54 protein-coding genes and 2 tRNA genes (1 of these 56 cut by a window edge) are annotated in these 55,762 nt (G+C 70.4%); 27 read left to right on the forward strand and 29 right to left on the reverse strand.

Going from position 1 to position 55,762, the window contains the following annotated elements; genetic code table 11:
* Positions 1-113: 113 nt before the first annotated feature.
* Together CKY28_RS03180 and CKY28_RS03185 are read right to left on the reverse strand one after the other, a co-directional pair.
* Positions 114-554, reverse strand: coding sequence for a DNA polymerase III subunit chi (locus tag CKY28_RS03180; protein WP_095996920.1), 441 nt, complete (start codon positions 552-554; stop codon positions 114-116).
* Between the two features lies 1 nt (position 555).
* The gene (locus tag CKY28_RS03185; protein ID WP_095997601.1) at positions 556-2,028 is read right to left on the reverse strand and encodes a leucyl aminopeptidase; all 1,473 of its coding nucleotides are present in this window, start codon (positions 2,026-2,028) and stop codon (positions 556-558) included.
* 161 nt (positions 2,029-2,189) lie between these two features.
* On the opposite strand from CKY28_RS03185, the gene CKY28_RS03190 reads away from it, so the two are divergent.
* The 4 genes from CKY28_RS03190 to rsmA all read left to right on the forward strand — a co-directional run bounded on the left by CKY28_RS03190 (position 2,190) and on the right by rsmA (position 7,695).
* On the forward strand, positions 2,190-4,433 hold the full coding sequence (locus tag CKY28_RS03190; protein WP_095996921.1) for an LPS-assembly protein LptD: 2,244 nt from the start codon (positions 2,190-2,192) through the stop codon (positions 4,431-4,433).
* Between the two features lie 88 nt (positions 4,434-4,521).
* Positions 4,522-5,871: a peptidylprolyl isomerase gene (locus CKY28_RS03195; protein WP_095996922.1), complete on the forward strand. Its 1,350-nt coding sequence runs from the start codon at positions 4,522-4,524 to the stop codon at positions 5,869-5,871.
* Position 5,872: 1 nt separating this feature from the next.
* A complete protein-coding gene (pdxA, locus tag CKY28_RS03200) occupies positions 5,873-6,883 on the forward strand; it encodes a 4-hydroxythreonine-4-phosphate dehydrogenase PdxA (RefSeq protein ID WP_281253199.1) in 1,011 nt (336 codons plus the stop codon).
* A complete protein-coding gene (gene rsmA / locus CKY28_RS03205; RefSeq protein ID WP_095996923.1) occupies positions 6,880-7,695 on the forward strand; it encodes a 16S rRNA (adenine(1518)-N(6)/adenine(1519)-N(6))-dimethyltransferase RsmA in 816 nt (271 codons plus the stop codon). The genes pdxA and rsmA overlap by 4 nt, the downstream gene beginning before the upstream one ends.
* Here the strand turns inward: rsmA and CKY28_RS03210 are convergent.
* Both CKY28_RS03210 and CKY28_RS03215 read right to left on the reverse strand, forming a co-directional pair.
* Positions 7,692-8,447 carry a LytR/AlgR family response regulator transcription factor gene (locus CKY28_RS03210; RefSeq protein ID WP_095996924.1) on the reverse strand — a complete coding sequence of 252 codons (756 nt, stop codon included), beginning with the start codon at positions 8,445-8,447 and terminating at the stop codon, positions 7,692-7,694. The genes rsmA and CKY28_RS03210 overlap by 4 nt on opposite strands.
* On the reverse strand, positions 8,444-9,544 hold the full coding sequence (locus CKY28_RS03215) for a sensor histidine kinase (protein WP_095996925.1): 1,101 nt from the start codon (positions 9,542-9,544) through the stop codon (positions 8,444-8,446). The genes CKY28_RS03210 and CKY28_RS03215 overlap by 4 nt, the downstream gene beginning before the upstream one ends.
* 200 nt (positions 9,545-9,744) lie before the next feature.
* On the opposite strand from CKY28_RS03215, the gene CKY28_RS03220 reads away from it, so the two are divergent.
* Complete coding sequence (locus CKY28_RS03220) at positions 9,745-10,608, forward strand: retroviral-like aspartic protease family protein (protein WP_176472940.1); 864 nt, start codon at positions 9,745-9,747, stop codon at positions 10,606-10,608.
* An 8-nt stretch (positions 10,609-10,616) separates the two neighbouring features.
* Here the strand turns inward: CKY28_RS03220 and CKY28_RS03225 are convergent, their stop codons facing one another.
* The 3 genes from CKY28_RS03225 to guaB all read right to left on the reverse strand — a co-directional run bounded on the left by CKY28_RS03225 (position 10,617) and on the right by guaB (position 13,911).
* Positions 10,617-11,123: a tetratricopeptide repeat protein gene (locus tag CKY28_RS03225; protein ID WP_095996927.1), complete on the reverse strand. Its 507-nt coding sequence runs from the start codon at positions 11,121-11,123 to the stop codon at positions 10,617-10,619.
* 31 nt (positions 11,124-11,154) lie between these two features.
* Positions 11,155-12,324, reverse strand: a complete 1,170-nt coding sequence (locus CKY28_RS03230) for an RsmB/NOP family class I SAM-dependent RNA methyltransferase (RefSeq protein WP_095996928.1) — start codon at positions 12,322-12,324, stop codon at positions 11,155-11,157.
* 129 nt (positions 12,325-12,453) lie between these two features.
* A complete protein-coding gene (gene guaB, locus CKY28_RS03235) occupies positions 12,454-13,911 on the reverse strand; it encodes an IMP dehydrogenase (RefSeq protein WP_095996929.1) in 1,458 nt (485 codons plus the stop codon).
* Between the two features lie 156 nt (positions 13,912-14,067).
* Between guaB and CKY28_RS03240 the strand changes: the two genes are divergently transcribed.
* The 3 genes from CKY28_RS03240 to CKY28_RS03250 are packed head-to-tail and all read left to right on the forward strand — an operon-like array spanning position 14,068 to position 17,312.
* Positions 14,068-15,057 (forward strand): SPFH domain-containing protein, encoded by a 990-nt coding sequence (locus CKY28_RS03240; RefSeq protein ID WP_095996930.1) that lies wholly within the window; start codon positions 14,068-14,070, stop codon positions 15,055-15,057.
* Positions 15,054-15,497: an NfeD family protein gene (locus CKY28_RS03245; RefSeq protein ID WP_095996931.1), complete on the forward strand. Its 444-nt coding sequence runs from the start codon at positions 15,054-15,056 to the stop codon at positions 15,495-15,497. Before CKY28_RS03240 ends, CKY28_RS03245 begins: the two co-directional genes overlap by 4 nt.
* A gap of 42 nt (positions 15,498-15,539) precedes the next feature.
* Complete coding sequence (locus tag CKY28_RS03250) at positions 15,540-17,312, forward strand: DUF885 domain-containing protein (protein ID WP_095996932.1); 1,773 nt, start codon at positions 15,540-15,542, stop codon at positions 17,310-17,312.
* Between the two features lie 156 nt (positions 17,313-17,468).
* On the opposite strand, the gene CKY28_RS03255 is transcribed toward CKY28_RS03250, so the two are convergent.
* Positions 17,469-19,076: a phosphoenolpyruvate carboxykinase gene (locus CKY28_RS03255; RefSeq protein ID WP_095996933.1), complete on the reverse strand. Its 1,608-nt coding sequence runs from the start codon at positions 19,074-19,076 to the stop codon at positions 17,469-17,471.
* Between the two features lie 144 nt (positions 19,077-19,220).
* Here CKY28_RS03255 and CKY28_RS03260 point away from each other — a divergent pair, with 144 nt between their 5' ends.
* From CKY28_RS03260 to CKY28_RS03290, 7 genes are read left to right on the forward strand one after another with little or no spacing between them, the layout of a single operon-like run.
* Positions 19,221-19,925, forward strand: a complete 705-nt coding sequence (locus CKY28_RS03260; protein ID WP_095996934.1) for a response regulator transcription factor — start codon at positions 19,221-19,223, stop codon at positions 19,923-19,925.
* Positions 19,894-21,456, forward strand: coding sequence for a sensor histidine kinase (locus tag CKY28_RS03265; RefSeq protein WP_095996935.1), 1,563 nt, complete (start codon positions 19,894-19,896; stop codon positions 21,454-21,456). Before CKY28_RS03260 ends, CKY28_RS03265 begins: the two co-directional genes overlap by 32 nt.
* Before the next feature lie 16 nt (positions 21,457-21,472).
* Positions 21,473-21,901: an HPr kinase/phosphorylase gene (locus tag CKY28_RS03270; protein ID WP_245841567.1), complete on the forward strand. Its 429-nt coding sequence runs from the start codon at positions 21,473-21,475 to the stop codon at positions 21,899-21,901.
* Positions 21,898-22,815, forward strand: coding sequence for an RNase adapter RapZ (gene rapZ, locus CKY28_RS03275; RefSeq protein ID WP_095996937.1), 918 nt, complete (start codon positions 21,898-21,900; stop codon positions 22,813-22,815). The genes CKY28_RS03270 and rapZ overlap by 4 nt, the downstream gene beginning before the upstream one ends.
* 19 nt (positions 22,816-22,834) lie before the next feature.
* On the forward strand, positions 22,835-23,242 hold the full coding sequence (locus tag CKY28_RS03280; RefSeq protein WP_095996938.1) for a PTS sugar transporter subunit IIA: 408 nt from the start codon (positions 22,835-22,837) through the stop codon (positions 23,240-23,242).
* Positions 23,239-23,511 (forward strand): HPr family phosphocarrier protein, encoded by a 273-nt coding sequence (locus tag CKY28_RS03285; RefSeq protein ID WP_095996939.1) that lies wholly within the window; start codon positions 23,239-23,241, stop codon positions 23,509-23,511. The genes CKY28_RS03280 and CKY28_RS03285 overlap by 4 nt, the downstream gene beginning before the upstream one ends.
* A gap of 17 nt (positions 23,512-23,528) precedes the next feature.
* Entirely contained in the window at positions 23,529-24,329 is an 801-nt protein-coding gene (locus CKY28_RS03290) for a TrmH family RNA methyltransferase (RefSeq protein ID WP_095996940.1), read from the forward strand.
* A 3-nt stretch (positions 24,330-24,332) separates the two neighbouring features.
* Here the strand turns inward: CKY28_RS03290 and CKY28_RS03295 are convergent, their stop codons facing one another.
* The 3 genes from CKY28_RS03295 to recR all read right to left on the reverse strand — a co-directional run bounded on the left by CKY28_RS03295 (position 24,333) and on the right by recR (position 27,041).
* Entirely contained in the window at positions 24,333-25,790 is a 1,458-nt protein-coding gene (locus CKY28_RS03295) for a DNA recombination protein RmuC (protein WP_095996941.1), read from the reverse strand.
* 98 nt (positions 25,791-25,888) lie between these two features.
* A complete protein-coding gene (gene def / locus CKY28_RS03300) occupies positions 25,889-26,413 on the reverse strand; it encodes a peptide deformylase (protein WP_095996942.1) in 525 nt (174 codons plus the stop codon).
* Between the two features lie 31 nt (positions 26,414-26,444).
* Positions 26,445-27,041 carry a recombination mediator RecR gene (gene recR, locus CKY28_RS03305; protein WP_095997603.1) on the reverse strand — a complete coding sequence of 199 codons (597 nt, stop codon included), beginning with the start codon at positions 27,039-27,041 and terminating at the stop codon, positions 26,445-26,447.
* Between the two features lie 55 nt (positions 27,042-27,096).
* On the opposite strand from recR, the gene fmt reads away from it, so the two are divergent.
* Together fmt and truA are read left to right on the forward strand one after the other, a co-directional pair.
* Positions 27,097-28,095, forward strand: a complete 999-nt coding sequence (fmt, locus tag CKY28_RS03310; protein ID WP_095996943.1) for a methionyl-tRNA formyltransferase — start codon at positions 27,097-27,099, stop codon at positions 28,093-28,095.
* Entirely contained in the window at positions 28,092-28,829 is a 738-nt protein-coding gene (truA, locus tag CKY28_RS03315; RefSeq protein WP_095996944.1) for a tRNA pseudouridine(38-40) synthase TruA, read from the forward strand. The genes fmt and truA overlap by 4 nt, the downstream gene beginning before the upstream one ends.
* Here truA and CKY28_RS03320 read toward each other — a convergent pair.
* From CKY28_RS03320 to smpB, 9 genes are all read right to left on the reverse strand, one after another.
* Positions 28,819-29,985, reverse strand: coding sequence for a class I SAM-dependent RNA methyltransferase (locus tag CKY28_RS03320; RefSeq protein WP_095996945.1), 1,167 nt, complete (start codon positions 29,983-29,985; stop codon positions 28,819-28,821). The genes truA and CKY28_RS03320 overlap by 11 nt on opposite strands.
* Positions 29,976-31,343 (reverse strand): NAD(P)H-hydrate dehydratase, encoded by a 1,368-nt coding sequence (locus CKY28_RS03325; protein WP_095996946.1) that lies wholly within the window; start codon positions 31,341-31,343, stop codon positions 29,976-29,978. Before CKY28_RS03325 ends, CKY28_RS03320 begins: the two co-directional genes overlap by 10 nt.
* Entirely contained in the window at positions 31,340-31,714 is a 375-nt protein-coding gene (locus CKY28_RS03330) for a hypothetical protein (RefSeq protein ID WP_095996947.1), read from the reverse strand. Before CKY28_RS03330 ends, CKY28_RS03325 begins: the two co-directional genes overlap by 4 nt.
* 1 nt (position 31,715) lies before the next feature.
* Complete coding sequence (locus tag CKY28_RS03335) at positions 31,716-32,060, reverse strand: response regulator (protein WP_095996948.1); 345 nt, start codon at positions 32,058-32,060, stop codon at positions 31,716-31,718.
* Between the two features lie 69 nt (positions 32,061-32,129).
* The gene (locus CKY28_RS03340; protein ID WP_095996949.1) at positions 32,130-34,514 is read right to left on the reverse strand and encodes a hybrid sensor histidine kinase/response regulator; all 2,385 of its coding nucleotides are present in this window, start codon (positions 34,512-34,514) and stop codon (positions 32,130-32,132) included.
* A gap of 253 nt (positions 34,515-34,767) precedes the next feature.
* Positions 34,768-36,771 (reverse strand): M13 family metallopeptidase, encoded by a 2,004-nt coding sequence (locus CKY28_RS03345; RefSeq protein WP_095996950.1) that lies wholly within the window; start codon positions 36,769-36,771, stop codon positions 34,768-34,770.
* 173 nt (positions 36,772-36,944) lie between these two features.
* On the reverse strand, positions 36,945-39,011 hold the full coding sequence (locus CKY28_RS03350; protein ID WP_095996951.1) for a M13 family metallopeptidase: 2,067 nt from the start codon (positions 39,009-39,011) through the stop codon (positions 36,945-36,947).
* Positions 39,012-39,076: 65 nt separating this feature from the next.
* A complete protein-coding gene (locus tag CKY28_RS03355; RefSeq protein WP_095996952.1) occupies positions 39,077-39,640 on the reverse strand; it encodes a DUF2062 domain-containing protein in 564 nt (187 codons plus the stop codon).
* Positions 39,640-40,122, reverse strand: a complete 483-nt coding sequence (gene smpB / locus CKY28_RS03360; RefSeq protein ID WP_095996953.1) for an SsrA-binding protein SmpB — start codon at positions 40,120-40,122, stop codon at positions 39,640-39,642. The genes CKY28_RS03355 and smpB overlap by 1 nt, the downstream gene beginning before the upstream one ends.
* 147 nt (positions 40,123-40,269) lie before the next feature.
* Between smpB and CKY28_RS03365 the strand changes: the two genes are divergently transcribed.
* Positions 40,270-41,685, forward strand: coding sequence for a serine hydrolase domain-containing protein (locus tag CKY28_RS03365; RefSeq protein WP_095996954.1), 1,416 nt, complete (start codon positions 40,270-40,272; stop codon positions 41,683-41,685).
* Here CKY28_RS03365 and CKY28_RS03370 read toward each other — a convergent pair.
* Positions 41,682-41,987, reverse strand: coding sequence for a hypothetical protein (locus tag CKY28_RS03370; RefSeq protein WP_095996955.1), 306 nt, complete (start codon positions 41,985-41,987; stop codon positions 41,682-41,684). The genes CKY28_RS03365 and CKY28_RS03370 overlap by 4 nt on opposite strands.
* A 199-nt stretch (positions 41,988-42,186) precedes the next feature.
* Complete coding sequence (dapA, locus tag CKY28_RS03375; protein WP_095996956.1) at positions 42,187-43,071, reverse strand: 4-hydroxy-tetrahydrodipicolinate synthase; 885 nt, start codon at positions 43,069-43,071, stop codon at positions 42,187-42,189.
* Positions 43,072-43,149: 78 nt separating this feature from the next.
* On the opposite strand from dapA, the gene CKY28_RS03380 reads away from it, so the two are divergent.
* The 4 genes from CKY28_RS03380 to CKY28_RS03395 are packed head-to-tail and all read left to right on the forward strand — an operon-like array spanning position 43,150 to position 46,755.
* Entirely contained in the window at positions 43,150-45,135 is a 1,986-nt protein-coding gene (locus tag CKY28_RS03380; protein ID WP_095996957.1) for a lytic transglycosylase domain-containing protein, read from the forward strand.
* A gap of 11 nt (positions 45,136-45,146) precedes the next feature.
* On the forward strand, positions 45,147-45,629 hold the full coding sequence (gene greB, locus CKY28_RS03385; RefSeq protein WP_095996958.1) for a transcription elongation factor GreB: 483 nt from the start codon (positions 45,147-45,149) through the stop codon (positions 45,627-45,629).
* Positions 45,630-45,677: 48 nt separating this feature from the next.
* Positions 45,678-45,926 (forward strand): hypothetical protein, encoded by a 249-nt coding sequence (locus tag CKY28_RS03390; RefSeq protein WP_095996959.1) that lies wholly within the window; start codon positions 45,678-45,680, stop codon positions 45,924-45,926.
* 34 nt (positions 45,927-45,960) lie between these two features.
* Complete coding sequence (locus CKY28_RS03395; RefSeq protein WP_095996960.1) at positions 45,961-46,755, forward strand: NYN domain-containing protein; 795 nt, start codon at positions 45,961-45,963, stop codon at positions 46,753-46,755.
* A gap of 31 nt (positions 46,756-46,786) precedes the next feature.
* Here CKY28_RS03395 and CKY28_RS03400 read toward each other — a convergent pair whose 3' ends face one another.
* Together CKY28_RS03400 and ettA are read right to left on the reverse strand one after the other, a co-directional pair.
* Entirely contained in the window at positions 46,787-47,629 is an 843-nt protein-coding gene (locus CKY28_RS03400; protein WP_095996961.1) for a DUF1444 domain-containing protein, read from the reverse strand.
* A complete protein-coding gene (ettA, locus tag CKY28_RS03405) occupies positions 47,626-49,305 on the reverse strand; it encodes an energy-dependent translational throttle protein EttA (RefSeq protein ID WP_095996962.1) in 1,680 nt (559 codons plus the stop codon). The genes CKY28_RS03400 and ettA overlap by 4 nt, the downstream gene beginning before the upstream one ends.
* 105 nt (positions 49,306-49,410) lie before the next feature.
* Between ettA and CKY28_RS03410 the strand changes: the two genes are divergently transcribed.
* The 3 genes from CKY28_RS03410 to CKY28_RS03420 all read left to right on the forward strand — a co-directional run bounded on the left by CKY28_RS03410 (position 49,411) and on the right by CKY28_RS03420 (position 51,490).
* Entirely contained in the window at positions 49,411-50,835 is a 1,425-nt protein-coding gene (locus CKY28_RS03410) for a M20/M25/M40 family metallo-hydrolase (RefSeq protein WP_095996963.1), read from the forward strand.
* A 105-nt stretch (positions 50,836-50,940) separates the two neighbouring features.
* Complete coding sequence (locus CKY28_RS03415; protein ID WP_095996964.1) at positions 50,941-51,201, forward strand: hypothetical protein; 261 nt, start codon at positions 50,941-50,943, stop codon at positions 51,199-51,201.
* 25 nt (positions 51,202-51,226) lie between these two features.
* Positions 51,227-51,490 carry a hypothetical protein gene (locus CKY28_RS03420; protein WP_095996965.1) on the forward strand — a complete coding sequence of 88 codons (264 nt, stop codon included), beginning with the start codon at positions 51,227-51,229 and terminating at the stop codon, positions 51,488-51,490.
* A 169-nt stretch (positions 51,491-51,659) separates the two neighbouring features.
* Here the strand turns inward: CKY28_RS03420 and CKY28_RS03425 are convergent.
* From CKY28_RS03425 to CKY28_RS03435, 3 genes are all read right to left on the reverse strand, one after another.
* A tRNA-Pro gene (locus tag CKY28_RS03425) sits at positions 51,660-51,736 on the reverse strand.
* A 71-nt stretch (positions 51,737-51,807) separates the two neighbouring features.
* Positions 51,808-51,883 (reverse strand) — tRNA-Ile (locus CKY28_RS03430).
* Positions 51,884-52,028: 145 nt separating this feature from the next.
* On the reverse strand, positions 52,029-52,769 hold the full coding sequence (locus CKY28_RS03435) for a protein-L-isoaspartate(D-aspartate) O-methyltransferase (RefSeq protein WP_176472941.1): 741 nt from the start codon (positions 52,767-52,769) through the stop codon (positions 52,029-52,031).
* Between the two features lie 80 nt (positions 52,770-52,849).
* Between CKY28_RS03435 and CKY28_RS03440 the strand changes: the two genes are divergently transcribed.
* Entirely contained in the window at positions 52,850-53,071 is a 222-nt protein-coding gene (locus tag CKY28_RS03440) for a hypothetical protein (protein WP_095996966.1), read from the forward strand.
* A gap of 5 nt (positions 53,072-53,076) precedes the next feature.
* A complete protein-coding gene (locus CKY28_RS03445) occupies positions 53,077-53,754 on the forward strand; it encodes a protein-L-isoaspartate(D-aspartate) O-methyltransferase (protein ID WP_095996967.1) in 678 nt (225 codons plus the stop codon).
* Here the strand turns inward: CKY28_RS03445 and CKY28_RS03450 are convergent.
* On the reverse strand, positions 53,751-54,755 hold the full coding sequence (locus CKY28_RS03450) for a polysaccharide deacetylase family protein (RefSeq protein ID WP_095996968.1): 1,005 nt from the start codon (positions 54,753-54,755) through the stop codon (positions 53,751-53,753). The two genes, CKY28_RS03445 and CKY28_RS03450, sit on opposite strands and share 4 nt — an antisense overlap.
* A protein-coding gene (locus CKY28_RS03455) for a sensor histidine kinase (protein WP_095996969.1) crosses the window boundary here: on the reverse strand, positions 54,756-55,762 show its 3' portion. It continues 736 nt past the right edge of the window; only the last 1,007 of its 1,743 coding nucleotides appear in the window; its start codon lies off the right edge, out of view; the stop codon is at positions 54,756-54,758.

Genomic DNA, 55,762 nt, shown 5'->3' on the forward strand with positions numbered 1-55,762 from the left:
TGGGTGGTGGCGGGGGGCGGCGCGGGCGCGAGGGGGGGGGAGGGGAGCGCGCGCGCTGGTCCCCCCCCCCCCGTGTGGGGGGGGGGGGGGGGGGGGGGGGGGGCGAGAAAGGGTCAGGCCGCCTTCTCCCAGCTGCCGCCGGGTTTCTGCTTCCAGTAGTTGCGCGTGACGCCCTCGCGCTCGGCCAAGCTCTTCCATGCCGTCCGCGCGTCCGCGACGCGTTCCTCGTCGAAGAACAGGAACGCCCGTTCGAAGCCGAGCGCCTCGTCGCGCCATCGGCCATCGGCGAGCGCGACGTTGCGGGCGTCGTTGCCCGCCTCCGGCTCCGGCGCGATCAGCGCGGGCTGCCCCGCATCTTCTCCCGCTCCCGCGAGCGCGTGGGGGAGGAAGCTGTCGCGGGCATACTCCCACAACACCCGGTCGAGCCGCTCCCGACGCCCCTCGTCCGCGTCGACGATCAGCAGCCGCCCACCGCCCGCCAGCACGCGCTCGGCGATGACGGGCAGCACGCGTTCGAGCGGCGTGGCGGTCAGGTGGTAGAAGTCGACCTGCAGATCAGCCCTCGAAATTGTCGGCGATGAAGCGGTCGAGCAGCTTCACGCCGTAGCCCGTCGCGCCCTTGTCATGGGTCGCGCCGGGCTTGTCGGACCAGACCATGCCGGCCACGTCGAGGTGCGCCCATTTCACGCCATCCTCCACGAAGCGCTGGATGAACTGCGCCGCCGTGATCGAGCCCGCGCCCTTGCCGCCGATGTTCTTCATGTCGGCGATGGGGCTGTCGATCATCTTGTCGTACGTCGCCGACAGCGGGAAGCGCCACAGCTTGTCGCCCGTCGCCAGCCCCGCCGCGGTCAGCTGCTCGGCTAAGCCGTCGTCGTTCGAGAACAGGCCGGCATATTCGTTGCCGAGGCTCACGATCATCGCGCCCGTCAACGTGGCGAGGTCGACCACCGTCTTCACCTTGTGCGTGCGCTGCACCCAGGTGATCGCGTCGGCGAGCACCAGCCGCCCTTCCGCGTCGGTGTTGAGGATCTCGATTGTCTGGCCGGACATGGAGGTGACCACGTCGCTCGGCCGCGTCGCGCCGCCGTCGGGCATGTTCTCGACCAGCCCGCATACGCCGACGACGTTGGCCTTCGCCTTACGCCCGGCTAGCGCCTTCATCGCGCCCGCGACGGCGCCCGCGCCGCCCATGTCCCACTTCATGTCCTCCATGCCCGCGCCGGGCTTGAGGGAGATGCCGCCCGTGTCGAACGTCACGCCTTTGCCGACGAGCGCGACGGCGGGGTCGCCCTCACCCGCACCCTGCCAGCGCATCACGAGCAGCTGGCCCTGGCGCACCGAGCCCTGGCTGACCGCGAGCAGCGCGCCCATGCCGAGCTCGCGCATCTCGGCCTCGCCCAGCACGCTGATCTCCAGGCCCAGCCCCTCCGTCTCGCGGCGGACGCGCTCGACGAAGCTTTCGGGGTAGATGATGTTGGGCGGCTCGGTCACGAGCATCTTGGTGAGCGCCAGGCCCTCTGTCACGGCAGCCTGCTTGCCCGCCTCGGCCTCCGTGCCGTCGGGCGCGGCGGCGATCACCACGCGCTCCAGCGTCGGCTTGGACGTCTCGGGCAGCTTGGTGCGGTACACGTTGTACTGCCAGCCCCGCTGCGCCGCCGCACCCGCGAAGCGCGCGACCGACTTGGCCGCCGGCGCCGTCGCAAGCGCGGACAGATCCACAGCGACCTCCGCCGCGCCCGAGCTGAGGAAGCGCGCGGTGAGCGCTCCGCCGGCCTTCTCCCAATCCGGCTCGTCACCCGACCCGACACCGAGCAGCACGAGGTGACGCACCTCGCCTTCGCCTACGAACAGCTCGACGAGCTTGCCGGCCTCGCCGTCGAAGCGGTTCGCCGCCGCCGCGCCCTCGGCGATGGCGCGCACGGCCTCGCGCCCGCTCAAGACGGTGCGTGACAGGCCGTCCTTCTCGATCGGCAGCACGACGATGCGGGCATCTTCAGGAAGTTGCGGCTGGAACTGGATCTGGATCGTCACGTGTCGATGAGCCTCGTAACCGGTAAGGGCCTGCCCTCTAGGCCCAAGCGACCGCCAGTCAAACCACCGGATTGCGGCGAAGTGCCCGCGATGCGATAGGCGGGCCACCAGCGCGGCCGATCAGGGCGGCCGCGCCGATCTAAAGGGCGAACCTCCTGACCGTTCCGCGTTCATCCGTCCTGGCGACCACGCTTGCGCTGCTCTGCGCCGCCGAGGCGCACGCGCAGGATCTGCAGGACCGCCCCGCCGATCCGCCCACCGCCGTCGAGATCGCCTCGCCCGCGTCCGACGAGCAGATCACCTTCAGCACCGACCGGCTGGAGTACGACACGGAGGCGGACGTCGTCACCGCGGTCGGCGAGGTGCGGCTGGCGCGCGAGGGCAACCGCCTTCGCGCCGACCGCGTCGTCTACAATCGCCGCACCGGCCAGGTCGTCGCGACCGGCAACGTCGCCGTCACCAACCCGCAGGGCGACGTAGCTTACGGCGACTCGATCGAGCTGACCGACTCACTTCGCGATGGCGTGGTGGAGAATATCCTGGTCGTGCTCGACGAGGGCGGCCGGCTCGCCGCTGTACGCGGAACGCGCGACGAGAACGGCGTCGTCTCCGTCGAGCAGGCGGCTTACACGCCCTGCCCCGTCGTGGACCAGGAAGACTGTCGGCCCAAGGAGCCGAGCTGGAAGGTCACCGCGGTCCGCATCGTGTATCGTCCCGACCGTAGCCGCGTCTATTTCAGTCGCCCGCGCTTCCACTTGTTCGGGCTGCCCGTCATCCCGCTTCCCAGCTTTTCGACCACGGTCGGCGGGGGAAGCGACAACGGCTTCCTGAGCCCCGACATCGGTTACAGCCGGGCGAACGGCGTGGAGGTTACCACGCCCTATTATTTCCGTCTGGCCCCGAACCGCGGGCTGACGGTCGCGCCTACCGTCTTCTCGCACGTGCTGCCGATGCTACGCACCGAATACCGGCAGCTCGATGAGCTCGGCGCGTTCCGGCTGACGGGCTACATCACCGCGAGCCGCCGCAGCGACGACTTGGTCGTGCAGCAGCCGACCGACCGCGACATGGCGCTGCGCGGTTATCTCGACGGCGTCGCGCGCTATCAGCTGTCGCCCAACTGGTCGGCCAGCGGCTCGCTCCGGATAGCCAGCGACCGCACCTTCCTGCGCCGCTACGACATTTCGCGCGACGACCGCCTGCGCAACACCGCGCGGCTCGAGCGGATCGACGCCGACAGCTACCTGTCCTTCACCGGCTGGGCGGTGCAGACGCTCCGCGTCGCGGACCCGCAAGGTCTGCAGCCGATCGCCCTGCCCGAGATCGACTATCGCCGCCGCTTCGCCGACCCCTGGCTCGGCGGCCGGTTCGAGGCGCAGCTCAACACGCTGGCGCTGACCCGTACCGCCGGCCAGGACACGCAGCGCGCGTTTGCCTCGCTCCGCTGGGACCTCAGGCGCATCACGACCTTGGGCCAGGAGGTGACGTTCACCGGCTACGCCCGCGCCGACGCCTACCACACGAACGACACGCTCTCCACGACCGTCGTCAACTATCGCGGGAACGAGGGCTTCACTGGCCGCGCGATCGGGGCGGCGGCGGTGGACGTGCGCTGGCCCTTCATCGGCCGGTTCATGAACGGCACGCAGCGGCTGATCCCGCGCGTGCAGCTCGTCGCCTCCCCGCGCATCCGCAACCTCGACATCCCCAACGAGGACGCACGCGCGATCGACCTGGAGGACTCCAACCTCTTCGCGCTCAACCGCTTTCCCGGTTACGACCGCTTCGAGGACTCGTCGCGCGTCACCTACGGGCTGCAATGGATCGCCACGCTGCCGGGCGTCGCCGTCGACGCGGTCGTCGGCCAGAGCTACCGCCTCGTCGACCGGCCAAGCATCTTGCCGGAAGGAACGGGACTTTCCGACCAGTTCTCCGACTATGTGGGCCGCACCGAGGTCCGCTTTCGCGACTTCGTCTCACTCACCCACCGCTTTCGCCTCGATAAGGACAATCTGGCGATACGCCGGAACGAGTTGGACGCGGCGATCGGCACGCGCGACACCTACGCGCTCGTCGGCTATCTCCGCCTCAACCGCGACATCGACCTCGCCAACGAGGACCTGCGCGACCGCGAGGAGGTGCGCGTGGCGGGCCGGGTTCAGTTCGCGCGCTTCTGGTCGGCCTTCGGCTCCGCCGTCGTGGACCTCACCAACCGCGACGAGGACGTGCTGTCGCTGTCCGACGGCTTCGACCCGATCCGCCACCGTTTGGGCGTCCAGTACGAGGACGACTGCCTCCGCCTCGGCTTCACCTGGCGCCGCTTCTACCAGGCGACCGGCGACGCGCGCAGCGGGAACGGGTTCCTCCTCACCCTTTCCTTGACCAACCTGGGCCGCTAAGCGCAGGTTCAGCGTATCGCGACTAGCAGGGCGGCCGGCGGGGGCAGGCCCCTTTATCGCCTAAGTCATTCGTGGGGTTGGAAAAGACGTGAAGCATCTCGTGTTCAAGGCGCATGTCGCCGCCGTGTCGCTGGCGATCGGTCTGGCGGGCGCGGGCTGGGCGCAGACGGTCCAGGACAACAGCGTGCCCGATACGGGCGGGCTGAACATCCCGTCCAACCTGCAGATTTTCGGCAAGGTCGATCCCAACGTCCGCAAGGCGACGGCGATCGTCAACGATACCGTGATCACGGGCACCGACGTCGACCAGCGCGTGGCGCTGATCGAGGCGGCGAACAACACCAAGATCGCGGGCGAGGAGCGCGAGCGGCTGAAGCTGCAGGTGCTGCGCCAGCTGATCGACGAGACGCTGCAGATCCAGGAGGCGGCGTCCAAGGAGATCACGGTGACGCCCGCCGAGCTCAACCAGAGCTACAACCGCGTCGCTCAGAACTTCAAGCAAAGCCCCGCGCAGTTCACGCAGTACCTGCGCCAGAACGGCTCCTCCGAGCGCTCGCTACGTCGCCAGATCGAGGGCGAGCTGGCGTGGCAGCGCTATCTCCGCCGCCAGATCGAGCCGCTGACCAATGTCGGCGAGGAGGAGGTCAAGTCCATCCTCCAGCGCATCGAGCAGTCGAAAGGCGCGACCGAGTACAACCTCCAGGAGATCTACATCGCCGCCCCGCCCGAGCGCGCTGCGGAAGGAGCCGCGAACGCGCAACGGATTATGCAGGAGATCGGCAAGCAGCAGCAGCCGTTCGCCTATTACGCGCGTAACTTCTCGGAGGCGACGACGCGGTCCACGGGCGGCGATCTGGGCTGGGTCCGCGCCGAGACGCTACCTCCTGAGATCGCGCAGGCCGCCGCGCAGATGCAGGTCGGGCAGGTCGCCGGCCCCGTCGAGGTGCCGGGCGGCTTCTCGATCCTGTACCTGACCGACAAGCGCCAGGTGCTGACCGCCGACCCGCGCAACGCCCGGCTCAGCCTGAAGCAGCTGACCGTGCGCTTCCCGGAAGGCGTGACGCAGGCGCAGGCTACGCAGCGCGCCGCCGCCTTCGCGGAAGCGACGCGCGCGCTCCGCGGCTGCGGCACCGTCGACCAGCTCGCCGCGAAGCTCGGCGCGGAGGTCGTCGACAATGACACGGTCCGCATCCGCGACCTGCCGGCGCAGCTTCAGGAAATCATGCTGAACCTGCAAGTCGGTCAGAGCACGCCGCCCTTCGGCACGCCGCAGGAAGGCGTGCGCGCGCTGGTGCTGTGCGGCCGCGACGACGCGCAGAGCGCCCAGCTCCCCTCGGTCGAGCAGGTGCAGAACCAGCTCGAACAGGCGCGCGTCAACCTGCGCGCGCAGCAGAAGCTGCGCGACCTGCGCCGCGACGCGATCGTCGAGTATCGCTGACTTGACGCAGTCCGGCCGCCCTCCGCTCGTCGTCGCCATGGGCGACCCGGCGGGCGTCGGGCCGGAGATCGTCGCCAAAGCCTGGGCTCAGCGCGCCGAGCGCAAGCTGCCGCCCTTCGTTGCCGTGGGCGACGTCCGCGCGGTGCAGCGCGTCTGGCCGGGCCCGGTCGCGCCCGTGCTCGACCTGGCGCAGGCGAGCGAGATGTTCGACCTCGCGCTGCCCGTCCTGACCGTGGAGGACGCGGGCGAGATCACGCCCGGCCAGCCCGACTTGGAGGGTGCCCGTTGTGCGCTCATGTCGCTGGAGATGGCGGTGGGCCTCGCCCGCTCGGGCGCCGCGCGGGGTCTGGTGACGGGGCCGGTCAGCAAGTCGCAGCTTTACAAGATCGGCTTCACCCACCCCGGCCAGACCGAATTCGTCGCCGAGCGCTGCGGCGTGTCGAAGAGTAACGCGGTCATGCTGCTCGCCGGCCCCACCTTGCGCGTCGTGCCGATCACCACGCACATCCCGCTCGCCCAGGTACCGGGCACGCTCTCGGTCGACCTCGTCCTCGCGAAAGCGCGCGCGACGGTGCGCGGCCTGCGCAAGAATTTCGGCATCGCCGAGCCGCGCCTCGCCTTCGCCGGCCTCAACCCGCACGCGGGCGAGGACGGCGCGATCGGGCGCGAGGAGATCGACATATTGGAGCCCGCGATCGCCGCGCTGCGCGACGAGGGCGTGGACGTGGTCGGGCCGTTGTCCGCCGACACTATGTTCCACGAACGCGCCCGCGCGCGCTACGACGTGGCGATCTGCTGCTACCACGACCAGGCGCTGGTGCCGATCAAGACGCTCCACTTCGACGACGGCGTGAACTTCACGCTGGGGCTGCCAATCGTGCGCTCCAGCCCTGACCACGGCACCGCCTTCCCCATCGCCGGCCGCGACCAGGCCCACCCCGGCGCGATGATCGCCGCCATCGCCATGGCGCACGAAGCCGCCGAGCGCCGCGCCGCGTCCGCGTCGACGTGACCGCCCTCCCCCCGCTGCGCGAGGTCGTCGCGCGGCACGGCCTCTCCGCGTCTAAGGCGCTGGGCCAGAACTTCCTCTTCGACGGTCAGCTCCTCGCGCGCATCGCCGCCGTGCCGGGCGACCTGACGGACGCCGAGGTGCTGGAGGTCGGCCCCGGCCCCGGCGGCCTCACCCGCGCGCTGCTGGCGGCCGGCGCGCGCGTCACCGCGATCGAGCGCGACCGCCGCTGCATTCCCGCGCTCGCCGAACTCTCGGACGCCTATCCCGGCCGCTTGCGCGTGATCGAGGGCGACGCGCTGGAGATCGACGCGCCGTCCTTGTTCGACGGACGTCCGCACATCGCGTCCAACCTGCCCTATAATGTCGGCACCGCGCTCCTCGTCGGCTGGCTCACCGGCGGGTGGCCGCCCTGGTGGGAGTCGCTGACGCTCATGTTCCAACGCGAGGTCGCCGAGCGCATCGTCGCCCCCGTCGGCTCGGACGCCTTCGGCCGCCTGGCGGTGCTCGCCCAATGGCGCGCGCACGCCCGGATTGCGATGCCGGTGCACCGCTCCGCCTTCACGCCGCCGCCCAAGGTCATGTCCGCAGTGGTCCATATCACGCCCGCCGATCAGCCGGGCGGCGTCGACCCGCTCGTGCTCGAACGCCTCACCGCCGCCGCCTTCGGCCAGCGCCGCAAGATGCTTCGGCAGTCGCTCAAAGGCATGGCGGGCGCGATCGAGGCGGCGAAACGGGCCGGCATCGACCCGACCCGCCGCGCCGAGACGGTGTCGGTCGCCGAGTGGGTGGAGATCGCGCGGGTGCTGAGCTAATCTAGCCTCAGCCGCTCCAGCACCGCGCGGACGTAGCTCGGCCCGACCTGGACCACCGCACCGTCCTTCATCTCCAGCGCGATCAGTCCCTTGCCGAGCCGCTGCACCCCCGCGACCTGCGCCGGGCGCACGAACGTCGAGCGGTGCACCCGCATCAGCTGCGCCGGGTCGAGCAGCTCCTCCAGCGCCGTCATCGAAATGCGGTGAATGTAGCTGCGCGTCGGCGTGTGCAGCATCACATAGTCCTTCGCCGCCTCGATCCAGTCGATCATGTCGATGGGCAGCCGCACGCGCCCGCCGCGGACCTGCACCCAAATCGCCTCGGCATGTCCAGACCCCTGAGGCGTTGGCGCGGCCGCCCAGGCGCGCTCGGCGGCCTCGCGCATCGCCCGCCTCCGCCGCGCCCGTTCCACCGCCTGACGCAGCCGGTCGAGGCGGACGGGCTTCAACAAATAGTCCGCCGCCTCCACGTCGAACGCGTCGGGGGCGTATTGCTCGAACGCGGTGACGAACACGATTTCCGGCCGCTTCTCCGCGGGCAGGTCGGCCGCGACCTTCAGCCCGCTCTTGCCGGGCATGGAGATGTCGAGCAGCACCAGGTCGGGCGCGAGCGCCGCGATCCGCTCGGACGCCTCCGTCCCGTTGCGCGCGACGCCGGCCACCTCGACCGCGTCCAGGTCGCCGATCAGCGCCTGGAGCCGGTCGAGCGCGAGCTGCTCGTCGTCGACTAGGAGGATGCGGAGCGCGCTCACGCGACCCTCGCCAGGCTTGCGACGCGGCGCTGGAGCGGCAGCCGGACGATCGCCAGGAACCCGCGCTCGCGCCGCACCGCCTCCAGCGAGCCGCGGGCGCCGTAGAGCACGGCCAGCCGCTGGCGTATGTTGGCGAGGCCCACGCCCGTGCCGGGCTTCACCTCCGCCGCCCCGTCGCCGTCGTCCTCCACCATTAGCAGCAGGTCGTCCGCATCGCGCGCCACCTCGACGCGCACCATCACCGGCCGGTTGGCGGGCGCGACGGCGTATTTAATCGCGTTCTCGACCAGCGGCTGCAGCAGGAAGCTGGGGAGCAGGGCGTCGTTCAAGTCGGGCGGACAGCTGAACTCGACGGCGAGGCGATCGTCAAAGCGGACGGCCTCGATCTCGAGATAATGCTGCAGCGTCGCCAGCTCGTCCTCGACGCTCGTCAGGCCTTCCGGATCAGCCGCGAGCGTCGCGCGGAGGAAGCCGGACAGCTTGGACAGCATCTCGTCCGCCTCGGCCGTGCGGCGCGTCACGACGAGCGAGCTCACCGCATTCAGCGTATTGAACAGGAAGTGCGGGTTGAGCTGATAGCGTAGCGCCGCGAGCCGGGCGGCGCTGGCGGCCGCCTCGGCCTGGGCGGCGGCTTCGCGCGCCTCGGCCAGCTCCCGCTCTCGGGCGCGTCCGAGGTTGTTCGCCTCCAGCACGGTGAACGCCGCGCCGAGCAGCGCGAACTGCCACACCAGCGCCACGAAGTTGGTGGTGGCGCGCATCCCGAACGATGCGGGCTTGGCCGAGTGATCGATCAGGTCGCGCAGCACCACGCTCGTGCCCGCGTCATAGAGCGCGAGAACGGCGGAGGCGGCCATCACCGCGCCCGCCAGCGTCGCCAGGCGCGCGGGCGCGCTCAGCCGCCGGACGCGGCGCACGGCGAAATACACCCCGGCCGACAGGATCGCGCCCATGGTGCAGATGTTTGTGACCGAGAGCGCGACATACGCGCCCGGCCCGCCCTGAAACAGCCGATACGGGATGAGGTAGAGCGTACCCGACAGCGCCCAGGTGGCGACGGTGAGCCAGGCGGCCTGCCGGGTTTCGGAATTGAGGCGCATCGCGGGTCACACCCTAAGCGAGTCGGAGGGAACGCCGCCAGTTCTAGCGCACGCGCCCGCCGGGCGCGTCCCGCCCCGTCGCGCGGGCGTCCGGCTTCGTCGCGGCGATCGGCGTTCGTCGCGGGGTCGGCGCGGCGCGGGCGTGGGCGTGGGCCCGTCGTGGCAGAGGCCGCTCATCGCTCCAGCCAATGAGGCCCGCCATGCGCAAGCTCGTTCCCGCCCTACTCCTCGCCGCCGCCGTGCCGGCCACCGCCGAACCGCTGGAGGTGCTGCCGACCGGCCATCCAGTCGCCCAGGTCCGTCTCGGCGACCGCGGCCCGTACCGCTTCGTCATCGACACGGCGGCGAGCAACACCAGCCTCCTGCCGCGCCTCGCCGACCAGCTGCCCGAGTTGCGACGGGACGCCGCCGATGCGCCACTCAACGCCGCCTCGGGCCGGACGACGACCCAGATCGCCAAGCTGCCCCGGTTCGTCGCGCACGGCCGCACCTTTCGCGACCTGCCCGCCTTTCTGCTGCCCGCCGGTCCTGTGGACGCGCTGGGCGTCGACGGCGTACTCGGCGCGGACGTGGTGAGCACCTACGCGCTGGAGATCGACGCACCAGGCCGCCGCTGGTCGCTGCTCGACGCGCCCACGCCCACCATGCTCCGCGGCACGCTGCCGCCCGTACCGTTCACGCTCGACGCCGCCCGCGCGCCGCGGGTGACCGTGATGCTGAACGGGAAGCCGGTGCCCGCCATCCTCGACACAGGCGCGCGCGCCACCTTCGTGAACTGGGCGGCGGCGAGGCTGGCGGGCGTGACGCCGGACACCCCCGGCCTGTCATCGGGCGGCGAGGCGAAAGGCGTGAGCCGACATGCCACCCCGACCGCCTCCACGACGTTCGAAGTCGCCGTCGGCGAGTATCAGCGGCCTGCGGCGAAGGTACGGATCGCCGACCTGCCCATCTTCGCCCTGGTCGGCATGGGCAACGGCCCGGCGATGATCTTAGGTATCGACGCCTTCGCCGACCGGCGGATCGTCATCGACCATCCGCGCGGGCAGCTCCACATCGCCCGCTGAGCGGTCGCTTAGTTGCTCGCCTCGGGCTTGGGCGGCACTGTCGTCGCCGCGGCCGTGGTCAACGGCGGACCTTTGGCGATCACCGCCGCCAGCGCTCCCGCGTCCGGGCACGTGCCCTTGCACAGCGTCTTGATCTTGGCGAGGTTCTGCTGGGCCTGATTCACCGCGCCCTTGCGGACCAGCGCCTCGCCCTGCCCGCGCAGCGCGGCGGTGTCGTTCGGCTCGAGCAGCAGCGCCTCGCGATAGAGGCGGATCGCCTTGCCCGGCAGGTCGCGTGCGTCGGCCACGCCGGCCAGCATCACGAACGCGGCGCGGTTGCGCGGGTCGACGACGACCGCGGTCTCCAGGAGGTCGGTGGCGCGCTCCAGGTCGCCCGCCGCCCGCGCGGCGCGCGCCTGCGCCAGGAGCTCGACCGATTTGGGATTGATCTGATCGTCGGGCCGCTGCCCGCTCAACGAGGTGGAGATCGACGCCAGCGCCAGGGTTGCGGCAATGGCGACGGACGAAACACGCATGATCGTCTCCGAATGGGGCACAGGACCAGGGCTAGCACGCACGCCGGAGCCGCGCGACGAAAAATCCGTCGGTACGGTCCCGCGCCGGGCTGAGCCGCAGTCCGGCCCCATGTGGGCGTCCGACCGGCAGGTTCAACGCCTCCGCGCGCCAGTCCGGATGCGCGGCAAGGAACGCGTCGACCTGTCCCCGCCCCTCCTCGTCGAGCAGCGAGCAGACGATGTGCACCAGCGCGCCGCCGGGCCTGACCAGCTCGGCCGCGACGTCGAGCAGGTGCGCCTGCGTCTTGACCAGTCGCGCGAGCCGCTCGGGCGTCAGCCGCCAGCGTGCTTCGGGGTTGCGCCGCCACGTGCCCGTTCCGGAACAGGGCGCATCCACCAGCACGCAATCCGCCGCGCCGCGCCAGTCCTCCAGCGCGTCCAGCTCGCGTCCGGGTTTGAGCAGCCGCGTCTCCACGATCGATATCCCCGCCCGCTCCGCCCGAGGTCGGAGATTACTCAGCCGCCCTCGATCGGCGTCGGTCGCGAGGATCAGCCCCTCGTTCCGCATCGTCGCGGCGAGCGCCAACGTCTTGCCGCCCCCACCAGCGCATAGATCGACAATCCGCTGGCCCGGCTCGGCCTGCGCTGCGAGCGTTACCGCCTGGCTACCAGCGTCCTGCACCTCGACGAGCCCTGCGAGCGGGGTCACGTCCGTCCCCGCCGGTAGCCTGAGCGCGGCCGGCAATCCGGGAACCGCCTCCGCCCCCGGCAGTCGTCCCGCGATCTCGTCCGGATCGGCCCGCAACCGGTTCACCCGCACGTCGAGCGGCGCTCGCTCGACCAGCGCCGCCCCCTCCGCCTCGTCCAGTCCCGACGCCGCTAGCTTGTCGAGGAGCCAGCCCGGCGCGATCCCCCGCGTGGCGACCGGCTCGCCCGGCGCGATCGGCCTCGGCCCATGCGCGCTCCCGTCGAACGTCGCCTCGACCGCCGGGTCGCCCAGCGCCAGCACCGCCGCCCGCCCGCTCGCCGGCGCCTCGCCGCACGCGCGAATCGCCGCGAACACCAGCTCGCGCACCGCCCGCCGGTCCTTCGACCCGGCGTAGCGCCGCTGCGCGAAGTAGCGCTGCACCACCGTATCCGCCGCCGCCCCGCCCTCGCGCGCGGCGGCGGTGATCTGGTCGATGAGCTCGATCGCAGCTTGGGTACATGCTGCCGGCGTCACTTCTTCTCCCTCTCCCCTCTGGGGAGAGGGCCGGGGAGAGGGGCAGTGCGTCACCGCATCGCCAGCTCCTGCCCCTCTCCCGCCTTCGCTACGCTCGGCACCCTCTCCCCAGAGGGGAGAGGGATAGGATCAACGCGTCGGATAGTTCGGCGCTTCCCGCGTGATCGTCACGTCGTGGACGTGGCTCTCCTTCAGCCCCGCGCCCGTGATGCGGACGAACTGCGACCGCCCGCGCAGGTCCTCCAGCGTGCGGCTGCCGGTATAGCCCATCGCCGCCTTCACGCCGCCGACGAGCTGGTGGATCACGTCCTTGGCCGGGCCCTTGTACGGCACCTGCCCCTCGATCCCCTCCGGCACCAGCTTGAGCTGGTCCTTGATGTCCTGCTGGAAGTAGCGGTCTGCCGATCCCTTCGCCATCGCGCCGACCGAGCCCATCCCGCGGTACGATTTATAAGCGCGGCCCTGGTACAGGAACGTCTCGCCCGGCGCCTCCTCGGTTCCCGCGAGCAGCGAGCCCACCATGCACGCCGACGCGCCCGCCGCGAGCGCCTTGGCGAGGTCGCCCGACGTGCGCAGACCGCCGTCGGCGATTACCGGCACGCCCGCCTTCAGCCCCGCCTCCGCGCAGTCCATCACCGCCGTCAGCTGCGGCACGCCCACGCCTGCCACGACGCGCGTGGTGCAGATCGAGCCCGGGCCGATGCCGACCTTCACGCCGTCAGCCCCCGCGTCGATCAGTGCCCGCGTCGCGTCGGCGGTCGCGACGTTGCCCGCGATCACCTGCACCGAGTTGGACAGCTTCTTCACGCGCTCCACCGCGCGGCTGACGTCTCGGTTGTGGCCGTGCGCCGTGTCGATGACGAGCAGGTCGAGCTCGGCGTCGACCAGCGCCTCCGTCCGCTCGAAACCCTTGTCGCCCACCGTCGACGCCGCGGCGACGCGCAGCCGCCCCGCCGCATCCTTGGTCGCGTTCGGGTTGAGCACCGCCTTTTCGATGTCCTTGACCGTGATCAGGCCCACGCAGCGGTACGCGTCGTCCACCACCAGCAGCTTCTCGATCCGCCGCTGGTGGAGCAGCCGCCGCGCTTCCTCCTGCCCCACGTCCGCCGATACGACCGCCAGGTCCTCGCGCGTCATCAGCTCGGACACGGGCTGGCGCGGGTTCTCGGCGAAGCGCACGTCGCGGTTGGTCAGGATGCCGCAGAGCTTGCCGTCCCGCTCGACGACGGGAATGCCGCTGATCCGGTTCTCCGCCATGATCCGCTGCGCGTCCGCCAGCGTCGCGTCCGGCGCGATCGTGATCGGGTTGACGACCATGCCCGACTCGAACCGCTTCACCTGGCGGACGGCGGCGACCTGTTGCTCGACCGACAGGTTGCGGTGGAGCACGCCGATCCCACCCAACTGCGCCATGACGATCGCCATCTCGGCCTCGGTCACGGTGTCCATCGCGGCGGACAGCACCGGGATCTCCAGCGCGATCCCGCGCGTCACCCGCGTCCGCGTGTCTGCCTGGCTGGGCAGCACCTCCGACTCCGCCGGGTACAGGAGCACGTCGTCGAAAGTGAGGCCTAGCCGGATGTCCATGGTTTGCGCCGCCCGCGGTGGAGAGTGGCGCGCCATGTAACCACTGGCCGCGTCGGCGGCTAGTGCCCGCGCCGGTCCACGAGCAGCTCTCGAATTTCCGTGTTGGTTACGTGCCGCGCGGCTATGATCCCGGCGACATACCGAGGGGAGAGAATCATGGGCGTCGCCGTCGTCGCGCTACTCGTAGCGCTAGTGCTCCTGTACCTGTTCGCGTCGATCAAGATCGTGCGCCAGGGCTACCAGTACACGATCGAGCATTTCGGCCGCTTCACCACCGTCGCCCGGCCCGGCTTCAACTTCTACCCGGCCTTCTTCTACCGCGTGGGCCGGCGCGTGAACATGATGGAGCAGGTGATCGACATCCCCGGCCAGGAGATCATCACGCGCGACAACGCGATGGTCTCGACCGACGGCGTCGTCTTCTTCCAGGTGCTCGATCCCGCCAAGGCCGCCTATGAGGTCGCCGACCTGATGATCGCGCTCCAGCAGATCACCACCACCAACCTGCGCACCGTCATGGGCTCGATGGACCTCGACGAGACCCTGTCCAAGCGCGACGAGATCAACGCGCGGCTCCTGTCCGTTGTCGACCACGCCACCGATCCTTGGGGCGTCAAGATCACCCGCGTCGAGATTAAGGACATCCGCCCGCCGACCGACATCGTCAACGCCATGGCGCGCCAGATGAAGGCCGAGCGCGAGAAGCGCGCCAACATCCTCGAAGCCGAGGGCAGCCGCGCCTCCGAGATCCTGCGCGCCGAAGGCCAGAAGCAGGCGCGCATCCTGGAGGCGGAGGGCCGCCGCGAGTCCGCCTTCCGCGACGCCGAGGCCCGCGAGCGCGCCGCCGAGGCGGAGGCCAAGGCGACCGAGGTCGTCTCCGACGCGATCCAGCGCGGCGGCACGCAGGCGATCAACTATTTCGTCGCGCAGAAATACGTGGAGGCGGTCGGCAAGTTCGCGACCTCGCCCAACGCCAAGACGATCCTGTTCCCCGTCGAGGCGACCAACCTGATCGGCACGCTCGGCGGCATCGGCGAGCTCGCCAAGGAGGCGCTGGGTTCCGCGTCGAAGCCGCAGACGCCTGAGACGCCGCAAGCCCAAGTAGCGGGCGCGCGCCGCGGGCCGTTCGAGCTGCCCAAGCAGTGAGCCTGGACGACCTGTCCGGCGCGGGCGCGTGGTTCCTCCTCGCGCTCGCGCTGGGCCTCGCGGAGCTGTTCGCGCCCGGCGTCTTCCTCGTCTTCGTGGCGTTCGCCGCGGCGATCACCGGCGCGATCCTGCTCGCCGTCCCCGACCTGCCGCTTATCGGCCAGCTCGTCTCGTTCGCGCTGTGGAGCGGCGTCGCCGTGTTCGTCGGCCGCCGCTGGTACCACGAAAACCCCGTCGAGAGCGACGACGCCCTCTTGAACGACCGCGCCGCCCGCCTGCTCGGGCAGGTGGTGACGGTGGTCGACCCGATCGAGCACGGCCGCGGCCGCGTGCGCGTCGGCGACTCCGTCTGGCTCGCCCGCGGGCCGGAGACGGTGGCGGGCGAGCGGGTGCGCGTCGTCGCGGTGGACGGGGCGATGCTGGTGGTGGAGGCGCTCTAGCCCGCCCTCGACAGCGCCGCCTCGACCCGCCACAACCCGCCCATGCACCTGACCCGCCGCACCCTTCTCGCCTCCTCCGGCGCGACGTTCGCGCTCGTCGCCCTCCCCGCCCGCGCCGAGCAAGCGGGCGACGCCAAAGCCGCCCTCGACGCCGTCGCTGAGGATTATCTCCGCGCCTTTCCCACCGACGCGTCCGAGCTGGGCATCGACACCGGCGCGCGCGCGGCGCTCCGGTCGCGGCTCACCGACAAGAGCCCTGCGGGGCAGCAGGCGATCACCGCCATGCTCCGCCGCAACGTCGCCCGGCTGAACGGGCTCGCCGCGGCCGACGCCGAGACGCGCCTCCACGCCGACGTTGTCCGCACCGCCTATGAGAGCGCGCTCCGAGGCTACGCGTTCGGCTACGGCGACGTCCATGTCGGCGGCTGGCGCAACAGCCCCTATGTCGTCATCCAGAACGTCGGCGCGTATATCGACATCGCCCGCCTGCTCGAAGCGACGCACAAGCTGGAGACGCCCGCCGACGCGGACGCCTACCTGTCGCGCCTCGGGGCCTATGCCGGCCAGCTCGACGGCGAGACCGCGCGTCTCCGCGACGCGACCGCCAAAGGCGTGATCCCGCCCGCCTTCCTGCTCGACAAGGCGATCGCGCAGCTCCGGCTCGCGCGCGGCGGCGACCCCGCCTCCTGGTCGCTCGTGACGACGCTCGCCGCCAGATATCCGGACCGCCGCGCCCGCGCCGCGGAGGTCGCGCGCGCCCGCATCCTGCCCGCGCTCGACCGCCAGATCGCCGCGCTCGTCGAGCAGCGCGCCCGCGCGGGCGACGTGGCGGGCGTGCATCGCCTGCCCGACGGCCCGGCCTATTACCGCTGGGCGCTCCAGGCCGCGACCACCACGACGCGTGACCCCGACGAGATCCACGCCCAGGGGCTGGACGAGCTGAAGAACCTCCAGTCCCAGATGGACGCGCTGCTTCGCCCGCTCGGCTATACCGACGGCGGCGTCGGCCGGCGCATGCGCGCGCTGGGCCAGGACAAGCGCTTCCTCTTCCCCGGAGACGATGCCGGCCGCGCCCAGATCATCGCCTATTGCGAGAGCAAGATCGCGGCGATCCGGCCCAAGCTGCCCGAGCTGTTCGGCCGTCCCGTCAAGGGCATCGTCGAGGTCCGCCGCATCCCGCCCGCCGAGGAGCCCGGTGCGGCCGGCGCCTATGGCGGCGCGGGGTCGCTCGACGGCTCCATCCCCGGCCGCTTCTGGATCAATCTGCGCGACCCGGGCAGCATCCCGCGCTTCACCCTGCCGACGCTGACGATGCACGAGGCGATCCCCGGCCATGTGTGGCAGGGCGAGTACGCGCATCGCCTGCCGCTCATCCGTACGCTGCTCGGCTTCAGCGCGTACCAGGAAGGCTGGGCGCTCTACGCCGAACAGCTCGCCGACGAGGTCGGCCTCTACGCCGACGATCCCGCAGGCCGGCTCGGCTATCTCCAGGCCCAGGCGTTCCGCGCCGCGCGCCTCGTCGTCGACACCGGACTCCATTACAAGCGCTGGACGCGCGAGCAGGCCAAGAGCTGGTTCGCGGAGGCGACCGGCCAGGAACCCGGCGAGATCGAGAGCGAGGTCGACCGCTACTGCGCATGGCCCGGCCAGGCCTGCGCTTACAAGATCGGCCATTCGGAGATCGCGCGCCTGCGCGACGCGACCCGCGCGCGCCTGGGTACGCGCTACGACCGCCGCGCCTTCAACGACGCCGTGGTGCAGGCCGGGCCGGTGCCGATGACGGTGCTGGCGGGGGTCGTGGGCGAGTTGGGCTGAGGTCCCGTCCCTAACCGACCCTTACTCCCGTCATGCCGGACTTGATCCGGCATCCACGCGCGTCCGATCGTTGGAAAGCGCCTTCGAGAACAGGCGTGCCGCGCGTGGACCCCGGGTCAAGCCCGGGGTGACGGAAGAAGTGAAGCGAGCGACGGCCTACGCCGCGACCGCCGCCTTCGGCGCAGCCTCGCGCACGCCCTGGTCGACATGGTCGGCGAACTGGGCGAAGTTCTCGTTGAACAGGTCGACCAGCTTCGCCGCCGTCGCGTCGTATTCGGCCTTGTCCGCCCAGGTCTCGCGAGGGTCGAGGATGGACGAGTCCACGCCCGGCACGCCGACGGGCACCTTGAACCCGAAATTCGGGTCCGTCCGGAACTCGGCGTCGTTCAAAGACCCGTCGAGCGCGGCGTTGAGCAGCGCGCGCGTCGCCTTAATCGGCATGCGGTGGCCCACGCCGTACTTGCCGCCCGTCCAACCGGTGTTGACCAGCCAGCAGTCGACCGCGCCGCGCGCGATCCGCTCCTTCAGCAGGTTGCCGTACACCGACGGGTGCCGCGGCATGAACGGCGCGCCGAAGCAGGTCGAGAAGGTCGCGTCCGGCTCGGTGACGCCGATCTCCGTCCCCGCCACGCGCGCGGTGTAGCCCGACAGGAAGTGGTACATCGCCTGATCGGGCGTCAGCTTCGCGATCGGCGGCAGGATGCCGTACGCGTCCGCCGTCAGCATGACGATGTTGCGCGGCACCGGCCCCATATTCTCGTCCGACGCGTTCGGGATGAAGTCGATCGGATAGGCCCCGCGGCTGTTCTCCGCCAGCCGGTTGTCGTCGAGGTCGAGCTGGCGCGTGACCGGGTCCATGACCACATTCTCGAGCACGGTGCCGAACCGCTTGGTCGTCGCGAAGATCTCCGGCTCCGCTTCGGGCGACAGCCGGATCATCTTGGCGTAGCAGCCGCCCTCGAAGTTGAAGACCGCGGTGTCCGACCAGCCATGCTCGTCGTCGCCGATCAGCGTGCGCGCCGGGTCGGCCGACAGCGTCGTCTTGCCCGTGCCCGACAGGCCGAAGAAGACCGCCGTATCGCCCTTCGGCCCGATGTTCGCCGAGCAGTGCATCGGCATGACGCCGGTAGGCGGCAACAGGTAGTTGAGCACGCCGAACACCGACTTCTTCATCTCGCCCGCGTAGCGCGTGCCGCCGATCAGGATTAGCTTCTCCGAGAAGTTGACGGCGATCACCGTCTCCGACCGGCAGCCGTGCCGCTGCGGGTTGGCGCGGAAGCTGGGCAGGTCGATGATCGTGTAGTCGGGCGCGAAGTCCTTCAACTCGCGCTCCTCAGGACGCACGAGCATGGTGCGGATGAACAGGTTGTGCCAGGCGAGCTCGTTCACGACGCGCACGCGGACGCGGTGGCCGGGCTGCGACCCGCCATAGAGGTCCTGCACGAACAGGTCCTCCATGCCGTGCACCGCCTTCAGGAAATCGGCCTTGAGCGCGGCGAAATGCTCGGGGTTCATCGCCTTGTTCGACTTGCCCCACCAGACGCTGCTCTCGGTCTCGGCGTCGCGGACGATGAACTTGTCCTGCGCCGACCGGCCCGTGTGCGCGCCCGTCTCGACGACGAGCGGCCCCTCTGCGGACAGCTTGCCCTCGCGGCGCGCGACGGCGGTCTCGACCAGCTTGGCGGTGACCAGGTTCCAGTGAAGCGTCGCCCTCGTCTCGATACCCTGACGGTCGAGACCGAAGTTCGGAATACGCTCGTTCACTTGACGCATCTCCCCAGTTGTGCGCGCCGTTCGGCGCCGCATACGTATGTTGTGGTTGTGCCCCGCCGCATAAGCGGCTGTCCCGCGACGGTCAAACGGCGGGCGGTTGAGCCTGTTCCGCCTTTGGACTAGGCCGGAGGGGAAATGACCGCCACGATCGCGCTGGTCGACGACGACCGGAACATCCTGACCTCCGTCTCCATCGCCTTGCAGACGGAAGGGTTCATGACGCGGGTCTATTCCGACGGCGAGACCGCGCTCAAGGCGATCGGCGACAACCCCCCCGACCTCGCCATCTTCGACATCAAGATGCCGCGCATGGACGGCCTGGAGCTGCTCCGCCGCGTTCGCGAGAGGAGCCAGCTGCCCGTCATCTTCCTGACCTCCAAGGACGACGAGCTGGACGAAGCGCTGGGCCTGGCGATGGGCGCGGACGATTACATCGCCAAGCCCTTCTCGCAGCGCCTGCTGATCGCCCGCATCCGCGCCATCCTGCGCCGCACCGAGCTGCCCCAGGCGGCCGGCTCGGAGCCCGAGAACGGCGACGGCCCGCTCATGCGCGGACAGCTGACGATGGACCCGGCGCGCCACCGCACCACCTGGAAAGGTGAGCTGGTGACGCTCACCGTCACCGAGTTCCTGATCCTGGAGACGCTGGCGCAGCGGCCGGGCATCGTGAAGACGCGCAACCAGCTGATGGACGCGGCGTACCAGGACGACATCTACGTCGACGACCGCACCATCGACAGCCACATCAAGCGCCTGCGCCGCAAGTTCCGGCAAGTGGACCCGGAATTCGACGCGATCGAGACACTGTATGGCGCCGGATACCGATTTTCGGAGGACTGACAGCGACTTGACGCTTCGGTGGTCGGGTCAGATTTCGCTGACCCGGCGCATCCTGGCCGTCAACATCTTCGTCCTGCTCATGATGGTGGGCGGGTTCTTCTACCTCGACTCGTTTCGGTCGCGCATCATCGACTCGCGCTTGGCGCAGGCCGCGCGCGAGGCGCGGCTGGTGTCGGAGGCGATCGCGGCGGTGAACATGCGCTACCGCGACGCGCTGGTCCTCCGGCTGGCGCAGGACACGGGTGCGCGCATCCGCATCTACAACAACAAGGGCGAGGCGACCGTCGACTCGCGCAAGCTGGGCGTGCGCAACTTCGTCCTCGTCGACCCCGACAAGCAGGGATGGGATCAGAAGGTCGCGCGCTTCCTCGACGCGGGCATCGACACGGTGGTCAGCGCCGAGCGCCAGCCGCAATTCCGCGAACGCCACAACGGACTCGACTGGCCGGACGTGCGGGAGGCGCGGGAGACCCGGATGGTGGCGACCACCGTCTGGCGCGCGCCCGACCGCACGCCCGTTATCACCGCCGCCGCCCCGCTGCCCGGCAACCGGGTCGTGCTCACCTCCATCAGCGCGCGCGACATCACCCAGCGCGTCCGCGTGGAGCGGTTCCGCTTGGGCGTCGTGCTGCTCGTCACCACGCTCATCTCGGTCCTGCTCTCGCTATTCCTCGCCCGGACGATCGTCCGCCCGCTGCGCCGGCTCGCGCGCGCGGCGGTGCGGGTGCGGCTGGGACGGGCGCGCGAGGTGGTCGTGCCCCGCCTGCCCGATCGCCGCGACGAGCTCGGGTCGCTCGCCCGCGCGATCTCGGATATGTCGATCGCGCTGCGTGCCCGGATCGACGCGACGGAGGCGTTCGCGGCCGACGTCACGCACGAGCTGAAGAATCCCCTCGCGAGCCTCAGGTCGGCGGTGGACGGGCTGGCGCGCGTGAAGGACCCCGCGCTGGCCGAGCAGCTGATGGCGATCGTGCGCGACGACGTGCTCCGCCTCGACCGCCTGATCACCGACATCTCCGAAGCGTCGCGCCTCGACGCGCAGCTCAGCCGCGCCAAGTTCGAGCCGGTGGACCTCGGCGTCCTGATCGACGGGTTGCTGGAGCAGCGGCGCGCGCGGGGCGTGGAACGCGACGTCCGCATCCGCTTCGATCGCTCAGGCGAGCCGCTGGTCGTCATGGGCGACGGATCGCGGCTGGAGCGCGTGTTCGAGAACCTGATCGACAACGCGATCTCCTTCTCGCCCGACGGCGGCCTCATCGCGATCGCGGGCCATTACGACGCCGAGGATCTGGTGATCAGCGTCGAGGACGAAGGACCTGGCGTGCCCGAGGAGGAGCGCGAGGCGGTATTCCGGCGCTTCCAGTCGATTCGCCCCAGCTCCGAGGCGTTCGGGCAGCATTCGGGCCTGGGCCTCGCCATTGCGCGCACCATCGTGGAGGGGCATGGGGGCGCCATCGCGGTCGAGTCGCGCGAGGACAGGACGGCGGGCGCCCGCTTCGTCGTCCGCCTGCCGCTCGCCGAGCCGCGCTGACCGCCGGAGCCGCCCCTTGCCCCAGACCGAGCTAGTGCACGCCACCACCGTCGCGATCGGCGGGCGCGGCGTGCTGATCTCCGGCCCGTCCGGGTCAGGCAAGTCGGACCTGGCGCTGCGGCTGATCGACCGCGGCGCGAAGCTGGTCGCCGACGACCGAACGATCGTGCGCGCCGAGGACGCGGGCGCGCTCGCCTTTGCGCCGGAGACGATCGCGGGACGGCTGGAGGTGCGCGGCGTCGGCATCCTCGCCGTCGAGCAGGTCGAGGGCGTGCCGCTGTCGCTCTGCGTCGAGCTCAGCCGCTCGGTCGAACGCCTGCCGGCGCCGCGCACCCGCACGGTCGCGGGCGTGCCGCTCGCGGAGCTGCTGCTCGACCCCGAGCCCGCCTCCGCCCCCATCAAGGTGGAGCTGGCGCTGGCGCATCCCGACATGGTGGTCGCGTGAGCGCGGAGCCTCGGCACGTCCTGCTCGTCACCGGCATGTCGGGCGCGGGCAAGCTGACCGTGCTCCGCACGCTGGAGGACATGGGCTGGGAGGTGGTCGACAACCTCCCGCTCAACCTGCTCCGCTGGATGCTTCGCGCGCCGATGACGGACGACGGCGAGCCCGTCCAACCGCTCGCGGTCAGCCTCGGCGCGCATACCCGCGCGTTCGACAGCGAACGCCTGATCGACCTCGTGACGCAGCTGAACAAGCAGGGCGGGTACGACGTCGGCACGCTGTTCCTGGATTGCGGCACGCCGGAGCTCGAGCGGCGCTATTCGGAGACGCGGCGGCGGCACCCGCTCGCGCTCGACCGTCCCGCGGTGGACGGCATCGAGCAGGAACGCGAGATCCTGGAACCGCTGCGGCGCTGGGCCAACCGGCTGATCGACACGACCGCGCTCAAGGCGAACGAGCTCCAGGCCGACATCCGCGCCGCGTTCGGGGGCGAGCAGGCGGTGACGCCTACGCTGACCGTCGTCTCCTTCGGCTTCTCGCGTGGGCTGCCGCGCAACGCCGACCTCGTGTTCGACATGCGCTTTCTCCGGAACCCGCACTGGGTGCCGGGCCTGCGCGAGGGCACGGGGCTGGACGCGGCCGTCGTCGAGTACATCCGGAACGATCCGGCTTACGAAGACACCGTGCGGCGGATCGAGGAGCTTTTGTGCGTTCTGGTTCCGCGCTACGGCGCGGGCGGAAAATCCTATGTCACAATCGCCATCGGGTGTACCGGAGGGAAACATCGGTCGGTTCATGTCGCCGACCGGGTCGCGAGGCGGTTGCGCGAGGCGGGATTTTCCCCCACCCTCCTGCACCGCGACCTGAGGACGGCGCCGCAGGACTCGTTGACCCGTTCGCCGCCGAGCGCCACTTGAGCTGGACAACAAAGAACACATGATTGGCTTGGTCCTTGTCACCCACGGCCGCCTCGCCGACGAATTCGTGACCGCCATGGAGCATGTCGTGGGCCCGCAGCCCCAGGTGGCGACGATCGCCATCGGGCCCGAGGACGACATGGAGAACCGGCGCACCGACATCGCCGACGCGATCGAACGCGTCGACGGCGGCGCGGGCGTGATCGTGCTGACCGACCTGTTCGGCGGCACGCCGTCCAACCTCGCCATCTCGCTGATGGAGCGGGGGCGGGTCGAGGTGATCGCGGGCATGAACCTGCCGATGCTCATCCGGCTGGGCTCGGCGCGCAAGGCGATGAAGGTCGTCGACGCCGTCGCCGCAGCGCGGGAGGCCGGGCGTAAATACATCTCCGTCGCGTCCGAGGTGCTGGGAGAGGCCGCCGCGTGAGCGAGGTCAGCCGGACGGTGCGGATCGTCAACCGCCGCGGCCTGCACGCGCGCGCCAGCGCCAAGTTCGTCACGCTCGCCTCGTCGCAGCCGGTCGAGGTGCGCGTCGGCAAGGACGGCAGCGAAGTGACGGGCACGTCGATCATGGGCCTGATGATGCTGGGCGCGGCGATGGGCGACGAGATCACCATCCGCGCTGCTGGGGACGGGGCCGATCAAGCAGTCGCCAACCTTTGCGAACTGGTCGAGGCCAAGTTTGGGGAGGACTGACCTCCCCTGTCCCGCCGATGCCGCGTCAGATCACCGCCTTTTCTAATCCGCTCGTCAAGCACGCGCGCAGCTTGCGCGAGAAGCGGCACCGCCGCGAATCGCGTCAGTTCCTGGCCGAAGGGCTTCGCATCCTGACCGAGGCTCGCGAAGGTGGGCGCGTGCCGCGAACGCTGTTCTTCGCGGGGCAGAGCGCGGGGCATCCGTTAGTCGGGGCGCTCGTTGCGGCGGTCGAGGCGAGCGGCGGCGAGGCGATCGAGACGACGCCCGACGTCCTGTCCAAGCTGTCGGGAAAGGACAATGCGCAGTCGGTGCTGGGCGTGTTCGACGAGTTCGGGCCGACGCTCGCCGAGCTGGACCGGAGCCGGTCGGGCATCTGGCTCGTCGCCGAGCGGCTGCGCGATCCGGGTAATCTGGGAACGATGCTCAGGACCGGCGACGCGGTCGGCGCGGGCGGGCTGATCCTGGTCGGCGAATGCGTCGACCCGTTCTCCGTCGAGGCGGTGCGTGCGAGCATGGGGGCGCTGTTCACGGTGCCGGTGGTCCGGACGGAGTGGGCGCCGTTCCTTGAATGGCTGCGATCCGGGCCCGGGCAGCTGGTGGGGCTCAGCCTCGATACCGATCAGGACTATCGTGCGGCTCGGTACGAGGTACCGACGTTCCTGCTCACGGGCAACGAGGCGCAGGGCATGCCGGACGACTATGCCGCGGCATGCGACCTGCTGGTCAAGATTCCGATGCTCGGGAAAGCGGACAGCCTGAACGCGGCTGTGGCGACGGCAGTGATGGCGTATGAGGTGTTGGCGCAGCAGCGGGGGTGACCGTCACTCCGCCGCGACGTCCTGCGGCGCGACGAGCTTGGTGAGCGGGCGGGTGTTGGTCTCGACCACCGGCGCGCTCTCGATCTGCTTCGCGCCGATGTCGATGTTGAGCTGCTCGAAGCGGCGGGCTTGGGTGAGCACCTGGCTTTCCAGCGAGCCGACCATGCTGTTATAGGCGTTGGCGGCGAGGTCGAGGTTGCGGCCGAGCTTGGCGACGTGGCCGCCCATCACCGACAGGCGCGCGTAGAGCTCCTTGCCGAGTTGGCCGATCTCGCGGGCTTCGCGGGCGAGCTTCTCCTGCCGCCAAACGGCGGCGACCGTCTGGGCGATGGCGACGAGATTGGTCGGCGTCGCCATCAGCACGCGGCGTTCGAAGGCGAAATCCCAGAGCGTCGTGTCGTACTCGAGCGCGGCGGAGAGGAAGTGTTCGCCGGGGACGAACATAATGACGTAGTCGGGCGCGTCGTCGAACTGCGCCCAGTAGCTCTTGGCGCCAAGGCCGGTGACGTGCGCGCGCATGGCGGCGGCGTGGGCGGCGAGGCCGGTGTTGCGCTCCGTCTCGTCCACCGCGCCGAATGCGTCCTGGTAGGCGTTGAGCGACACCTTGGCGTCGATGATCAGCGTCTTTCCACCGGGGATGGTGATGACCACGTCTGGGCGGAAACGGCCGCCCTCGCCGTCGTCGACGCTGACCTCGGTCTGAAAGTCGGCGTGCTCGGACAGGCCGCAGCTCTCCAGCACGTTGCGGAGCTGCTGCTCGCCCCAGCGGCCGCGCGCCTTAGGGGCGTTGCGGAGCGCGTTGACGAGCTTGGCGGCCTCGGCGCGGACCGACTCCTGGCCGGCGCGCATTGACTCGATCTGGCCCTGGAGGATGCCGAACGTCTCCCGCCGCTCGGCCTCGACCTTAGCGACGCCCTCCTCGTAGCGTTGCAGGCGTTCGTTGACGGGCTGGAGGAGCGAAGCGAGCTTTTGACCCGACGCCTCCTCCGACTGGCGGAAGCGGGCGTCGGCGCGTTCGAGGAACTGGCGTTGCGCTGATTCGAGCGCCTTGGCGGCGGCGGCGTCGAACTGTTGAGAAAGCTGCTCGCGCGCTTCCTTTAGCTCCTTGAGCGCCTGGGAATGGGCCTTCTCGCGCTCTTCATCGCGCGCCTTCAAGTCCGCGTGCGCTTCTGAAAGGTAACGAAGATCACGGGACGTCGTCTCGAAATCGCGACGAACCGTTGCGATCTCGGCGTCACGCTCCTCAAGCCGAGCGCGCACGGCGGCGAGGTCGCGTTGCGCGTCGTTGCGCTCGCGCTCCACTTCGTCGCGTGCGCGGCGGATCAGGTCGAGGTCGGCGGAGCGGGCTTGGGCGGCGGCGAGGTCGGCGGCGACGATGGCGTTTTTGCGGGCGGCGAGCAGCCAGCCTAGCGCAATGCCAGCGAAGAGGGCGACAACGAAGGCGATTAGGAGTTCGGCCATGGGCCGGAACGTAGCCGGAACGAGAGCTGTAGGACAGGGGTAATGTGCGCCGGTCGAAGCGCATCCCGTCGCCCCTCTCCCCCTCCGGGGAGAGAGAGCTAGGCTGCCTTGCGCATCTTGGCGAGCTTCTTGAGCAGCATGTCGCGTTTCAGACGCGAGATGTGGTCGATGAAGAGCACGCCGTTCAGATGATCGATCTCGTGCTGCATGCAGGTGGCGAGCAGGCCATCGAGCCATCCCTCATGCTCGGTCCCCTGCTCGTCGAGCCATTGCACGCGGCAGCGGGCGGGGCGGTCGACCCCCGCATATTGCTCGGGGATGGAGAGGCAGCCCTCGTTATAGGTGCTGAGCTCCTCCGAGGTCTCCAGGATCTCGGGGTTGATGTACGCGTGGGGGTCGCGGATCGGCTTGCCCTCCTCGTCCTCCTGCTCCTGCAGGTCGATGACGAGCACGCGCTTGTCGACGCCGACCTGGATCGCCGCCAAGCCGATGCCGCGGGCGTCATACATCGTTTCCGTCATGTCGGAGACGAGCTGGCGGACGACGTCGTCCACCCGTTCGACCGGCGTGGAGACGAGGCGGAGACGCGGGTCGGGGACTTCTACGATGGGGAGGACGGCCATGGGCGGGAGCTAAGCGCCGCCCCCTAAAGCGTCAAGCAACAGGGCGTCTCGCCCGCAGCGCCTGGGCGAGTGTGCCTTCGTCGAGATAGTCGAGCTCGCCGCCGACGGGGAGACCGTGGGCGAGCTGGGTCACGCGGACGGGGAAGCGCTCGATGCGCTCGGCGAGATAGTGCGCGGTCGTTTGCCCCTCCAACGTCGCGTTCATGGCGAGGACGACCTCGTCCACCCCGCCCTGCTCGATGCGGCGGACGAGCGAGTCGATGGCGAGGTCCTCGGGGCGGATACCCTCCAGCGCGGAGAGGCGGCCGCCCAGCACGTGGAACTTGCCTGGAAACAGGCGCGAGCGTTCGAGCGCCCAGAGGTCGGCGACCTCCTCGACCACGCAGAGGCTGCGCGCGTCACGGCGCGGGTCGGCGCAGACCGAGCAGGGGTTGGTCGTGTCGACATTGCCGCAGGTGCGGCAAGTCTCCAGCCGCTCCTCGACGGCGGCGAGCGCGTCAAGGAGCGGCGAGAGCGCCGCCTCGCGCTTCTTGAGCAGGTGGAGCACGGCGCGCCGGGCCGATCGCGGACCCAAGCCGGGCAGCCGCGCGAGCGCGTTCGTCAGCGCCTCGATTTCGGGAGAAGCCATGCGGAACAGATAGGGACTTTGCAGCCGTTTCGCCAGCGTGGCAGGGGCTGCGCGCATGCGGTTGATCTTTATGGGAACACCCGATTTCGCGGTGCCGGTGCTGGATGAGCTGGTTGAGGCAGGGCACGAGCTGGCGGCGGTCTATACCCAGCCGCCGCGGCCGGGCGGGCGGCGCGGGCGACAGCTGGTCCCCTCCCCCGTCCAGGCGCGGGCGGAGGCGCTCGGTATCGAAGTGCGCTCGCCGACGTCGCTGCGGAAGGCGGAGGCGCAGGAGGCGTTCGCGGCGTTGCGCGCTGACGCGGCGGTGGTCGCGGCGTACGGGCTGATCCTGCCGCAGGCGGTGCTCGACGCGCCGCGATACGGGTGCCTCAACGTGCACGCGTCGCTGCTGCCGCGTTGGCGGGGCGCGGCGCCGATCCAGCGGGCGATCCTGGCGGGCGACGCGGAGACGGGCGTCGGCATCATGCAGATGGAGGCCGGGCTGGATACCGGGCCGGTGCGGCTGGAGGGACGGACGCCGGTCGCGGGCAAGAACGCGGGCGAGCTGACGGCGGAGCTGTCCGCGATGGGCGCGCGGTTGATGGTGGAGGTGCTGGGCGACCTGGACGCGCACCCGCCGGCGCCGCAGCCGGACGAAGGCGTGACCTACGCGCCGAAGATCGAGAAGGCGGAAGCGCGGCTGGATTTCACGCAGTCGGCGGCGGAGGTTGAGCGGCAGGTGCGCGCCTTCGCGCCTGCGCCGGGGGCATGGTTCGAGGTGACGGGCGAGCGTGTGAAGGTGCTGGCGTGCGACCTCCTCCCTCTTCCCTCCGGGGAGAGGGGCGAAGCTGCGCAGCAGCGAGGGGAGAGGGGCAGTGCCGACGCGGTGGCATACTTCCCCTCTCCCCGGCCCTCTCCCCGGAGGGGAGAGGGAGTGGTCTTGGACGACCGGCTCACCATCGCCTGCGCCGACGGGGCAATCCGCCCCACTCTCGTCCAGCGCGCCGGGCGCGGGGTGACGTCGGCCGCCGACCTGCTACGCGGCTTTCCGATCCCGGCGGGCACGCGGCTTTGACCCGCTTCGCGCTGACGGTCGAGTATGACGGCCGGCCCTTCATGGGCTGGCAGCGCCAGGATCACGGGCCGAGCGTGCAGCAGGCGCTGGAAGAGGCCGCGCACGCGGTCACGGGCGAGCGGGTCGCGGTCCATGCGGCGGGGCGGACGGACGCGGGGGTGCATGCTCTTGAGATGCGCGCACACATGGACGTGGAGAAGCCGATCGCGGCGTTCCGGCTGATGGAGGCGCTTAACGCGCGGGTGCGGCCGCACCCTGTCGCGGTGCTCGCGTGCGAGGAGGTGCCGGACGACTGGCACGCACGGTTCAGCTGCACGGGGCGGGCGTACGAGTACCGGATCGTCAACCGCCGCGCGCCGCTGAGCTGGGAGGCGGGGCTGGCGTGGCGGGTGCCGCAGATGCTGGACGCCGACGCGATGGCGGCGGCCGCGCGGGTGTTGGTGGGGCGGCACGACTTCACGACGTTCCGGTCGGTGCATTGCCAGGGGGGTAGTCCGGTGAGGACGCTCGACCGGCTGGACGTGGTGCGCGAGGGTGAGCGGATCGCGGTCCACGCGGCGGCGCGATCGTTTCTGCATCACCAGGTGCGCTCGATGGTGGGATGCCTGGCGCTGGTGGGCTTGGGGCGGTGGTCCGTGGACGACGTGCGCGATGCGCTAGAGGCGCGGGATCGGGCGCGGCTGGGGCTCAACGCGCCGCCGGACGGGTTGTGGTTCGTGGGGGCTACCTACTGAAGCGCGCGGCCAGCTCGACATGGGTGGACCAGCGGAACTGGCCGACGGGTTGGACCCAATCGATGCGCCAGCCCCCGTCCGTCAGCGTCTTCGCGTCGCGGGCTAAGCTGCTCGGGTTGCAGGAGACATAGGCGATCGCGCCCACCTTGCACGCGGCGAGCGCGGCCGCCTGCTCGCGCGCGCCGGCGCGGGGCGGGTCGAGGACGACGGCGTCGAAGCGGTCGAGCTCGGTCGCGGTCAGTGGACGGCGGTAGAGGTCGCGATGCTCGACGAAGACGGGGCGCTGGCGTGCATTGGCGGCGCTCTTGAGCGCGAGCGCGGCGTCGCGGGCGCCCTCGGCGGCGTAGACCTTGGCGGGCAGTGTGAGCGCGAAGGTGCCTAGGCCAGCGAACAGGTCGGCGACGGCGCGGGCGGGGCCGACCGCCTCGCGCACGGCGGCGACGAGCGCGGCCTCGCCCTCCTGCGTAGCTTGGAGAAAGCCGTGGGGCGGAAAGGGCACGGGCGTGCCGGCGAAGGTGACGGTGACGGGTTCGGGCTCCCAACGCGTCTCCGGGCCCATGCCGTCGTCCAGCGCGAACCGGGCGACGCCGTGGGTCTGAGCAAAGGCGGTAATCGCCTCGTGCGCGGCTAAGCCCCCGGGCGCGAAGCCGGTGACGAGGACCTCCGGGCCTTGGTCGGTGAGCGTCAGGTGCACGTCGGCGCGGCGCTTGGGGCGGAGGCGCTGGAGCAGGCTGCGCAAGGGGGCGACGAGCGCGAGCAGCTCGGGCGCCAGGATGTGGCACTCGCGCATGTCGACGATGGCGTGGCTCTTCTCGGCCGCGAAGCCGAGCAGGCCCTTGTCGAAGTGGAGCGTCGCGCGGCGGCGGGTGTTCGGGGGCGAGAGCAGCGCGGGGCGGACGGGCGCGGTCAGGCCTTGCGCGTCGAGCGCGGAGGTGACGCGATCCTGAACGAAGGCGGCATAAGCCTCGTCGTCCAGATGCTGCAGCTGGCAGCCGCCGCATTCGGGAAAGTGGCGGCAGGGCGGCTGCTGGTGGTGCGGCCCCGGCACGAGCTCGCCTGCGTCGGTCAGCGTGTCGCCGGGGGCGGCGAACGGCACGTGCCGGCCGTCCTCGGCGACGCCGTCGCCTCGGGCTGCGACGCGGACGATCAGCGACATGCGCTCAAGCCCTCCGCCAGGTCGTCGGCGAGGAAGGCGGGGCCGAGCCGGCGCGCAGCGCGGCCGTGGAGCCAGACGGCGGCTTCTGCGGCCGCGAGCGGGTCGAGGCCGGCGGCGAGCATCGCGCCGCACGCGCCCGCGAGCACGTCGCCGGTGCCGGCGGTGGAGAGCCAGGCGCTCGCTTCGGGGGCGACTATCGCGTCGCCGTGCGGCGAGGCGATGACGGTGTCCGCGCCCTTGAACACGATCGTCGCGCCCGAGCGCTCGGCGGCGGCGCGGGCGCGGTCGATCTTGCTCCCCTGGCCTAGGCCGAACAGGTGATCGAACTCGCCCGCGTGCGGGGTCAGGATTGTCGGACCTCTGAAGCTGTGCGGATTCGACAGGTGTCGAAGCGCGTCGCCATCCAGCACGACGGGATAGGGTGTCGCGAGGACGCTGGAGAGACGTGGGATCCAGATACTCTTGTCTTCACGGCCGAGGCCGGGTCCAATCACCACCGCGCCCGGCTTCCGAACAGACAGCGCTTCTAAACTCCAAGGACGACGAACAATGGCGTGTGGTGCGCTAGCTTCTGCGCCGAGCAGGAGCACATAGCCCGCACCGGCATGAGCGGCTGCCGTAGCGGCGAGCTCAGCCGCCCCAGGCATTTCACCAGAGACGACACAAACTAGGCCGCGGGTGAACTTGTGGCTGTCCGGGCCGGGCTCGGGCAGCGTCGGGCGGGCGAGCGCTCGGGTGCGGCTCGGGGCCGGCACGCCGATGTCGAGCAGGCGCAGCTCGCCCATGTAGCGGGCGGCGGGCTGGAGCAAGTGCGCGGGCTTGAGCGCGCCAAGGGCGAGCGTCACGTCGAAGCGGGGCGGTTCGGACGGGACCGCGCCGTCATCGGTGGCGACGCCGCTGGGGAGGTCGACCGCGAGGCGCAGGCGCGCGGCGTCGGCGAGGCGGTGGAGCGGCGCGGTCAGGCCCTCGTCGAGCGATCGGGCGAGGCCGGTGCCGAACAGCGCGTCGACCAGCACCGGGGCGGGGTCGGCGTCGGCGAGCCGCTCGACGGGGCCGTCCCAGCCTGCCCTCGCGCGCCGGGCTAGGTCGCTCTTCGGCTCGGACGCGGCGGCGAGGCGGACGGGGTGGCCCTGCTCGCGCAAGATCCGCGCGGCGACGTAGCCGTCGCCGCCGTTGTTGCCGGGGCCGCAGAGGATCAGCGCCTCGGCACCTGCGGAGAGGCGGCGCACGGCTTCGGCCACCCCCGCCCCCGCGCGCTCCATCAGCGCGTACATGGCGTCGGGCGTGGGTGCGGCCGCCTCCTCCGCCGCGCGCATCTGGGCGGCGGTGAGGATCGGCTGGCCGTGTATCGGGATCATCGGGCGGGCGACTGGCCCTGCACGGTCGCGGGGAGGCGGTAGCGCTCGTCGGCGACCGCCACGTCGATCTCGTTCGCGCCGGTCACGGTCACGCGTGCGGGCTCCGCGCCGTCGGCGGCGACGACGCCGCGGCCGTCGGTGGTCACGAGCAGGCGGCGGAACGCGCCGTCGGGGTGGCGGAGCGTGAGCGTCAGGCCGTCCTCGCCCTGGGCGCGCTCGACGGTGCAGTTCGGGCCGAGCTCGGCCGAGCCCTTGGCGCACGCGACGCGCGGCGCGGCTTCGGCCTGGGCGATGGCGGCCTCGCCCTCGGGCGTCCCGGCCTCTTCGCGCCCGCAGGCGGCGAGCGCGAGGAGGAGCGCCAACGCGCGCATCCTAAAGCGCCTCCAGCGCCTTCTGCACGCCGTCCATGGTGAAGGGCTTCATGAGCCGCGGGCGGTCACGGAACTTCTCGACGACCGAGTCCTCCGAACCGCCGGTCGCGAAGACGAAGGGCACGCCCTTCTCGGCGAGCGCTTCGGCCACGGGCACGCTCTTCTCGCCGCCGCGCAGGTTCACGTCGAGGATGGCCGCGTCCGCCCCGTCGATGAGCGACAGCGCGGAGGCCACACTGTCCGCGGTCCCCGCGACCTCCTTGTCGAGCAGCTCGAGAAAATCCTCAAGCATCATGGCGATTAGGGGTTCGTCCTCGACGATGAGGATACGCTTGGGGGAGGTCATCGGGACCGGTGCATAGCGGCGATGCGGGCGGGTGCAAAGCGCTCCGTTTATCTCGTGTTCAGGATCGGATCACCTGTTCGCCATCGCCTCGCGCGTGACTTCGGCGAGCTGCTGGACGGAGAAAGGCTTGGGCAGGAAGGCGACGTTGTCGAGGTCGATCGACTTCCGGAGCTGCTCTTCGGCATAGCCCGACATGAACACGATCGGCAGGTCCGGATATTTCTCGCGGACGTGGCGGACCATGGTGGGGCCGTCCATCGTCGGCATGACGACGTCGGAGATGAGCAGGTCGGGGCGGCCGCTCTTGCCCAAGAGCTCCAGCGCCGCCTCGCCGTTCTCGGCGGAGAGGACGCTGTAGCCCTGGCGGGTGAGCGCGCGTTCGGCGACGGCGCGGACCATGTCTTCGTCCTCGACGAGCAGGATGGTGCCCGAACCCCAGAGCTCGGCGGGCTTGGCGGCGGGCTTGGGCGCGCTGGTCTTCGCGGCGGCCCCGGCCGAGGCGTGGACGGGCAGGTAGATGGCGAAGGTGGCGCCCTTCCCCGGTCCGTCGGAGTTCGCGAAGATGTAGCCGCCCGACTGCTTGACGATGCCGTACACCGTGGAGAGGCCGAGGCCGGTGCCCTTGCCCGTCTCCTTGGTCGTGAAGAACGGCTCGAAGATCTTGCCCAGGTCGGACGCGGCGATGCCCGTGCCGTTGTCCTTCACCTCCAGCGCCGTGTAGTCGGCGATGGGCAGCACCTCGTTGCCGAGCCGGCGCACCTCGGTCGCGGGCACCGCGCGCGTGGTGATGGTGAGCGTGCCGCCGCCGCGCGGGTTCCTTTGAAGGATGGCGTCGCGCGCGTTCACCGCCAGGTTGACGACGACCTGCTCGAGCTGGCCCGGATCGGCGCGGACGGGCCCCAGATTGCGGCCGTGATGGACGTCGAGCGTCACGAGCTCGCCCATGAGGCGCTTCAGGAGGTTGGAGACCTCCGACACGACATCGGGGAGCTGCAGGATCTGCGGTCGGAGCGTCTGCTGGCGCGAGAAGGCGAGGAGCTGGCGCGTGAGGCCGGCGGCGCGGTTGGAATTGGCGCGGATCTGCTGGATGTCGTCGTAATCGCTGTCGCCGGGCGAGTGGCGCATCAGCATCAGGTCGCAATGGCCGATGATGGCGGTGAGGATGTTGTTGAAGTCGTGCGCCACGCCGCCCGCGAGCTGGCCGACGGCGCGCATCTTGGTCGCCTGCTCCACCTCGCGCTTGAGGCGGCTCTCCTCCGAATTGTCCTTGAGCGACAGCAGCACGGCGGCGTCGCCCAGCCCGCGCGCGCCGGCGATGGTGAGCGCGACGGGCTCGTCGGGGCTGCCGCCCAGGCGGACCGCCATGTCGGTCGAATGCGTCGCGCCGCCCGCGTGCCGGCGGATCGCGTCGGCGACGGCGGCCTTGTCCTCGCGCACGACAAGGTCGCCCGGATAGAGCGGCTCGGCGCCTGGCTTCACGCCCGCCGCGCGCTTGAAGGCGTCGTTCATCTGGAGGAAGCGGCCGTCGCGGTCGACGAGCGCGAGCCCCAGCGGCAGGAGCGACACGAGGCTGCGGACGTGCTCGGCGGCGGTGGCCCCGATCGCTGGCGCGGCCTCCTCCTCGTCGAGCAGCGTGATCAGCACCGGCGCGTCGTCGGCGTCGAGGAACGGCACCTCGATGACGCGGAGCGGGTTGCCCTCCAGCCCCTCGCGCTCGAAGCGCACATGGCCGCGGCTGTCGGTGATGAGGTAGCGCATGAAGTCGCGTCCCTCGACCTCGCCCTCGGCGCGGCCGGTGGCGCGATGGGCGAGCACGCGGTTGGCGGCGCGGACGCGGCCCTCGGGCGTGACCAGCGCGGCCATGATGCCCGCCCCGCCCAGCCGGTCGCCGTGCTGGTCGGTGAGCAGGGTCGCGATCGTCTCCGCCAGGTCGTGCTCGCGATCGGCGTCGAAGCGCCAGACGAGCATGTCGCTCTCCTCGCCCGCGCGGGTCACGGTGGCGCAGAGCACGCGCGGGCCGGCGTGGAGCTTGACCGCCCTCGCCTGCCCGTCGCGCCACGCGGCCCTGCCCGCCTTGCCGAGCCGCTCGACGCCCGCGTCGTCGATCGGCAGGCCGGGCGGCGGGACCCAGCCGCCGAACATCGCCTCGAACGCGTCGTTGGCGCAGACGAGGCGCCCGGCGCGGTCGGTGACCGCGACGGCGGCGTCGCTGGCGCAGGCGAGCCCGCGCGCGAGGCTCCAGTCGACGCGGTGCTCGGCCGACTCCTCGCGCCACGGCGAGAGGATGCGCCAGGCGAGCACCGCCCCGCCGGCGATCAGCCCGGCCGCGAGGAAGCCGCCCGCGACGGGCAAGCTGCCGGCGAGGAATAGTACCAGCGCGGCGGCGAGGAGCGCGGCTAGGCCGGCGGTGATGGCGGCGCTTCGGGTGGGGTGGGTGAGCGGGGCGGAGGCCATGGGGGGTGTTCACCATGACGGCCGAACGGGCGCAACCAATTCCTCCCCCGCAACGCAGATGCGGGGGAGGGGGACCGCGCCCGTAGGGCGTGGTGGAGGGGGGCGTAGGTCGATCAGCGACAAGCCGGGGGCTTCTCGCCGACCGGAGCCGGCTTGCGGAGCAAGCCGCGGGGATACCGCATCCCGTAGCTCCCCCTCCACCAGCTTCGCTGGTCCCCCTCCCCCGCTGTAAGCGGGGGAGGAACTTAGGGAGTTACCAGATCCGGACGCGCTGCTCCGGCGCTAGGTACAGCTTCTGGCCCGGCGTCACCTTGTACGCCGCGTACCAAGGGTCGAGGTTGCGCACGACCGCCACGCGCTGCTCGGACGGACTATGCGTGTCGGTTAGGATGCGTTGCCGCAAATTCGCCTCGCGGTAGTTGCGTCGCCACACCTGCGCCCAGCCCAGGTAGAAGCGCTGGTCGCCGGTGAAACCGCCGATCACCGGCGCGGGCTTGCCGTTGAGCGACTTCTTGTACGCGTCGTAGGCGACCGCCAAGCCGGCCAGGTCGGCGACGTTCTCGCCGAGGGTCAGCGCCCCCTTCACGTTTAGGCCGGGCAGCGCCTCGTAGGCGTCGTACTGCGTGACGAGCGCGGCGGTGCGCTGCTTGAACGCGGTTAGGTCCTGCGGCGTCCACCACTCGACGAGCCTGCCGGAGGCATCGAACTTAGACCCTTGGTCATCGAAATGGTGGCTGATCTCGTGGCCGATTACCGCACCGATGCCGCCATAGTTGATGGCAGGGTCGGCCTTCGGGTCGAAGAAAGGCGGCTGCAGGATCGCGGCGGGAAACACGATCTCGACCATGCCGAAGTTGGCGTAGGCGTTGATCGTCATGGGGGTCATGCCCCACTCCCAGCGCTGCAGCGGCTTGCCGAGGTGCTGGACGTTGTAGTCGTGCGCCCACTGGTTCGCGCGCAGCATGTTGCCGAACGCGTCGCCCGGCGTGATCCGGAGGTTTGAATAGTCGCGCCAGCGGTCGGGGTAGCCGATCTTGGGCGTGAACGCGGCGAGCTTGGCGCGGGCGGCCTTCTTCGTCTCGGGCGCCATCCAGTCGAGGCGCTCGACGCGGTCGCCCATGGCGGCGAGCACGTTCCTGACCAGCTCGTCGGCAGCCTTCTTCGTCTCGGGCGGGAAGTGGCGGGCGACGTACACCTTGCTGACCTCGTCCGACAGCGCGGCGGAGGTGAAGTCGACGGCGCGCTCCCAGCGCTCCTCCTGCTCGGGCGTGCCGGACAGCGTCGTGCCGTAAAAGCTGAACTGCTCGCGGTCGAAAGCGGAGGGCAGGACGTCGGCGAAACCGTCGAGCGAGCGGATCATCAGCTGGTCCTGCAGCACCTGCACCGGCGCCGCCTGGATAGCGGCGGCGATGCCGGTCACCGCGCTGGGCTGGCCGACGATGACGGTGTCGACGGGCGTGCCGACGCCGCGCAGATAGGCGGCGAAGTCGAAGCCCGGCGCGGACTGCGCCAGCTGCGCCACCGTCATCTTGTTGTAGGTCTTGGTCCGGTCGCGGCTCTCGACGCGCGTCCAGTGCGCGTTGGCGATCCTCGTCTCGAAGTCGAGCACCGCCTTGGCGCGCGCCTCCGCATCCGGCTCGCCGGCGAGCTGGAGCACGCGGGCGAGGTGCGCCTGGTACTTCGCGCGCGTCTCGACGAGCTTGGGGTCGCTCGATAGGTAATAGTCGCGGTCGGGCATGCCGAGCCCGGCCTGGCGCATGCCGACGGCGTAGATCTCGGGTTGCTTCGCGTCCTGGCCGACGCCGGTCGCGAACGGGACGGGCACGCCGTTGCGGTCGGCCTGGGCGGCGAGTGCGGCGTAGGCGGCCTTGTCCTTCAGGCCCTTGATGCGGTCGAGCCAGGGCTTGATCGGCCCTAAGCCCTTCGCCACGATCGCGGCAGTGTCGAGGTAGGCGCCGTAGGCGACGCCGATCTTGCTGTTCGCCGCGCGCGCCTCGTCCAGGATCTTGCGCGTGCGCTCCTTGGACAGGTCGTCGAGGAAGTTGAACGCGCCGTAGTTCGCCTTGTCGGCGGGGATGGGCGTGTTCTTGGCCCAGGTGCCGTTGGCGTAGTCGTAGAAGCCGTCGCCCGGCGCGGCCGAGCGGTCCATGCCCGCGGTGTCGAAGCCGAAGGTGCCGTAGGCGGGCTTGCCGGAGGTCTGGGCGACGCCGGCGACCGCGGTCGCGGCAAGGAGGGCGGTGAGGATGAGGCGTTTCATGGGGAGAGTCCTGCGGTTGCAAGCTCCTCCCCCGCTTTAGCGGGGGAGGGGGACCAGCGCAGCTGGTGGAGGGGAGCTACGGGATGCGGTATCGTGATGTACCCCCTCCACCACTCGCTACGCGAGCGGTCCCCCTCCCCCGCATCTGCGATGCGGGGGAGGAATTTAGAGGGTCACCAAATCCGGACGCGCTGCTCGGGCGACAGGTAGAGCGCGTCGCCCTGCTTCGACCCGAACGCCTGATACCAGGGATCCAGGTTGCGCACGGTCAGCACGCGGTAGTGGCCCGGCGAGTGCGGGTCGGTCTTGAGCGCGTTCAACAGCGCGGGCTCGCGCTCCTTGCTGCGCCACACCTGCGCCCAGCCGTAGTAGAATCGCTGGTCGCCCGTGGTGCCGTCGATCACCAGCGCGGGCTTTCCGCCGAGCGAGCGGCGATAGGCGTCGAGCGCGACCGTCAGCCCCGCCAGGTCGGCGATGTTCTCGCCCAGCGTCAGCTCGCCGTTGATCTTCTGACCCGGCAGCGGCTCATACGCCGCGTACTGCGCCACGAGCTGGTCGGTGAAGCGCTTGAACTGCGCCACGTCCTGCGGCGTCCACCAGTCGGTGAGCGCGCCCCTGGCGTCGTACTTGCGGCCCTGATCGTCGAAGTGATGGCTGATCTCGTGGCCGATCACAGCACCTATGCCGCCATAGTTGACCGCCGGGTCGGCCTTCGGGTCGAAGAAAGGCGGCTGGAGGATCGCGGCCGGGAACACGATCTCGTTCATGACCGGGTTGGCGTAGGCGTTGATGGTCATGGGCGTCATGAACCACTCGCCCCGGTCGATCGGCGCGCCCAGCTTGTTGAGGCCGCGCTGGTACTCGAAGGCGTTGGCGCGCGCGACGTTGCCGACCAGGTCGCCCGGCACGATGCGGAGCGCCGAATAGTCGCGCCACTTGTCGGGATAGCCGATCTTGGGCGTGAAGCTGGCGAGCTTGGCCTTCGCCTTCACCTTGGTTTCGGGCGCCATCCACTCGAGCTTGTCGAGCCGGTCGCCCATCGCGGCGATGACGTTGCGGACGAGCTTGTCGGCCTCCTGCTTGGCCTCGGGCGGGAAGTATTTGGCGACGTATTGCTGCCCGATCGCCTCGCCCATCGCGCCCGAGACGAGGTTGACGCCGCGCTTCCAGCGGACCTGCTGCTGCGGCGTGCCGGACAGCGTTGTCCCGTAGAAGGCGAAGTTGGTCTTGTCGAACTCGGCCGGGAGGTAGCCGGCGTAGCTGCGCAGCGTGCGCAGCATCGCGAAATCGCGCAGCGTGTCGATCGGGGTGGCCGCGAACAGCTTCGCCTCGCCGGTGAAGGCGCTGGGCTGGGCGACGAGGTAATAGGGCTGGTTCGCGACGCCCATCGCCTGGAAGTACGACCCCCAGGGGAAACCCGGCGCCTTGGCGGCGAAGTCGGCGGCGGTCCACTTATTGTAGGTCTTGTCGGCGTCGCGGCTGTCGACGCGCGTCCAGTGCGCCTGCGCGATCTGACGCTCCATCTCGTACACGGCGTTCGCGCGCGCCGCAGCGTTCGGCTCGCCGGCGAGCGTCAGCATCTTGGCGAGATAGGCCTTGTAGGCGGTCTGGATCGCGGCGAACTTCGGGTCGGTCCCGAGGTAGAAGTCGCGGTCGGGCAGGCCGAGGCCGCTCTGGCCGAACTGCGCGACATAGGTGTCGGGCTTCTTGTCGTCCTGGCTGACATAGGCCGAGAACAGGCCGCCCACGCCGTGGCGCTGCAGCTTCGCCATCTCCAGCGCGAGCGCGTCGCGCGTCTTGGCGGCCTTGAGCCCGTCGAACCAGGGCTTGAGCGGAGCCAGGCCCCTCGCCTCGACCGCTGCCTCGTCCATGAAGCTGGCGTAGAAGGTGCCGACCTTGTCGCCGGAGCGCCTGGACGCGTCCTCCAGGATCAGGCGCGTGCGCTCCTGGCTCAGGTCCTGCAGGCGGTGGAACATGCCGAACGAGGCGCGGTCGGCGGGGATCTCCGTCGACTTGTCCCACGTGCCGTTGGCGTATTTGTAGAAGTCCTGCCCCGGCGCGACGCTCGTGTCGCGGCCCGCCATGTCGAAGCCGAAGGTACCGAGCGCCGGCTTGCTGCCCGTCTCGGCGGGCGCGGCGGCGGTACGGTGGGCCGCATGGCCGTCATGCGACTGGGCGAGGGCGCCGCCGGTCAGGGCGACGGTGACGAGCAGCGACGAAACGAAAAGCGACTTCCGCATGCACCATCCTCGATTTTCGGAAAGCGAAAAGGATGGTCGCTTCTGTAACTAGTTAGCAGGCGCGGTCAATCGACCTTGGCGTGCCGCCGGTGCCGCCACTTGCGCGCGATCCACAGCCGCCAGCCCAGCGCGGACAGCGCATAGCCCGCGCCCGCGAGCACCGCCGTCAGGATCAGCAGCCCCAACCCCGTCGCCGCGCCCGCCTCCATCAGCCAGGGCAGCCAGCCGATCTGCTCCGCCGCGTCCGCGACGGGGCTGCCGGCGAAGTGCTGGTCGACGCGCAGGAACCAGCTGCCGACGAAATAGGCGGCCAGCCAGAGCGGCGGCGTCGTGAACGGGTTGGTGATGAACGTCGTCAGCGCCGCCGCCGGAATATTGGCCCTGATCGGCAGGGCGAGCAGCGCCGAGAAGAAGATCTGCGCGACGGGAAACAGGATGCCCGTCACCATGCCCAGCGCCACGCCGCGCGGCACGGAGCGGCGGGTCGCGCGCCACAGCGCCGGATGCAGCACGCGGTGGGCGACGGGGCGGATCCAGCGGTTCCGCTCCATGCCCTCGCGGGTCGGCATGTTGCGCTGGCCCCAGGCGACCGCGCGGTGGAACAGGCCGGGAGGCGCCATGCTCGCCATCAGCCGCGCTCCCGCATGATGCGGGCCGCGTCGCGCTTCCACTCGCGCTCCTTGATGTGCTCGCGCTTGTCGTGCGCCTTTCTGCCCTTCGCCAACGCCAGCTCCACTTTCGCGCGGCCCCGGCCGTTGAAGTAAACGGACAGGGGTACGAGCGTCATACCCTCGCGCGCGACGGCGCCGTGCAGCTTGTTTATCTCGCGCTCGTGAAGCAGCAGTTTACGCGGGCGCCGCGGTTCGTGGTTGAAGCGGTTGCCGTGGCTGAATTCCGGCACGTTGGAGTTGACCAGCCACACCTCGTCGCCCTTCACCTCGGCATAGGCCTCGGTGATCGAGCCCTCGCCGAAACGCAGCGACTTCACCTCCGTGCCGGTGAGCGCGATCCCGGCCTCGAACCGGTCTTCGATGGCGTAGTCGAAGCGGGCGCGCCGATTCTCGGCCACCACTTTTTTCTTGTCGAAGGCTTCCGGCTTGGGACGCGACATAGAGGTGGCATGTAAGCGCAACACGGGCGGAACGGAAGCGGCACAGGCCGCGCGCCTGGGCCATTTCGTCGCCGCCCCGTCGCGCGGCGGTTCTCGACGACAGTTGTAATCAGTAGCGGGCGGACGACCGAGGGGGAGAACCGATTCATGAGCCCGTTCCGCCATCTGATGATCACCCTGTCCGCCGCCGCGCTCGCCGCCGCCTCGCCTGCCCCGACGCCGGGCGAGTCGTTCGCGGCGGAGGTCGTCGCGCTGGCGGGCTCGACGACGTTCGACGCGGCGACCTGGCTGGCGGCTCACGGGCTGGCGGCGCAGGACGCGGATGCGGCGGCGGTGCTCGGGGCGTTGCGTCGCGCGGGGCCGATCGAGCTGGTGTCGCTCAACGAGCAGGGCACGCTTCTGGAGACGACGATGCGGCGCAAGGCGGACGGGCGCAGCTTCCGCGTCGTCGGCGTCGCCGCGAAGGATGGGCCCGGCAAACTCCGCGCGCTGTTCGCGGTGCCGGTGCCCACGCCCTACACGATGCCGGCGTTCGCGGGGCCGTTGTCCGAAGCGGACCTGAAAAAGGCGGTGGACGCGCGCGTCTCCTTCGCGGCGGAGCGCGACGAGTTCTCGGGCACGGTGCTGGTGATGCACGGCGACCGCGTCGTCTACGCCCGCAGCGTCGGCCAGGCCGACCGCGAGGCGGGCGCGGCGAACGGGCCGGACACGAAGTTCAACATCGGCTCCATGGGCAAGATGTTCACCGCCGTCGCCGTCATGCAGCAGGTCGAGGCGGGCAAGCTGTCGCTCGATACGACCGTGGGCCAGGTCCTGCCCGACTATCCGAACGAGGCCGCCCGCGCGGTCACGGTGCGGCAGCTGCTCAACCATAGCGCCGGGCTCGGCAACCTCTGGGAGCGGAAAGGTTGGAACAGGACGGGGCGCTACCCGACCGCGGCCTCCGTCCTGCCCGTCTTCGCCGCCGAGCCGCTGATGTTCGCACCGGGAAGCAGGGCCGGCTACAGCAACGAAGGTTTCGTGCTGCTCTCCGCAATGGTGGAGCGGCTCGCGGGTGTGCCGTTCCCCGCCTATGTGGAACGACACATTCTCGCGCCCGCCGGCATGCACGATACGTCGCAGGCGGACCAGGATCAGCCGCTCGCCGGGCGCGCGATGGGCTACCGCTACGCGGAGGCGGACCTACTGGGTCTAGGCGATCGCGAGCGCATGCCGGAGCCGATCTCGCTGGGGTCGAACGGCGCGGGCGGGCAGTTCGCGACCGCAGCCGACATGCTCCGGTTCCTCCAAGCGCTACGTGGGGGCGAGCTGATCAGCGCCCGATCACTCGCTACGCTCGTCGCACCAGGGGGCGGTCAACGGAACTACGGCTTGGGCTTCGAGCGCGACGCGGACGGCGCGCTGATCGGGCATGACGGCGGAGGTCCGCACTCGGGCGTCAACGCCGACGCGAAGATCGCGCCGGTCACGGGCTGGAGTTACGCGGTGATGGGCAATTACGACGCGCCGTTCGCGCAGGTGCTGGGCAAGGACATCGGCGAGCTCCTGACCGCGATGGACTAGAACGGCACCTTGAAGCGCAGCATGACGCGATTGCTCTGGACGCCGCCGACGCTCGCGGCCTCCGTCTCGGCCGAGAGCTTGCCCGGACCCAGCGCCATCTCAGCGCGGGGCAGCGTCGGGTCGTCGTAGCGCTCGGGCAGCGGCTTTAGCCGGTACTGGTCGTCGTCGCGACGGCCGCAAACGACGATATCGCCCGGCTCGCCCTCGCCGGGCTCGCACTCGCGCGCCGGGCGGAGCCGCTCCGGCCTGGGCGCGGGCGGACCCGCTACGGACTGAAGGCCGAGAAGCAGCGCGACGTACATCGGACCTCCCGAGGAGAGGAGGCCAACAGCATGCCGGGCGATTGCGGCGGGAGCGTGGCCCCCCGTTCCTCCCCGGAACGGGGAGGGGGACCAGCGAAGCTGGTGGAGGGGCGGCTGCGACGGGAGCCGCCCTTCGCTACCGCCCCTCCACCACCGGCCCAAGAGGGCCGGCGGTCCCCCTCCCCTTAGCGGGGGAGAATCAGACTAACCCGGCATGCGCCAGCCCGGCATCCACCGCGGCGCGGCTCGCCTCGCTGGGCCACGTCATCGGCAGGCGCAGCGTTTCCGGGAAGCCGGGCCGCACGCGCGTCATGGCGTACTTCACCGGGCCGGGCGAGGCATCGATAAAGAGCGCGACGTGGAGCGGGAACAAGCGGTCGTGCAGCTCCAGCGCCTTCGCGTAATCGCCCGCCTCGCAGGCGGCCTGAAAGTCGGCGCAGAGCCGCGGGGCGACGTTGGCGGTCACCGAGATGCACCCCACCCCGCCCATGCTGTTGAAGGCGAGCGCGAGGTCGTCATTGCCCGACAGCTGGCGGAAGTCGGGGCCGAGCGCGGCGCGGTGCTCCGACACACGGGCGAGCGCACCGCTGGCGTCCTTCACGCCGACGAACAGCTCCGGGAACTCGCGGACGATGCGGATTAGCGTCGCGGGCTGGATGTCCGTCACCGTCCGGGCCGGCACGTTGTAGAGCAGGATCGGCAGCGCCGCGCCTTTCGCGAGCGTTGCGAAATGCTGGTAGATGCCTTCCTGGCTCGGGCGATTGTAGTAGGGCGGCACCATCAGCGCCGCGTCCGCGCCCGCGTCGCGCGCGGCGGCGAGGTTGCCGGCGGCGACGCGCGTGTCGTTCGATCCCGCGCCCGCGATGACGGGCACGCGCCCCCTCGCCTGTTCGACGCAGATCGCAACGGCGCGGAACTGCTCCTCCATCGTCAGCGTCGCCGCTTCGCCCGTCGTGCCGCAGGCGACCAGCGCCGACGAGCCTTCGGCGATCTGCCATTCGATCAGCTCGCGATACGCGGCCTCGTCGACGGCGCCGTCGGGCGCGAACGGCGTGACGAGCGCCGGAATGGAACGGGAGAACATGTTGGATTCCGCCTCTTTTGCGGCGAGCCGTGGAACGCCGTTCAGGACAGATACGGGTAAGTCCGATATTCTGTCCACATGATCGGCTTCGCTCTTCGTTCGACCGCCGCCGTCGCGGTGCTGGCCCAGGTACCCGGCGCGTCCACCACCGCGCCCGTACAATCGACCTCGCCCGCGCCCTATGCGGCTCCGGCGAGCCCGTACGGCGACACCAATATCGCCTCGACGATCGCGGAGTGGCGCTCGCTCCAGCAGACGGACGCCCTGCCCTTCGACAGCTATGCGCGCTTCCTCGTCGCGCATCCGGGCTGGCCCGGCGAGGCGGGGATGCGGCGCGCGGCCGAGCGGCAGGCGTTGACGGGCGTGCCGTCGGGCGTCGTCGCCTTCTTCAACCGCTACCCGGCGCAGACCGCGTCGGGCGCCTACGCCCATGCCCGCGCGCTCGCCGCGACGGGCGACCAGGTCGCCGCGCGCGAGCAGGCCCGGCGCGCTTGGCGCATGCCGTCGCTCTCCGCGTCGGACGAGAGCGCGCTGCTCGCCACCTTCGGCTTCGCGCTGACGCCCGAGGACCACGACGCGCGCGCCGACGCGCTGCTGTGGGGCGGGCAGACGAGCGCCGCGTCGCGCGTGTTGCCACTGACCTCGGCCGCGCGCCGCCCGGCGCTGGAGGCGCGGCTGGCGCTGCGGAGCAATGGGGCCGCCGCCGCGGGCGTCGCGACCAACGCGGCGGAGCTGTACCGCAACGACGCGGGCTTCATCGCCGACCGTGCGGCGTGGCTGCGCAACAACGGCGCGGAGGCGTCGGCGCGCGACTGGCTCGCCCGGCCGCGCTCGCTCGTCCACCGGCCGGCGAACGTCGAGAAGTGGTACGAGACGCTGCTCACCGCTGCGCGCGGGGCGGCGGCGGACGGGCGGCACCAGCTCGCCTACGACATCGCGCGCCAGATCGACGACGCCTACCCGGCCGGCACCGACGTCTCGACCAAGCCGTACGGCGAGCGCGACGATTACACGAGCCTGGCCTGGCTCGCGGGCCAGTCGGCGCTCCGCATCGGCCGGCCGGCAGACGCGATGACGATGTTCGACCGCTACGGTCGCGGCGTGAAGTCGCCGCAGACGCGCGCCAAGGGCTTCTACTGGGCCGCGCGCGCCGCCGAGCGCGCCGGCCAGGCGATGCAGGCCACGACCTTCTACCAGAACGCGGCCGCCTATCGCGGGCAATATTACGGGCAGCTCGCGCTCGAGAAGCTCGGTCAGCCTATGACCGCGCCGTACCAGACCGCATCGCTCGCCGTTCAGCCCGCCGAGCGTCTCGCGTTCGAGCAGAACGAGGTGGTGCGCGCGGCGCGCTTCCTGGGCTCGATCGGCTCGCGTCAGGACCAGACGCAGTTCATCAAGCAGATCGCGGCCAATATCGACACGGGCGCCGAGCACGACCTAGCGCTCGAGCTGTCCAGGCAGATCAACCGGCCGGACCTCGCCGTCATGGCCGACCGTACGCTGGGCCAGGGCGGTAGCGGCTATTTCTCCGCGGCGGGGTTCCCGACCGTGACGGTGCCGACCGGCTACGAGAACAACTGGGTCATGATCCACGCGATCACGCGCCAAGAGTCGCAGTTCGACCGCACCGCGATCAGCCACGCGGGCGCGCGCGGGCTGATGCAGCTCATGCCGGGCACCGCGCGCGAGCAGGCGGGCAAGCTCGGGCTCCAGCTCGGCAGCCTCGACCAGCTGTTCCAAGACCCGTCGCTGACCATCAAGCTCGGATCCAGCTATTTCGACCGCATGTACGCGCTCTACGGCAGCTACCCGCTCGCCGTCGCCGCCTACAACGCCGGGCCCGGCAACGTGAACAAGTGGCTGCGCGCCAACGGCGACCCGCGCACGGGCTCGATCGACACGGTCGACTGGGTGGAGGCGATTCCGTTCACCGAGACGCGCAACTACGTCCAGCGCGTGCTGGAGAACGCGGTGGTGTACGACCTGCTCAACCCCGAGCGGGCGCGGAGCCGCGGCAACACCCGGCTCAGCTGGTACTTGGGGCGCGGCACGCGGGTGGGCTAAGCCCGCCGGCGATGGACCGTCCCAACTATATCACCCCCGCCGGCTTCGCCGCGCTCCGGGCCGAGTACGACCGGCTGTTCGCGACCGAGCGGCCGCAAATCGTCGAGACCGTCAGCTGGGCCGCCGGCAACGGCGATCGGTCGGAGAACGGCGATTATATCTACGGCCGCAAGCGCCTGCGCGAGATCGACCGACGCTTGGGCTGGCTATCGAAGCGGATGAAGGCGGCCAAAGTCGTCGATCCCGCCAAGCAGGCCGACCGCTCGCGCATCTGGTTCGGCGCGACGGTAACGGTCGCCGACGAGGACGATAACGAGCGCACGCTGACTTTGGTCGGCGACGACGAAGCGGACGCGGGCGCGGGGCTTGTGGGCTGGAACGCCCCGATCGCCCGCGCGCTGCGCGGTGCCGGCGTGGGCGACCTCCGGCGCGTGAACCTGCCCGCGGGCGAGCGGGAATATGAGGTGATCGCCGTCGCCTACCCGGCGGAATGAGGAACGCGGGCGCGGGGACGCCCGTTCTCTCCGGCGAAGGAGAGCATCATGGCCGAGAACCCCCGCACCACCGCCGCGCGCGACAACGACGACAGCGACATCATCGAGGCCGCGGCCGACCTGCCCACGCCCGGCCACTCGAACGCGAGCGGCCACGGAATCGCTGCCGACGTGGCGAGCCAGGCCGAGCTCGCCGCAGTAACCGATCCGGAATCCCGCGTCCGCCCGCAGAAGGACGACGACATCCACCACGACCAGCGCCGCGCCTCGGGCAAGCCGCGCGACATGACGGGGTGACGCCGGCACTCAAGCGCGCGTACAGGGTGGGCCCATGTCCGAGCCCACCCGCAACGTCGCGCTGCTGATCGACGCCGACAACGCCCAGCCCTCCGCGATAGACCCCGTGCTGACCGTTCTCGCCGAGCTCGGGACGGTCAACGTACGCCGCGCCTATGGCAATTGGTCCAAGCCCGGCCTGGGGGGCTGGCGCGAGAAGCTGGTGAGCTTCGGCATCGAGCCTCAGCAGCAGTTCGACCTCACCAAGGGGAAGAACGCGACCGACATGAAGATGACGATCGACGCGATGGACCTCATGTTCCGCGGCCGCATCGACGCGTTCGGGATCATGTCGTCGGACAGCGACTTCATGCCGCTCGCGATGCGGCTGCGCCAGGAAGGCCTGCCCGTCTACGGCTTCGGCACCAGCCGCGCTCCCGAGGCGTTCCGCAACGCCTGCTCGCGCTTCATCGACGTCGCCGCGCTGCTCGCCGAGCCGCAGGTGGAGCAACCCACTCCGCCGCCCGCCGCGGCCGCCCCGGCCGCTCCCGCTGAGCTCGAACCCGAGCCGCACCCGCTAGGCGATGCGCTTCCTCCGCCGATCAAGGCCAAGCTCGCGCCAGGCAAAGACCCGGAGCTGCTGAAGCTGCTCTTCGATGCCTACGACTCGGTCAAGAAGGACGCGAAGGGCTACGCTAACCTCTCCGCCATGGGCCAGCTAGCTGGCAACCGCTCCAGCTTCGACGCGCGCAACTACGGGTTCAAACGCTTGTCCGACCTGATCGAGGCGGTGGACCAGTTCCGCGTCGAGCGGCGGGAGAACGGGCTTTGGGTGAAGCGAGTACGGTGAGCATTGATCCACGCCAGCTCACGTCCGACCGCTAGGGCTTTGGGACGCTCACCCATTTACCGGCTCTACACGTGATCGGCGTGTTCGACAGCGATCGACCGGCCGCCGTCTCCCGCTCGACCGCGTCCCAGAAGCGGATCATGAGCTCCCGGTCTTCGGCTGGCGCGTACAGGAACGTGTCACGCGCCAGCACGAGTACGACCTGACCCGCAACGCCGTTGGGAGTTTTAGGACCGCAAAAGCTTGGGTCAGCCAGCACGCTGGGAGCTAACCCACTATCGGCGGTGAAACCTAAGACGCCGTTCTCGTTGGAAAGCCGAACCTGCGCCAAAGGTCCAACACGCAATTTGATGTTTGCCGCGGCACGCGCCCAGGCAGTCTCCTCGTTCACACCCCAGCGCTTCAGGTCGTCCTTGCTCGCCGTGCGGATCGTTTCCGGCGAGTCGACGGCGAGAAAGAAGGACAGATCGCCCGCCATCGGTCGAGGGGTAATGAATTGGTCGAGCTTCGCGCCTGGCGAAACGCTGGCCTTCAGATAGTCGCTCGGCCTGACCAAGACGACGAGCTGATCGATCGCATCCGCGCCCTCGTCGGCGGCCGACAGGACGGACGCGAAACGCTGCAGGATCGCGTCCAGCTCGCTCGGGTCGGCGAGATAGGAGGCGTAAGCGTTGTCGATGAAGAAGGTGAGTTCCTCTCCGTTCGCCTTCTTGCCCTTGAACGTATGCTCGTCGACGATCGATGTCGGCTGCCCAGTTTTCTTGGCGACGGCCGAAGCTAAGCGATCGCGGAACTCCGCTTCCCGCAGCGTCTGCGCGGGAGCGGGTTCAGCATAGCCGAGCAGTAGCGCCGCGACGAGCGCAGCGGCCCTCAACGCGTCAGCTTCTTGTACGCCAACCGCGTCGGCCGATCCGCCGCGTCGCCCAGGCGACGCCGCTTATCCTCCTCGTAGCTCTCGTAATTGCCCTCGAACCACTCGACATGGCTGTTGCCCTCGAACGCCAGGATGTGCGTGCACAGGCGGTCGAGGAAGAAGCGGTCGTGGCTGATGACCACGGCGCAGCCGGCGAACGTCTCCAGCGCCTCCTCAAGCGCGCGCAGCGTCTCGACGTCGAGGTCGTTGGTGGGCTCGTCAAGCAGGAGGACGTTGCCGCCCTCCTTCAGCATCTTGGCCATGTGCACGCGGTTGCGCTCGCCGCCCGAGAGCTGGCCGACCTTCTTCTGCTGGTCGGGCCCGCGGAAGTTGAACGCGCCCACATAGGCGCGCGTGCCCAGCTCCTGTTTGCCGAAGCGGAACACGTCCAGCCCGTCCGAGATCTCCTCCCAGACGTTCTTGTTGGCGTCCAGGTGGTCGCGCGACTGGTCGACATAACCGAGCTTGACGGTGGTGCCGATCTCGATCGTGCCCGCATCGGGCTGCTCCTGCCCGGTGATCAGCTTGAACAGCGTCGACTTGCCCGCACCATTGGGGCCGATCACGCCGACGATGCCGCCGGGCGGTAGCGTGAAGTCGAGGCCTTCGAACAGCAGCTTGTCGCCGTAGCTCTTGGTCAGGCCCTTGGCCTCGATCACCTTGCCGCCGAGGCGCTCAGGCAGCTGGATCAGAATCTGCGCCTTGCCCGCGACGCGGTTCTCCTGCTTCTCCATCAGCTCGTCGAAAGCGCGGATACGGGCCTTCGACTTTGACTGGCGGGCTTTCGGCGTCTGCCGCATCCAGGCGAGCTCGTCGGCGATCGCCTTTTGGCGGCCCGCCTCCTCGCGCTCTTCTTGCTCCAGGCGCTTGGCCTTCTTCTCAAGGTAGCCCGAGTAGTTGGACTCGTAGGTGTAGTAGCGGCCGCGATCGAGCTCGAGCACCCAGTTCACGACGTTGTCGAGGAAGTAGCGGTCGTGGGTAACGAGAATGACGTTCCCCGCATACTCCTTCAGGAAGTTCTCTAGCCACGCGACGCTCTCGGCGTCGAGGTGGTTGGTGGGCTCGTCGAGCAGCAGGATGTCGGGCTTTTCGAGCAGGAGCCGGCACAGCGCTACCCGGCGCTTCTCGCCGCCCGAGAGCTTGGACACGTCGGCGTCGGACGGCGGGCAGCGCAGCGCCTCCATCGCCTGTTCGAGCTGGCTGTCGAGCGTCCAGCCGTCCACCGCGTCGATCTTGGCCTGGAGATCGCCCATCTCCTCCATCAGCGCGTCGAAGTCGGTGTCGTCCTGGGGGTCGCCCATCTCAGCGGAGATGGCGTTGAACCGGTCGACCAGGTCGGCGACGTCCTTCGCACCCTGACGGACATTCTCGATGACGTTCTTGCTCGGATCGAGCTGCGGCTCCTGCGCCAGATAGCCGACGCGCACGCCTTCGGCGGGCCAGGCCTCGCCGGTGAAGTCCGGGTCCATGCCCGCCATGATCTTCATCAGCGTCGACTTGCCCGCGCCGTTCGGGCCGATGATCGCGATCTTGGCGCCGGGGATGAACTGCAGGTGGATGTTGTTGAGCACGGGCTTGTTCGCGCCCGGGAAGGTCTTGGTCAGACCCTTCATGACGTAGGTGTACTGGACGGCCATGGCGGCGCGGTCGCTCCGTTGGTTCAGGGTTTCCGGAAAGTCGCCGCCATGTAGTCGCGCGTCCGCCCGTTGGCAAACCGGGGACGGCCCCGTAACCACTGATGCATGAAGAGATTCGCCCTGCTCGCCGCGGCCGCGCTCGCCGCCCCGCTCGCCGCGCAAACCCCCGCCATCACGCAGCCCGCCGCGCCCTCGCCGCCGCCAACTCCGATCAAGGTCGACCCGTTCGTCGCCAAGCTCCGCGATGCGGCGCTTCAGGACGATCTGGCGTACGAGATCACGGAAGGGCTGACGACCGAGGTTGGCCAGCGGCTCGCCGCGACGGAGGCGGAGGCGCGCGGGCGGACCTGGGCCGTCGCCAAGCTGAAGGCGCTCGGCTTCAGGAACGTGCGCGTGGAGCCGTTCACCATGCCCGTGTGGGTGCGTGGGCAGGAGACGGCGGAGATCACCGCGCCCTTCCCGCAGAAGCTGGAGCTCACGGCGCTCGGCAACTCGGCCGCGACCCCTCCGCAAGGGATCACCGCGCCCGTGGTTGTGTTCCGCGAGTATAACGACCTGCTCGCCGCGCCCGACGGGTCCTTGCGCGGCAAAATCGCCTATATCGGCCACGACATGGCGCCGACGCAGGACGGCTCCAGCTACGGCGCGTACGGCGTCGCGCGGCGCGCAGGCCCGGCGATCGCGTCACGCAAGGGTGCGGTCGCGGTGGTGATCCGCTCGATCGGCACCGACGAGCAGCGGCTGCCGCACACGGGCGGGACCAACTTCCCCGCCGGCGTCCAGCCGATCCCGGCGGCGGCGCTGTCGCATTCCGACGCCAATCAGCTCGAACGCATCGCCGCGCGCGGCAAGCCGGTTACGATGCGCCTGGTGCTCACCCCGCGCCAGCTCGGCCGGGGCGAGTCGGGTAACGTCGTCGCCGAGATCCCCGGCACGGACCGGAACGCGGGCGTGGTGCTGATCGGCGGGCACCTGGACAGCTGGGACCTCGGCACGGGCGCGATTGACGACGCGTCGGGCTTGGGCATCACCACGGCGGCGGCCAAGCGCATCATGGACTCCGGCCGGCGGCCCCGGCGCACGATCCGCGTCGTGTGGTTCGGCGCGGAGGAGGTCGGCGTGTTCGGCGGCCGCGCCTACGCCCAGGCGCATGGCGGTGAGCGACACGACACCGCCGCCGAATCGGATTTCGGCGCCGACCGCATCTGGCGTTTCGAGACCAACTTCCTGCCCGGCGCGAAGGCGGTAACCGACAGGCTCGGCGCGGCGCTCTCGCCGCTTGGCATCAGCCGCGGCACGGGCAGGGCGGGCGACGGCGCGGACGTCGGCCCCATGTTCGCGCTCGGCACGCCGGCGGTCGATCTCAACCAGTCGGGCGAGCGCTATTTCGACATCCACCACACGCCCGACGACACGCTGGAGCGCGTCGACAAGGAGCAGCTGCGCCAAAATGTGGCGGCCTGGACGGCGATGCTGGCCGTGGTCGCCTATGCGCCCGAGGAGCTCGGCCCGGTGCCGGTCGCCAAATAAGGCGAAAAAGTGGCAGAACCTCTTGACCTACTGATTTGGTAGGGTATTCAGAGCTCATCGCAACGAGCGGGGGCTCCTTGCGAGTCGAGACTTGGGAGTTTGCTCATGAAGAAGATCGCTTTCGCCGTGGCCGCCGCCGGCCTGATGTCGCTCGCCGCCTGCAATTCGCAGCAGGCCGAGAACGCCGAGGCCAATGCCGAGGCGCGCGCCGACAACCTGCACTCGGCCGCCGACAACCTCGAGGCCGCGTCCGAGAACGCGACCACCGAGAACGCCGAGGACGCGCTGGAGAACGCCGCCGAGAACACCGAGGCGGCCGCCGACAACGTCGAAGAGAACGCCGACAACCAGACCGACGTCAACTAAGACGCGCGGTCCGAGGAGCCCGGACATGAGGACGCTCTCGATCGCGCTCGCCGCGGCCGGCCTTCTGGCCGCCGCGGCGTGCTCCCGGTCGCCCGAGGAAGCGGCGGTGATCAACAACGCCGACGCCCTCGCGGCCGAACTGGAGGCGCAGGCCGACAACATGGAGGCGCTGGCCGAGAACGCGGCCGACGCCAACGCGGCCGCGGCGATCGAGAGTGCGTCGGAGAACCTCGAGGACGTCGCGGAGAATGTCCGCGACGTCGCCGAGGACGTCGCCGCTAATCTCTAGCGCAGGGCGGCTTGCGCTACCGCGTAGCGCAAGACTCGCCCAAGCTCGGCCGGCGCGAGTCCGCTCGCAACCGACGACGCGGCTCCGCCGCGGCGCTTCTCCGGGTAGGTGGTTTGAGGGCGCTTCCGTTCGCGGGAGCGCCCTTCTTCTATGGCGAAGCCGTCTGGAATGGTCGGGGAGACAGGATTCGAACCTGCGACATCTTGCTCCCAAAGCAAGCGCGCTACCAGACTGCGCCACTCCCCGGCCAAGCACCGACGCAGGTAGCGAAGCTGTTCTTGACGCGCAACTAGCCTAGCCGGTGCTGCCCGGTATGTTGGTGGGCCCGGCAGGACTCGAACCCGCAACCTAGCCGTTATGAGCGGCCAGCTCTAACCATTGAGCTACAGGCCCCACCGGCGGCCGGACTAGCTGAAATCGTTGCAGGACAGAAGAGCGCTTCGACACGGTCCGGCGTCCGCCAGCGCCGCGGCGAAGCCGCGTCGTCGACCCTCGCAAGGCGAGGCCGGCCGGGCTTGGGCGAGTCTTGCGCTAGCTGCTAGCGCAAGCCGCCCGGTGCCCGCGTGAACGGTACGAACGCGACCGGCAACACCGAGCGCCGCCGCACCGTCCCGTCCGCCCGCTTCTCGATCAGCAGCAGCTCCTGGTCGCCCCGCCCCACCGGGATCACCATGCGCCCGCCCGGCTTCAGCTGCTCCACGAGCGGCGGCGGGACGTGGTCGGCGCCGGCGGTCACGATGATCGCGTCGAACGGCCCGCGCTCCGGCCAGCCGGCATAGCCGTCGCCGTGCCGCACCTCGACGTTTGCGTAACCCAACCGCGCGAGCCGGGCCGCCGACGAGCGCGCCAGCGGCTCGACGATCTCGACGCTGTGCACCCGTCGCACGAGCCGCGACAGCACCGCCGCCTGATAACCCGACCCGGTGCCTACCTCGAGCACGACATGGCCGGGCCGCGGCTCCAGCAGGTCGGTCATGAGCGCGACGATATAGGGCTGAGAGATCGTCTGATCCTCGCCGATCGGCAACGGCCGGTTCTCGTAGGCGCGTCCGCGTAGATCCGGCGGAACGAACTCGTGCCGCGGCACCGCCCGCAACGCGTCGAGCACCGCGGGTGAGATCCGCGCCCTGTCCCGCACGCCCGCCGCGGCGGCGGTGGAGCGGACGGCTGCGATCATCGCCGCGCGCTCGGCCTCGTAGCCCTGCATGGCCGCGGCCGGCAGCAGCGCCGCTCCGATGCCGGCGATGATCTGTTCCAGCGTCACGTTCGGCTCCGGCATGTTCAACGCCCGACACGGGCCCGCGGTGCCGTACGGAACCGGCGTGGGAGCCGAACGCTCTACGGAAAAGCAGGAGACGGATGATGGCGAAGCTCAAGCGGACGGCCCCTCTCGCGCTGCTGCTCACGGCCGCGGCGTGCGGCGGCGGCGAGGACGACCGTCGGACGGAGGCGAACAGCGTCGCCGAAGATCCGTTCGGCGCAACCGGTGCGCCCGGCGCCGACATGACCGACAACGGCGTGAACGACGGCGCGTCGGGTCCCGCCGACAACGCCGCCGAGTCGGTCGCGAACGGGAGCTGAGCCACGTGAAGGGCCTCACCGAAGACCATCTCGCCACGCTCCGGCGGCACATGGTCGAGGTGATTGACATCGAGTACGAGCTGACGGGCGACGACACGAGCCGGCCGCGCATGGATGAGCGGCTGCGCGGGGCGATGCTGTCGCTGCCCCGCCACTTGTTCGTCCCGCCCCAGCTCGGCGCGCTCGCCTATCAGGACCGGCCGCTGCCGATCGGGTTCGACAAGACGATCTCGCAGCCCTTCATGTCGGCGCTGATGATCGACCTGCTCGACCTCCGGCCGGGCGACCGCGTGCTCGAGGTCGGCACGGGCCTGGGCTACCAGACGGCGCTCCTCGCCGACCTCGCCGGCGAGGTGTGGAGCGTGGACGTCGTCGAGGAGTTCGTCGTCGCCGCCGCGCAACGGCTGCGCTCGCTCGACAAGACCAACGTCACGCTCCGCGTCGGCGACGGCTCGCGCGGCTGGCCCGACCAAGCGCCGTTCGACGCCATCCTGGTCAGCGCGGCCGCCAAGGAGATGCCGTCGACGCTCGCCGGCCAGCTGGAGGTAGGCGGGCGCATGGTGCTGCCCATCGGCGACAAGGGCGCGCAGAAGCTCACGCGCGTCGAGCGGACGAGCGACGACGAGGTCGCCGCCGCCGAGGTGATGCTGGTCCAGTTCACCGAGCTGGAGACCGGGCCTTAGACCTGATCGGCCGCCGCCAGCACCTCGTCCAGCGACGCCGCGCGGACGCCTAGCCGTTCCAGCCGCGCGAACATCGCGGTCCACCACGCCCAGAAACGCCTGAGGTCCTCCGCGTCGCGCACATAGGGCGTGTGCCCCGGCGCGAGCGAGGGCGAGTGGAAGGAGAAGACGAGCAACCGCACGCCGTCGCCCACGGCTATGTCCACCGCCCGGAGCGCATCGGCGAGCGGCATGCCCTCGGGCGTCAGCGCCACGCGCGAGAGCAGGCCCGACCGCGCCGCGACGCCCCTCCCCCTCGGCAGCATGCCCAATGGCCCGAACAGCCGAGCGCCCGCCGCCCGCGCCCGCCCGGTGAACACCGTGGTGAGCGGCAGTTCGAGCAGGCCGTCGACGCGATAGGCATGGTTGCCGACCGCGCCGAAGTCCGGCCCGCCCTCCCCCACATAGCTGTAGTGCGCCCGCACCGAGCTGTCGGCGAGATAGCCACGCTCGCGCAGCAGCCGCCGGGTGTTCGGCCCGATGCCGTAGCGGCCCGCGCGATAGATGCGCGGCGGCGTCCCGAACGCCCCGGCGATGGCGTCGGTCAGTCGGTCGAGCTTGGCCGCCTCCAGCGTCTCCGGCAGTGCGCCCGGAAAGCTGTCTCCCGCCCGGCGCTCCTCCTCGAAGGGCGGATTGACCCAGGCGTGGAGTTGCGCCCCGATCGCCGACCGACCGTCCGCGAGCACCTCCCGCAAAACCTCGACCGAGGCCGGGTCGGTCGCGATCGGATGATCGACGAGGCAGGTGAGCGGCGCGCCCTGATCGGCGAAGCGGCGGTGCGCGTCCGGAAAGGCCCGCATCGCCGTCGTGGAGCGCTGCGCCCGATCGAGCGGCGCGCCCCAGTCGAACTCCTCCTCGACATCGACCGTCAGCAGGAAGCGCGTTCCCCACCGATCCGGCCAGCGCACGAGCGCGTCGGCGGCCGGCGGCGGCTCGCGATAGGGCTGCGCGCGGTCAGCCACTCAAGACGTCGTCGCGTGCTCCATCGAACGATCTACGGCGGCGGGCAGCCGCAAAGTCAAGCGCTTGGGCCCGAACTCCAGCCCCCCGCCTAGCTCACCCGCGAGATTGCGCGAGACCCGGAGCGCGAAGCCGGTGCCGAGCAGCGGCGCGCCCTCCTCGTCGCCACCGTCCAGCGCGAGCAGCGCCTCCGCGTCGAGGTCGACCAGCGCGCGCGGGCGATCCACCGCGATCTCGACGCTCGACGGGTTGGCGTAGACGGAGGCGCGGATCGTCTCGCCCGCTACGCCCGCCGACACCAAGGTCGCGAGCAGGCGGCCCAGCAGCCGCTCCGCCGCGCGGTCGTCCGCCAGGGCGCGCGCGCCGTCGTCCGCATCGACGAGCACGCGGACGCCGCGCATGCCCGCGAGCGGCGCGAGGTCGCCGACCACGCGCTCGATCAACGGCTGGAGTAGTATGGGGCCGGGCCGGAGCTCCAGCGCCCCCATCTCGATGCGCGAGGCCGTGTCCAAGTCCTCGATCGCGGCGAGCAGGTCGGCGGCGCGCGTCCTGATCGCGCCCGCCTGCGCCCGGTACGTCTCGGGTACGGGGCCCAACAACTCGCTCTCGATCAGCTCAGCGAACCCGGCGATGGCGTTGGTCGGCGTGCGGAGCTCGTGGACGAGCTGGCGCAGCGAGTCCGGCGACGGCGCGCGCCGGATCGGCGCGGCGCTCTCGTCGGCGCGGGGCCGGCGGCCGGTGCCGCGGAAACCCGTGAAGCGACCCGTCGCCGGATCGAAGGTCGGAACGGCGCTCAGCCGCCATGATCCCGTCGCGGTGGACGCGCCGCCTACCTCCAACCGCGCGTCCTCGAAGCGGGAGCGGCGTCGGAACGCACCCGTCGCGACGCCGTCGATCTGCGCCATGCCCTGCACGCCCGCATGCGCGATCGACAAGCCCACCAGCGGCCCGCGCGCGACGCCCTGCACGCCGATGATCGCGCCGGTCGCGTCCGTCTCGAACTGGAAGC

Origin of the sequence: Sphingomonas lenta (assembly GCF_002288825.1) — a bacterium.
In the GTDB taxonomy this organism is placed as follows: Bacteria; Pseudomonadota; Alphaproteobacteria; order Sphingomonadales; family Sphingomonadaceae; genus Sphingomonas; species Sphingomonas lenta.

Bases quoted from the DNA above. Each gene is read 5' to 3' on its own strand.
- def (WP_095996942.1), bottom strand. From the start codon at position 26,413: ATGGCCGTCCTCCCCATCGTAGAAGTCCCCGACCCGCGTCTCCGCCTC.
- CKY28_RS03250 (WP_095996932.1), top strand. From the start codon at position 15,540: ATGCACCTGACCCGCCGCACCCTTCTCGCCTCCTCCGGCGCGACGTTC.
- guaB (WP_095996929.1), bottom strand. From the start codon at position 13,911: ATGGACATCCGGCTAGGCCTCACTTTCGACGACGTGCTCCTGTACCCG.
- CKY28_RS03435 (WP_176472941.1), bottom strand. From the start codon at position 52,769: ATGCCGGAGCCGAACGTGACGCTGGAACAGATCATCGCCGGCATCGGA.
- CKY28_RS03225 (WP_095996927.1), bottom strand. From the start codon at position 11,123: ATGCGTGTTTCGTCCGTCGCCATTGCCGCAACCCTGGCGCTGGCGTCG.
- fmt (WP_095996943.1), top strand. From the start codon at position 27,097: ATGCGGTTGATCTTTATGGGAACACCCGATTTCGCGGTGCCGGTGCTG.
- CKY28_RS03415 (WP_095996964.1), top strand. From the start codon at position 50,941: ATGAAGAAGATCGCTTTCGCCGTGGCCGCCGCCGGCCTGATGTCGCTC.
- CKY28_RS03335 (WP_095996948.1), bottom strand. From the start codon at position 32,060: ATGACCTCCCCCAAGCGTATCCTCATCGTCGAGGACGAACCCCTAATC.
- CKY28_RS03280 (WP_095996938.1), top strand. From the start codon at position 22,835: ATGATTGGCTTGGTCCTTGTCACCCACGGCCGCCTCGCCGACGAATTC.
- recR (WP_095997603.1), bottom strand. From the start codon at position 27,041: ATGGCTTCTCCCGAAATCGAGGCGCTGACGAACGCGCTCGCGCGGCTG.
- CKY28_RS03220 (WP_176472940.1), top strand. From the start codon at position 9,745: ATGCGCAAGCTCGTTCCCGCCCTACTCCTCGCCGCCGCCGTGCCGGCC.
- CKY28_RS03350 (WP_095996951.1), bottom strand. From the start codon at position 39,011: ATGCGGAAGTCGCTTTTCGTTTCGTCGCTGCTCGTCACCGTCGCCCTG.
- CKY28_RS03330 (WP_095996947.1), bottom strand. From the start codon at position 31,714: ATGCGCGCGTTGGCGCTCCTCCTCGCGCTCGCCGCCTGCGGGCGCGAA.
- CKY28_RS03340 (WP_095996949.1), bottom strand. From the start codon at position 34,514: ATGGCCTCCGCCCCGCTCACCCACCCCACCCGAAGCGCCGCCATCACC.
- CKY28_RS03320 (WP_095996945.1), bottom strand. From the start codon at position 29,985: ATGTCGCTGATCGTCCGCGTCGCAGCCCGAGGCGACGGCGTCGCCGAG.
- CKY28_RS03410 (WP_095996963.1), top strand. From the start codon at position 49,411: ATGAAGAGATTCGCCCTGCTCGCCGCGGCCGCGCTCGCCGCCCCGCTC.
- CKY28_RS03345 (WP_095996950.1), bottom strand. From the start codon at position 36,771: ATGAAACGCCTCATCCTCACCGCCCTCCTTGCCGCGACCGCGGTCGCC.
- CKY28_RS03440 (WP_095996966.1), top strand. From the start codon at position 52,850: ATGATGGCGAAGCTCAAGCGGACGGCCCCTCTCGCGCTGCTGCTCACG.
- CKY28_RS03215 (WP_095996925.1), bottom strand. From the start codon at position 9,544: ATGCGCCTCAATTCCGAAACCCGGCAGGCCGCCTGGCTCACCGTCGCC.
- greB (WP_095996958.1), top strand. From the start codon at position 45,147: ATGGACCGTCCCAACTATATCACCCCCGCCGGCTTCGCCGCGCTCCGG.
- CKY28_RS03380 (WP_095996957.1), top strand. From the start codon at position 43,150: ATGATCGGCTTCGCTCTTCGTTCGACCGCCGCCGTCGCGGTGCTGGCC.
- CKY28_RS03390 (WP_095996959.1), top strand. From the start codon at position 45,678: ATGGCCGAGAACCCCCGCACCACCGCCGCGCGCGACAACGACGACAGC.
- CKY28_RS03260 (WP_095996934.1), top strand. From the start codon at position 19,221: ATGACCGCCACGATCGCGCTGGTCGACGACGACCGGAACATCCTGACC.
- CKY28_RS03290 (WP_095996940.1), top strand. From the start codon at position 23,529: ATGCCGCGTCAGATCACCGCCTTTTCTAATCCGCTCGTCAAGCACGCG.
- CKY28_RS03370 (WP_095996955.1), bottom strand. From the start codon at position 41,987: ATGTACGTCGCGCTGCTTCTCGGCCTTCAGTCCGTAGCGGGTCCGCCC.
- dapA (WP_095996956.1), bottom strand. From the start codon at position 43,071: ATGTTCTCCCGTTCCATTCCGGCGCTCGTCACGCCGTTCGCGCCCGAC.
- CKY28_RS03265 (WP_095996935.1), top strand. From the start codon at position 19,894: ATGGCGCCGGATACCGATTTTCGGAGGACTGACAGCGACTTGACGCTT.
- ettA (WP_095996962.1), bottom strand. From the start codon at position 49,305: ATGGCCGTCCAGTACACCTACGTCATGAAGGGTCTGACCAAGACCTTC.
- CKY28_RS03325 (WP_095996946.1), bottom strand. From the start codon at position 31,343: ATGATCCCGATACACGGCCAGCCGATCCTCACCGCCGCCCAGATGCGC.
- CKY28_RS03295 (WP_095996941.1), bottom strand. From the start codon at position 25,790: ATGGCCGAACTCCTAATCGCCTTCGTTGTCGCCCTCTTCGCTGGCATT.
- CKY28_RS03240 (WP_095996930.1), top strand. From the start codon at position 14,068: ATGGGCGTCGCCGTCGTCGCGCTACTCGTAGCGCTAGTGCTCCTGTAC.
- CKY28_RS03355 (WP_095996952.1), bottom strand. From the start codon at position 39,640: ATGGCGAGCATGGCGCCTCCCGGCCTGTTCCACCGCGCGGTCGCCTGG.
- CKY28_RS03365 (WP_095996954.1), top strand. From the start codon at position 40,270: ATGAGCCCGTTCCGCCATCTGATGATCACCCTGTCCGCCGCCGCGCTC.
- CKY28_RS03395 (WP_095996960.1), top strand. From the start codon at position 45,961: ATGTCCGAGCCCACCCGCAACGTCGCGCTGCTGATCGACGCCGACAAC.
- smpB (WP_095996953.1), bottom strand. From the start codon at position 40,122: ATGTCGCGTCCCAAGCCGGAAGCCTTCGACAAGAAAAAAGTGGTGGCC.
- CKY28_RS03420 (WP_095996965.1), top strand. From the start codon at position 51,227: ATGAGGACGCTCTCGATCGCGCTCGCCGCGGCCGGCCTTCTGGCCGCC.